Source organism: Streptomyces sp. GbtcB7 (genome assembly GCF_019091445.1).
GTDB classification, from domain to species: Bacteria; Actinomycetota; Actinomycetes; order Streptomycetales; family Streptomycetaceae; genus Streptomyces; species Streptomyces mirabilis.
In genome coordinates this window covers 168319-225989 of record NZ_JAGXJM010000008.1, presented here as the reverse complement: position 1 = coordinate 225989, position 57671 = coordinate 168319, and the positions used below count along the sequence as shown (strand labels likewise).

Annotated in this window: 48 protein-coding genes (2 of these 48 only partly in view); 16 read left to right on the top strand and 32 right to left on the bottom strand. The window is 71.6% G+C overall.

The genetic code is table 11. The annotated features are described in order from the left end of the window. Both KVT44_RS15995 and KVT44_RS15990 read left to right on the top strand, forming a co-directional pair. Nucleotides 1–482, top strand: the 3' portion of a protein-coding gene (locus tag KVT44_RS15995; RefSeq protein ID WP_217567524.1) for an enoyl-CoA hydratase/isomerase family protein. The gene continues 400 nt to the left of window position 1, outside the view; the window shows 482 of its 882 coding nt (coding positions 401–882); the start codon falls outside the window, past its left edge; its stop codon occupies nt 480–482. 57 nt (nt 483–539) lie between these two features. Continuing rightward, nucleotides 540–1157 (top strand): flavin reductase family protein, encoded by a 618-nt coding sequence (locus KVT44_RS15990; protein ID WP_217567523.1) that lies wholly within the window; start codon nt 540–542, stop codon nt 1155–1157. A gap of 44 nt (nt 1158–1201) precedes the next feature. Here the strand turns inward: KVT44_RS15990 and KVT44_RS15985 are convergent, their stop codons facing one another. Next, a complete protein-coding gene (locus KVT44_RS15985; protein WP_217567584.1) occupies nt 1202–2509 on the bottom strand; it encodes an MFS transporter in 1308 nt (435 codons plus the stop codon). Nucleotides 2510–2706: 197 nt separating this feature from the next. On the opposite strand from KVT44_RS15985, the gene KVT44_RS15980 reads away from it, so the two are divergent. Further along, entirely contained in the window at nt 2707–3789 is a 1083-nt protein-coding gene (locus KVT44_RS15980) for a GlxA family transcriptional regulator (protein WP_217567522.1), read from the top strand. Nucleotides 3790–3916: 127 nt separating this feature from the next. Here KVT44_RS15980 and KVT44_RS15975 read toward each other — a convergent pair whose 3' ends face one another. Genes KVT44_RS15975 through KVT44_RS15965 form a run of 3 tightly spaced genes read right to left on the bottom strand, consistent with a single transcriptional unit; the run spans nt 3917 to nt 7096 of the window. Continuing rightward, a complete protein-coding gene (locus KVT44_RS15975) occupies nt 3917–4966 on the bottom strand; it encodes a Zn-dependent alcohol dehydrogenase (RefSeq protein WP_217567521.1) in 1050 nt (349 codons plus the stop codon). Between the two features lie 10 nt (nt 4967–4976). Then, nucleotides 4977–6122 carry an acyl-CoA dehydrogenase family protein gene (locus KVT44_RS15970; RefSeq protein WP_217567520.1) on the bottom strand — a complete coding sequence of 382 codons (1146 nt, stop codon included), beginning with the start codon at nt 6120–6122 and terminating at the stop codon, nt 4977–4979. Nucleotides 6123–6181: 59 nt separating this feature from the next. Next, nucleotides 6182–7096 carry an SDR family oxidoreductase gene (locus KVT44_RS15965; RefSeq protein WP_060901771.1) on the bottom strand — a complete coding sequence of 305 codons (915 nt, stop codon included), beginning with the start codon at nt 7094–7096 and terminating at the stop codon, nt 6182–6184. 99 nt (nt 7097–7195) lie between these two features. Here KVT44_RS15965 and KVT44_RS15960 point away from each other — a divergent pair, with 99 nt between their 5' ends. Then, the gene (locus KVT44_RS15960) at nt 7196–8122 is read left to right on the top strand and encodes a cyclase family protein (protein ID WP_217567519.1); all 927 of its coding nucleotides are present in this window, start codon (nt 7196–7198) and stop codon (nt 8120–8122) included. Between the two features lie 456 nt (nt 8123–8578). Here KVT44_RS15960 and KVT44_RS15955 read toward each other — a convergent pair whose 3' ends face one another. The 4 genes from KVT44_RS15955 to KVT44_RS15940 form a co-directional block, all read right to left on the bottom strand. Continuing rightward, nucleotides 8579–9061, bottom strand: coding sequence for an ATP-binding protein (locus KVT44_RS15955; protein WP_099922042.1), 483 nt, complete (start codon nt 9059–9061; stop codon nt 8579–8581). Nucleotides 9062–9537: 476 nt separating this feature from the next. Continuing rightward, nucleotides 9538–10467: an acyl-CoA dehydrogenase family protein gene (locus KVT44_RS15950; protein ID WP_217567518.1), complete on the bottom strand. Its 930-nt coding sequence runs from the start codon at nt 10465–10467 to the stop codon at nt 9538–9540. Between the two features lie 10 nt (nt 10468–10477). After that, the gene (locus tag KVT44_RS15945; RefSeq protein WP_217567517.1) at nt 10478–11632 is read right to left on the bottom strand and encodes an acyl-CoA dehydrogenase; all 1155 of its coding nucleotides are present in this window, start codon (nt 11630–11632) and stop codon (nt 10478–10480) included. A gap of 7 nt (nt 11633–11639) precedes the next feature. Continuing rightward, the gene (locus KVT44_RS15940; protein WP_067372012.1) at nt 11640–12833 is read right to left on the bottom strand and encodes an amidohydrolase family protein; all 1194 of its coding nucleotides are present in this window, start codon (nt 12831–12833) and stop codon (nt 11640–11642) included. A gap of 160 nt (nt 12834–12993) precedes the next feature. Between KVT44_RS15940 and KVT44_RS15935 the strand changes: the two genes are divergently transcribed. Further along, nucleotides 12994–14535, top strand: coding sequence for a class I adenylate-forming enzyme family protein (locus tag KVT44_RS15935; RefSeq protein ID WP_217567516.1), 1542 nt, complete (start codon nt 12994–12996; stop codon nt 14533–14535). A 19-nt stretch (nt 14536–14554) separates the two neighbouring features. On the opposite strand, the gene KVT44_RS15930 is transcribed toward KVT44_RS15935, so the two are convergent. Both KVT44_RS15930 and KVT44_RS15925 read right to left on the bottom strand, forming a co-directional pair. Beyond that, on the bottom strand, nt 14555–15067 hold the full coding sequence (locus KVT44_RS15930; protein WP_099922038.1) for an EF-hand domain-containing protein: 513 nt from the start codon (nt 15065–15067) through the stop codon (nt 14555–14557). A gap of 155 nt (nt 15068–15222) precedes the next feature. Next, nucleotides 15223–15606, bottom strand: a complete 384-nt coding sequence (locus tag KVT44_RS15925; RefSeq protein ID WP_180292960.1) for an STAS domain-containing protein — start codon at nt 15604–15606, stop codon at nt 15223–15225. A gap of 395 nt (nt 15607–16001) precedes the next feature. Between KVT44_RS15925 and KVT44_RS15920 the strand changes: the two genes are divergently transcribed. After that, nucleotides 16002–16583, top strand: coding sequence for a sigma-70 family RNA polymerase sigma factor (locus KVT44_RS15920; RefSeq protein WP_054235636.1), 582 nt, complete (start codon nt 16002–16004; stop codon nt 16581–16583). 287 nt (nt 16584–16870) lie between these two features. Beyond that, nucleotides 16871–18070, top strand: coding sequence for a zf-HC2 domain-containing protein (locus tag KVT44_RS15915; protein ID WP_099925588.1), 1200 nt, complete (start codon nt 16871–16873; stop codon nt 18068–18070). Nucleotides 18071–18147: 77 nt separating this feature from the next. On the opposite strand, the gene purU is transcribed toward KVT44_RS15915, so the two are convergent. Next, the gene (gene purU / locus KVT44_RS15910; RefSeq protein WP_054235638.1) at nt 18148–19029 is read right to left on the bottom strand and encodes a formyltetrahydrofolate deformylase; all 882 of its coding nucleotides are present in this window, start codon (nt 19027–19029) and stop codon (nt 18148–18150) included. An 86-nt stretch (nt 19030–19115) separates the two neighbouring features. Beyond that, nucleotides 19116–19562 (bottom strand): hypothetical protein, encoded by a 447-nt coding sequence (locus KVT44_RS15905; protein ID WP_054235639.1) that lies wholly within the window; start codon nt 19560–19562, stop codon nt 19116–19118. Between the two features lie 171 nt (nt 19563–19733). On the opposite strand from KVT44_RS15905, the gene KVT44_RS15900 reads away from it, so the two are divergent. Further along, nucleotides 19734–21062 (top strand): ABC transporter substrate-binding protein, encoded by a 1329-nt coding sequence (locus tag KVT44_RS15900; RefSeq protein WP_217567515.1) that lies wholly within the window; start codon nt 19734–19736, stop codon nt 21060–21062. 22 nt (nt 21063–21084) lie between these two features. Here the strand turns inward: KVT44_RS15900 and KVT44_RS15895 are convergent, their stop codons facing one another. Next, nucleotides 21085–22854, bottom strand: a complete 1770-nt coding sequence (locus tag KVT44_RS15895) for a hypothetical protein (RefSeq protein WP_217567514.1) — start codon at nt 22852–22854, stop codon at nt 21085–21087. A 225-nt stretch (nt 22855–23079) separates the two neighbouring features. Then, entirely contained in the window at nt 23080–24465 is a 1386-nt protein-coding gene (locus KVT44_RS15890; RefSeq protein ID WP_217567513.1) for a transcriptional regulator, read from the bottom strand. Between the two features lie 297 nt (nt 24466–24762). Here KVT44_RS15890 and KVT44_RS15885 point away from each other — a divergent pair, with 297 nt between their 5' ends. The 3 genes from KVT44_RS15885 (at nt 24763) to KVT44_RS15875 (ending at nt 27944) form a co-directional block, all read left to right on the top strand. Further along, nucleotides 24763–25425, top strand: coding sequence for a bifunctional DNA primase/polymerase (locus tag KVT44_RS15885; RefSeq protein WP_190170773.1), 663 nt, complete (start codon nt 24763–24765; stop codon nt 25423–25425). Between the two features lie 105 nt (nt 25426–25530). Then, nucleotides 25531–26325 carry an ABC transporter ATP-binding protein gene (locus KVT44_RS15880; RefSeq protein WP_099922032.1) on the top strand — a complete coding sequence of 265 codons (795 nt, stop codon included), beginning with the start codon at nt 25531–25533 and terminating at the stop codon, nt 26323–26325. Beyond that, on the top strand, nt 26322–27944 hold the full coding sequence (locus KVT44_RS15875; RefSeq protein ID WP_217567512.1) for a transporter: 1623 nt from the start codon (nt 26322–26324) through the stop codon (nt 27942–27944). Before KVT44_RS15880 ends, KVT44_RS15875 begins: the two co-directional genes overlap by 4 nt. A gap of 90 nt (nt 27945–28034) precedes the next feature. Here KVT44_RS15875 and KVT44_RS15870 read toward each other — a convergent pair whose 3' ends face one another. Both KVT44_RS15870 and KVT44_RS15865 read right to left on the bottom strand, forming a co-directional pair. Next, complete coding sequence (locus tag KVT44_RS15870; protein WP_099922030.1) at nt 28035–28910, bottom strand: alpha/beta fold hydrolase; 876 nt, start codon at nt 28908–28910, stop codon at nt 28035–28037. Between the two features lie 952 nt (nt 28911–29862). Further along, entirely contained in the window at nt 29863–30555 is a 693-nt protein-coding gene (locus KVT44_RS15865) for a metal-dependent transcriptional regulator (protein ID WP_054235646.1), read from the bottom strand. Nucleotides 30556–30830: 275 nt separating this feature from the next. On the opposite strand from KVT44_RS15865, the gene KVT44_RS15860 reads away from it, so the two are divergent. Beyond that, a complete protein-coding gene (locus KVT44_RS15860) occupies nt 30831–31586 on the top strand; it encodes an SIS domain-containing protein (RefSeq protein ID WP_190170775.1) in 756 nt (251 codons plus the stop codon). A gap of 355 nt (nt 31587–31941) precedes the next feature. On the opposite strand, the gene KVT44_RS15855 is transcribed toward KVT44_RS15860, so the two are convergent. Next, nucleotides 31942–33327 (bottom strand): PAS domain-containing protein, encoded by a 1386-nt coding sequence (locus KVT44_RS15855; protein WP_099925587.1) that lies wholly within the window; start codon nt 33325–33327, stop codon nt 31942–31944. A 665-nt stretch (nt 33328–33992) separates the two neighbouring features. On the opposite strand from KVT44_RS15855, the gene KVT44_RS15850 reads away from it, so the two are divergent. Then, nucleotides 33993–35057, top strand: coding sequence for an isopenicillin N synthase family oxygenase (locus KVT44_RS15850; RefSeq protein WP_225900350.1), 1065 nt, complete (start codon nt 33993–33995; stop codon nt 35055–35057). Between the two features lie 30 nt (nt 35058–35087). Here the strand turns inward: KVT44_RS15850 and KVT44_RS15845 are convergent, their stop codons facing one another. After that, the gene (locus tag KVT44_RS15845; RefSeq protein ID WP_075027080.1) at nt 35088–36188 is read right to left on the bottom strand and encodes a citrate synthase 2; all 1101 of its coding nucleotides are present in this window, start codon (nt 36186–36188) and stop codon (nt 35088–35090) included. Between the two features lie 435 nt (nt 36189–36623). On the opposite strand from KVT44_RS15845, the gene pdxH reads away from it, so the two are divergent. Continuing rightward, nucleotides 36624–37262, top strand: a complete 639-nt coding sequence (gene pdxH / locus KVT44_RS15840) for a pyridoxamine 5'-phosphate oxidase (RefSeq protein ID WP_217567583.1) — start codon at nt 36624–36626, stop codon at nt 37260–37262. 35 nt (nt 37263–37297) lie between these two features. Here pdxH and KVT44_RS15835 read toward each other — a convergent pair whose 3' ends face one another. The 10 genes from KVT44_RS15835 to KVT44_RS15790 form a co-directional block, all read right to left on the bottom strand. Continuing rightward, nucleotides 37298–37900 carry a TetR/AcrR family transcriptional regulator gene (locus KVT44_RS15835; protein WP_075027416.1) on the bottom strand — a complete coding sequence of 201 codons (603 nt, stop codon included), beginning with the start codon at nt 37898–37900 and terminating at the stop codon, nt 37298–37300. Between the two features lie 110 nt (nt 37901–38010). Further along, entirely contained in the window at nt 38011–38754 is a 744-nt protein-coding gene (locus tag KVT44_RS15830; protein WP_054235649.1) for an enoyl-CoA hydratase family protein, read from the bottom strand. Continuing rightward, the gene (locus tag KVT44_RS15825; RefSeq protein WP_217567511.1) at nt 38751–40352 is read right to left on the bottom strand and encodes a 4-coumarate--CoA ligase family protein; all 1602 of its coding nucleotides are present in this window, start codon (nt 40350–40352) and stop codon (nt 38751–38753) included. Before KVT44_RS15825 ends, KVT44_RS15830 begins: the two co-directional genes overlap by 4 nt. A 33-nt stretch (nt 40353–40385) precedes the next feature. Further along, entirely contained in the window at nt 40386–41519 is a 1134-nt protein-coding gene (locus tag KVT44_RS15820) for an acyl-CoA dehydrogenase family protein (RefSeq protein WP_217567510.1), read from the bottom strand. A gap of 108 nt (nt 41520–41627) precedes the next feature. Beyond that, nucleotides 41628–43475, bottom strand: a complete 1848-nt coding sequence (locus KVT44_RS15815; protein WP_217567509.1) for a biotin carboxylase N-terminal domain-containing protein — start codon at nt 43473–43475, stop codon at nt 41628–41630. Between the two features lie 7 nt (nt 43476–43482). Continuing rightward, nucleotides 43483–45081 (bottom strand): acyl-CoA carboxylase subunit beta, encoded by a 1599-nt coding sequence (locus KVT44_RS15810; protein WP_217567508.1) that lies wholly within the window; start codon nt 45079–45081, stop codon nt 43483–43485. Then, the gene (locus KVT44_RS15805) at nt 45078–46775 is read right to left on the bottom strand and encodes an acyclic terpene utilization AtuA family protein (protein ID WP_217567507.1); all 1698 of its coding nucleotides are present in this window, start codon (nt 46773–46775) and stop codon (nt 45078–45080) included. The genes KVT44_RS15810 and KVT44_RS15805 overlap by 4 nt, the downstream gene beginning before the upstream one ends. Continuing rightward, nucleotides 46772–47566, bottom strand: coding sequence for a TIGR03084 family metal-binding protein (locus tag KVT44_RS15800; protein ID WP_217567506.1), 795 nt, complete (start codon nt 47564–47566; stop codon nt 46772–46774). The genes KVT44_RS15805 and KVT44_RS15800 overlap by 4 nt, the downstream gene beginning before the upstream one ends. 173 nt (nt 47567–47739) lie before the next feature. Then, nucleotides 47740–48543, bottom strand: coding sequence for an SDR family NAD(P)-dependent oxidoreductase (locus tag KVT44_RS15795; protein ID WP_217567505.1), 804 nt, complete (start codon nt 48541–48543; stop codon nt 47740–47742). 55 nt (nt 48544–48598) lie between these two features. Then, nucleotides 48599–48988 carry a nuclear transport factor 2 family protein gene (locus KVT44_RS15790; RefSeq protein ID WP_217567504.1) on the bottom strand — a complete coding sequence of 130 codons (390 nt, stop codon included), beginning with the start codon at nt 48986–48988 and terminating at the stop codon, nt 48599–48601. A 119-nt stretch (nt 48989–49107) separates the two neighbouring features. Here KVT44_RS15790 and KVT44_RS15785 point away from each other — a divergent pair, with 119 nt between their 5' ends. Then, a complete protein-coding gene (locus KVT44_RS15785; protein ID WP_217567503.1) occupies nt 49108–49689 on the top strand; it encodes a TetR/AcrR family transcriptional regulator in 582 nt (193 codons plus the stop codon). Here the strand turns inward: KVT44_RS15785 and KVT44_RS15780 are convergent. From KVT44_RS15780 to KVT44_RS15770, 4 genes are all read right to left on the bottom strand, one after another. Then, nucleotides 49675–50700, bottom strand: coding sequence for a DMT family transporter (locus tag KVT44_RS15780; protein ID WP_217567502.1), 1026 nt, complete (start codon nt 50698–50700; stop codon nt 49675–49677). The genes KVT44_RS15785 and KVT44_RS15780 overlap by 15 nt on opposite strands. Nucleotides 50701–50790: 90 nt before the next feature. Continuing rightward, on the bottom strand, nt 50791–53052 hold the full coding sequence (locus KVT44_RS15775; protein ID WP_217567501.1) for an ABC transporter ATP-binding protein: 2262 nt from the start codon (nt 53050–53052) through the stop codon (nt 50791–50793). A gap of 89 nt (nt 53053–53141) precedes the next feature. Beyond that, nucleotides 53142–53273, bottom strand: coding sequence for a hypothetical protein (locus tag KVT44_RS60020; RefSeq protein ID WP_256258009.1), 132 nt, complete (start codon nt 53271–53273; stop codon nt 53142–53144). Nucleotides 53274–53515: 242 nt separating this feature from the next. After that, nucleotides 53516–56443, bottom strand: coding sequence for an FAD-binding and (Fe-S)-binding domain-containing protein (locus tag KVT44_RS15770; RefSeq protein ID WP_254649469.1), 2928 nt, complete (start codon nt 56441–56443; stop codon nt 53516–53518). A gap of 395 nt (nt 56444–56838) precedes the next feature. Between KVT44_RS15770 and KVT44_RS15765 the strand changes: the two genes are divergently transcribed. Further along, a protein-coding gene (locus tag KVT44_RS15765) for an ATP-binding protein (RefSeq protein WP_217567499.1) crosses the window boundary here: on the top strand, nt 56839–57671 show its beginning. It continues 892 nt past the right edge of the window; only the first 833 of its 1725 coding nucleotides appear in the window; its start codon is at nt 56839–56841; the stop codon falls past the right edge of the window.

Here is a 57671-nt window from a genome sequence, read left to right as displayed (position 1 = left end):
TCGCGGCGGTCAACGGCACCGCGGCCGGCCTCGGCGCCCACCTCGCCCTCGCCTGCGACCTCGTACTCGCCGCCGATTCCGCCAAGTTCATCGAGGTGTTCGTACGCCGCGGCCTGGTCCCCGACGGCGGCGGCGCCTATCTGCTGCCCCGGCTCATCGGCCCCCAACGCGCCAAGGAACTGATGTTCTTCGGCGACGCGCTGACGGCGGCGGACGCGGCGCGGCTCGGGCTCGTCAACAGGGTCGTATCGCTGGACGATCTGGAGAAGACCGCCCGCGACTGGGCCGAGCGCCTGGCCACCGGCCCGACCCGCGCCCTCGCCCTCACCAAACAGCTGGTCAACGCCTCCCTCGACACCGACCGCACCACAGCCTTCGCCGCCGAAGCCGCCGCCCAGGAGATCAACATGACCACGACGGACGCGAACGAGGGCGTGGCCGCCTTCACAGAACGCCGCACCCCCCACTACCGGGGCCGCTGAGTCAGTCAGTCCCGCCCCTTCCTATCTGACACCCCGTCAGCTTCAATGGGTGGTGTGATGGGACACGCAGGGATGGCGGCCGCCGCCGTCCGTTATCTCAGGTCGGCCGGGGCTTCCACCGTCGCGGGGCGTGTTGAGGCGCTGCCGCGGCCGGAGTTGCGCGCGGTGGGGGACGATGAGCGGGCGCCGGTCGATCAGGTGGCGTTTCGGCGGGTGTTGGGGAACTTCGCGACGGGTGTCACCGTCATCACCGCGCCGGGCGTCGAGGGCGAGGCCGGTGGCGGGAGGCCGGCCGGGTTCGCCTGTCAGTCGTTCGCGTCGCTCTCGCTCGATCCGCCCCTGGTCTGCTTCATGGTGGGGCGTACGTCGGTGACCTGGCCGCGGATCGCCCGCGCGGGCGTGTTCTGTGTGAACGTGCTGGGGGCGCACCAGGGCGAGTTGTGCCGTGGGTTCGCGGTGAGCGGGGCGGACAAGTTCGCCGGGGTCGTGTACGACACGGCGCCCGTTTCCGGTTCGCCGCGTCTCGCGGGCGCCGCGGCCTGGGTCGACTGCACGATCCACGCGGTGCACACCGGTGGGGACCATCTGATCGTGGTGGGACGGGTGGACGCGCTCGGCGCGAGCGACGATGACGACGTCGCGCCGCTGCTGTTCCACAAGGGGCGGTTCCTCTAGGGCCTGTCTCGGTGGCAGGCCGCCCGGTCGGGGTGCCGGAGTCGTCAGGCGATCGCCGGTACCGCGGGTGTGCCCGTCGCGGGGCGCCGTCGGATCACCAGTGCCATCAGGGCCGCCGCCGCGCACAGCGCGCCCGAGGCGTACCAGACCACGTCGTACGAGCCGAACGCGTCCCGCGCCACACCGCCGAGGAAGGCGACGAGGGCGGCGCCGACCTGGTGGGAGGCGAGGACCCAGCCGAAGACGATGGCACTGTCCTCGCCGTACTGCTCGCGGCACAGGGCCAGGGTGGGCGGGACGGTGGCGACCCAGTCGAGGCCGTAGAAGACGATGAAGAAGATCATCGGGGGATGGACGGAGGGGGCGAGGAGCATGGGGAGGAAGAGGAGAGAGGTGCCGCGCAGCGCGTAGTAGACGGCGAGCAGCCGGCGCGGTTCGAAGCGGTCGGTGAACCAGCCGGAGGCGACCGTTCCGACCACGTCGAAGACCCCGATGACCGCGAGCAGCGAGGCCGCCGCCGTGATGGGCATCCCGTGGTCGTGGGCCGCGGGCACGAAGTGCGTCTGGACCAGGCCGTTCGTCGAGGCACCGCAGATCGCGAAGGTGCCGGCCAGCAGCCAGAACGGGCCGGTGCGGACGGCGGAGAGCAGGACCGTCACCGCGCGCCGGGCGGCGCCCTGCACGGGCGCGGGCTTCGGTACGAACTCCGCCGACCCGTACGGCTTCACGCCCACGTCCGCCGGGTGGTCCCGCAGCAGCAGCCATACGAAGGGGACGACCGCGAGCGCCGCGAGGGCCACCGTCACCGCGGCCGGGCGCCAGTCGTGCTTTGTGACGATCCAGGAGAGGAGCGGCAGGAAGATCAGCTGACCGGACGCCGAGGCCGCCGTCAGGATGCCCGTGACCAGACCCTTGCGTGCCGTGAACCAGCGATTGGTGACCGTCGCCGCGAAGGCCAGCGCCATGGAACCGGACCCCAGGCCGACCAGCAGGCCCCAGCAGAGCAGCAGTTGCCAGGCCGCCGTCATCCACACGGTCAGACCGGAACCGAGCGCGATCACCATCAGGGCGACCGCCACCACCCGCCGGATGCCGAAGCGGTCCATCAGTGCCGCCGCGAACGGCGCCGTCAGCCCGTACAGCGCGAGGTTGATGGACACCGCCGCGCCGATCGTGCCGCGCGACCAGTGGAACTCCTGGTGCAGCGGGTCGATGAGCAGACCCGGCAGCGAACGGAAGGCCGCCGCACCGATGATCGTCACGAAGGTGACGGCGGCGACGAACCAGGCCCGGTGGATGCGGACGCGGGGAGTGGAGGCGCGGGTCGGCTCGATGGAGTCGGTCGGCTCGATCGAGTCGGTCGGCTCGGTGGAGTCGGTCGGCTCGATCGAGTCGGTGGAGTCGGTCGGCTCGGTGGGGCGGGGGTCCTCCGCGGCTGCGGCGCCCCCCGGGGAGGCGGCATCGGTTGTCTGGGTCACGACATAGAGCTTCGGGCCTGCCGTTCCCGCGAACGAGTGGCCCGAAGGACAGTATTCGCTAGGATCGGGCCATGGCCTCTCACGGTACGCATCCGCGCCACCGCGTCGTCGTCCTCGCCCTCGACGGGCTGCTGCCCTTCGAGCTCGGCATCCCGCAGCGCATCTTCGGCAAGGCACGCGACGCCGACGGGCGGCCGCTGTACGAGATCGTCACCTGCTCGGTCCGGCCGCCGGGCCCCGTCGAGACGGACGCCGACTTCGCCGTCCTCGTCGCGAACGGCCCCGAGGCCCTCGCCACCGCCGACACCGTCGTCATCCCCGCCTCCTACGAACTCGGCCCCGTCCACGAGGAAGGCATCCTCACCCCCGAACTGGCCGCCGCCCTCGCCCACATCCGCCCCGGCACCCGCCTCGTCTCCATCTGCACCGGCAGCTACGTCCTCGCCGCCGCGGGCTACCTCGACGACCGCCCGGCCACCACCCACTGGATGCACGCCGAGCACTTCCAGCGGCTCTTCCCGAAGATCAAGGTCGATGCCGAAGTGCTCTTCGTCGACGACGGCGACGTCCTCACCTCCGCCGGCGTCGCCGCGGGAATCGACCTGTGCCTCCATCTCGTACGCCGTGACCACGGCACCGCCGTCGCAAACGACGTGGCCCGCCGCACCGTCGTACCCCCGCACCGCGACGGCGGGCAGGCGCAGTACATCCAGCGGCCGGTGCCGGAGCCGCAGTCGGCCACCACGACCGCCGCCCGCGCCTGGGCACTGGCCCGCCTCCACGAGCCGATCCAGCTGCGCGACATGGCCGAACAGGAAGCCATGTCCGTACGCACCTTCACGCGCCGCTTCCGCGAGGAGGTCGGGGTCAGCCCCGGGCACTGGCTGACCCAGCAGCGCATCGAACGGGCCCGGCACCTGCTGGAGACCAGCGACCTGTCCATCGACCAGGTCGCGCGGGACGCCGGCTTCGGCACGGCCCAGTCGATGCGGCAGCACCTACAGGCGGTGCTCGGGGTCACCCCCACCGCGTATCGGCGCACCTTCCGGAGCTCCGGGGCCTCCACCGTCGAGGGCCTCGGCGGGGGTCTGGGTGAGGGGCTGGGTGAGGGATTGGGTGGGGGTGACGTCGCCCGTCTTGGGGTCGTGCGTTGAGCGCGGTCCGGTGGCGGGGGCCGGGCCAGGGGGCTTGAAGGGGCGCGGGGAACTGCGCGGCCGGCCCCCACCCACCCGCAGACGAATGAACCAGAGTCCGAACCCCGAACCCCGAACCCTGAACCCCCTAGAACGTCAGCACCGCCCGCGCCACCCTCCCCCCCTCCGCGTCCTGCGCCGCCTTGTCGAAGTCCTCGACCGGGTAGGTCTGGGTGACCAGTTCGTCCAGGAGGAGGCGGCCTTCTCGGTAGAGGTCGGCGTAGAGGGCGATGTCACGCTGGGGGCGGGAGGAGCCGTATCGGCAGCCCAGGATGGACTTGTCGAGGTACATGGAGGAGACGAGGAAGGACGCCTCGGCCGTGGCCGGGGGTACGCCGAGGAGGACCGCCTGTCCGTGGCGGTCCAGCAGGTCGATGGCCTGGCGGATGAGCTCGACGCGGCCGACGCACTCGAAGGCGTGGTCCGCCCCCGCGGGAAGGATGTCCTTCACGGCCTCCGTCGACGTCAGGAAGTGCGTCGCGCCGAACCGCCGGGCCACGGCCTCCTTCGCCGGGTTGGCGTCGACCGCGACGATCTTCAGGGCGCCCGCGATCCGCGCGCCCTGGAGAACGTTGAGCCCGATTCCGCCGGTGCCGATGACGAGGACGGTGTCTCCCCGGTCCACCCTCGCGCGGTTCAGGACCGCGCCCACTCCCGTCAGGACGCCGCATCCGATCAGCGCGGCGGACGGGAGGGGGATGTCCTTGGGGATGCGGACGACCTGGACGGCCTTCACCACCGTCCGTTCCGCGAACGCGGAGTTGGACGCGAACTGGTACAGCGGCCGCCCGCCCCGCGCGAACGGCTGCCGCGGCATCCCGATCGCCTTGCGGCACATCGTCGGCCGCCCCCGGTCGCACTCCGCGCACGCCCCGCAGTTGGCGAGCGTGGAGAGCGCGACATGGTCGCCGGGGCGGACATGGCCGACGCCCGCGCCCACCGCCTCGACGACCCCCGCGCCCTCATGCCCCAGGACCACGGGGACGGGGAAGGGGATCGTCCCGTCCACGACCGACAGGTCGCTGTGGCAGAGCCCTGCCGCGGAGATCGCGACCTGCACCTCGCCGGGCCCCGGATCCCGTATCTCCAGGTCGTCCACGACCTGGGTCCGCTTGCCGTCGAAGATCACACCTCGCATCGCGACTCCCTCAGCCCTTGGGTTCCCTCGGCAGGCCGAGCACCCGCTCGGCGATGATCGTGCGCTGGATCTCGTCCGAGCCGCCGTAGATGGTGTCGGCCCGGCTGAACAGGAACAGGTGCTGGGAGGAGTCGAGTTCGTACGGGGCCACGGCCGACCAGTCCCCGGGGCCGGTCGCGGCTTCCGCACCCCGTACCCGTACCGCCAGTTCACCGAGCCGCTGGTGCCAGCGGCCCCACAGCAGCTTGGCGACGCTGGGCGCGCCCGCGTCGCCCGAACCGCCCAGCGTCCGCAGGGCGTTCCAGCGCATCGTGCGCAGCTCCGCCCACTGGCGTACGAGGTGGTCGCGGACGACCGGGTCGGCCGCCGCGCCCGTGGCGACGGCCGTCTCGATCACCCGGCCCAGCTCCTCCGCGAAGCCGATCTGCTGGGCCAGGGTCGAGACCCCTCGTTCGAAACCGAGGAGGCTCATGGCGACCTGCCAGCCGTTGCCCGCGTCGCCGACCACGTGCTCGGCACGCGCCACCGCCCCGTCGAAGAAGACCTCGTTGAACTCGCTCGTGCCGGTGAGCTGGCGGATCGGGCGGACCTCGACGCGGCCGGGCTGGTCCATCGGGACGAGAAGGAAGGACAGGCCGTGGTGGCGGGTCGACCCCGGTTCCGTACGGGCGAGGACGAAGCACCAGTCCGCCTCGTGGGCGAGCGAGGTCCAGATCTTCTGGCCGCTGACGCGGTACGTGTCGGCGTCCCGTACCGCGGCCGTACGGATCCCCGCCAGGTCCGAGCCCGCGCCCGGCTCGCTGTATCCCTGGCACCAGAGTTCCTCGCCACGGGCGACCGGGGGCAGGAAACGGGCCTTCTGTTCCGGGGTCCCGTGCGCGATGAGGGTGGGGGCGAGGAGCTTCTCACCGATGTGGCCCGAGCGGGCCGGGGCCTTGGCACGGGCGTACTCCTCGGCCCAGACGACCTGTTGGGTCAGGCTCACCCGCCGGTTGCCGTAGCCGTCCTCCGCCCAGCCGAGGCCGATCCAGCCGCCCCGGCCCAGTTCCCGTTCCCAGTCCTGGCGGACGACCGGCTCACCGACCGGGTGAGCGGTCAGCCAGTCCCGTGCCGTGCGCCGGAAGGCCTCGTCCTCGGCGTCGAATCCGAACTCCATGCGTCCCCCTCGCCCACGGGCCCAACAGAACAACGGCACCTCACGCGTTCAGCCACGCCTCACGCGTTCGGCCGCGCCTTGCGCGCCGCCGCCCGCGCCATCGCCTCCACCTGTTCCAGCAAGGGCATGGGGTCCACGCCCACGGTCCCCGGCAGGAAGTCCGCGATCCGCTCGGGAGTCCAGGGGCCGCCCTCCGCGTACCCGGCGCGCAGCTCCCGCGGCTGTGCCCACACCGCGATCTTGGGGCCGGCGATCGTGTAGACCTGCCCGGTGATGCGTTCCTCACGGGCACGGTCGGAGAGGAGGTAGACCACCAGCGCGGCCACGTCCTCCGGTTCGCCGATCTCCTTCAGCTCCATGGGGACATTGGCCGACATGCGGGTACGGGCGACCGGTGCCACCGCGTTCGCCGTCACCCCGTACTTGTGCAGGCCCAGTGCCGCGCTGCGGACCAGCGAGATGATCCCGCCCTTCGCCGCGCTGTAGTTGGCCTGCGCGACCGAGCCCTGGTGGTTGCCGCTGGTGAAGCCGACCAGCGTGCCCGCGCCCTGTTTGCGCATGACCGCCGAGGCCGCCCGGAAGACCGTGAACGTGCCCTTCAGATGGGTGGCGACGACGGGGTCCCACTCCTCCTCGGACATGTTGAAGAGCATCCGTTCACGCAGGATGCCGGCCACGCACACCACTCCGTCGATACGTCCGTACGAGGTCAGCGCCGCGTCGACGACCCGTTGGCCGCCGGCCATCGTGGAGATGTCGTCGGCCACCGCGACCGCTTCCCCGCCCGCCGCCTCGATCTCCTTGACCACGGCGTCGGCGATCGAACTCGTCGGCTCGGCGCCCTCGATGGACACCCCGTAGTCGTTGACGACGACCCGTGCGCCCTCGGCCGCCGCGGCGAGCGCGACGGCGCGGCCGATCCCGCGGCCCGCCCCCGTCACGGCGACGACCTTTCCTGCCAAGAAGTTCCCCATGTCCGGCCCCTTCCCGCAGTTTCTGACGGTCCGTTAGATTCGGTCTCCTCGGATTCTACGACCCGTCAGATACCCGGAGACAAGCCCCGCGGAGGACTCATGTCACTTCCGGTCGAGTTCCACGACATCGCCAAGCGCGTGAACAACTGGGGGCGTTGGGGCGCCGACGACGAGATCGGGACCCTGAACCTGATCACCGACGAGGTGGTACGAGAGGCCGCCGCCTGCGTCCGCACGGGGCGGCGTGTCCCGCTCGCGCTCCCTCTCCAGCAGGACGGGGTGCAGACCGGGATGATCCCCGGGCGGATCAATCCACTGCACGTCATGGTGCAGATCAACCAGGAGATCTTCGGTCCGGGAACGGTCGCGTGCAGCGACGACGCCGTGACCCTGGGACTCCAGGCGGCGACCCACTGGGACGCGCTCACCCATGTCTCGCACTCCGGGAAGCTCTACAACGGCCGCCCGGCCGGCACGATCACCCCGCACGGCGGCGCCGAGTTCAGCGGCATCGACAAGCCCCGGCACATCGTCTCGCGGGGCGTCCTGCTCGACATCCCGCGCGCGCGGGGCGTCGACCGCCTCGACGGCGGGCACGCCGTGACCCCCGAAGACCTCGACGCGGCCGAGGAGTTGGCGGGCACACAGGTGCGGTCCGGGGACATCGTGCTCGTACGGACCGGGCAGATCCAGGTCTATCTGGCCGGCGACAAGCACGCGTACGGGTATCCGTCGCCCGGGCTGTCGATCCGTACGCCCGAGTGGTTCCACGCGCGCGATGTCGCGGCCGTCGCGAACGACACTCTCACTTTTGAGATCTTTCCTCCCGAAATCGAGGACCTGTGGTTGCCCGTACACGCGCTCGACCTGGTCGAGATGGGGATGCTGCAGGGCCAGAACTGGAATCTCGAAGAGTTGTCCACAGCCTGTGGACAAGATAATCGCTACGCCTTCCTGCTGTCCGCGATGCCGGAACCCTTCGTGGGCGGCACGGGGACCCCCGTGGCACCGGTGGCCATCCTCTGAGGTCCTGGACGAGCCCCTGGAGTCCCTGGAGAACGGGTCGGCCGGCGGCCGGGGGAGGGTCGACCGGCAGCCAGGGAAAGGGTCGGCTGGCGGCGCGCCACTGCGCGCCCCGAGCACGGCATCGCGCGCCGCCATCCGGTTCCGGCGTACCCGCCCTGCTCCCTCTGGCCCTGTAGGAGCCGACGCCGAATCACGACCCGCACTCGCCGAGGGCTCCCGTCACCGAAACCCTCGTCGTCCCCTCGCGGCGAATCGCTGACCACAAGCGTGATCAAACGGACACGCCACGTCAACACCCGTTCGGGGAATTATCACTTACGCACCCTTTACGAAGGCGCGCACGGAAGCACATCCCGGCGCACTCGGCCCGGACCCGGGCCGCGGAAACGGAACGCGTGCACAGATGCACGAACCGTGCTCCCGCACCAGAGGTACGGGAGCGGGTGCGGCCGCGGACTAGACCGCCTCGTACGCCTCGTACGCGAAGTCCTCATAGGGGGAGGCCGCGTACGCGCCCCCCGCCCGGGCGCCCTGCGTACAGCGGTCGACCTCGCACCAGATGCTCTTGCCCGCGCCCTCGGGGTTCCAGCCCCAGCGGTCCGCCAGGCCGTCGACCAACTCCAGGCCGCGGCCGTTGGTCTCGTCACCCTCGGCATGCCGGGGCACCGGGGGGCGGGCGCTGGAGTCGGCCACCTCCAGGCGGACGGTGCCGACTGACTCACCGAGGACGCCCGGCAGGGACAGCCGCAGCACGGCCGGACAGCCGGTGTGCACCACGGCGTTGGTGACGAGTTCGGAGACGAGCAGGATCAGCGTCTCGGCGAGCGGTTCATCGACACCTATCCCGGACCCGGCGAGCCGCGAACGGGCCCACCTCCGAGCTCGCCCCACCTCCGCGGGGTCGGGCCGGATCTCCAGCTGCACTTGAAGCACCTGCACCGCTCACACCATCCGAACCGGCGGACACATCGCCTCGCGCCTCACGAGGGCCACGATCGTGGCCATGACCTGCATGACCAGAACCAGGATCACGGAACGTGATTCCCTTGAGAGACAGCATGGTTGACGTACAGTCACCCCAACAAGCGCTTCGGGCATATTCCAGCGCGAAGGAGTACGCGTGCGGCATACTGTGCGACGCTCGCCGTGGGGAGTCGAACAGGCAGTCGCGGGGGTCCGGACTGCCTTGCGAGCGGCGAGCATCGCCGGATCCGGCGCGGCCTCAGAGGCAACACCGGGATCGCTCGATCTCGGAACCACTCGCATCCCACACAAGGTACCCGAGCCCGCCGCCGACTCCAGGCCGTGACAAGTCACGCGTAGGACACAACCCGATATCAACGCTCCGTAATTCCGGTATGCCACGATCCGCGACATTCATTGCACCCCTTTCCGGACCGTGCCTGCACAGAGCCCTATCGGCCCACTCCGGACATCAGGTCGGCCGCCAACAACTCCTCACTCTCCGTAGCCATTCCCGTACGTTGAGTCCGTGTCCAAGCCCGCTTCAGATACAGGTGGACGTCGGACTCCCAGGTGAAGCCCATGCCGCCGTGCACCTGGAGGCAGTCGCGGGCGCCGCGCACGGCGGCCTCGTCGGCGAGCAGCCGGGCCGCCGCGATGTCCACGGGGTCGGCCGTGACGGCGGCGGCGTAGACCGCGGCGCGCGCCAGTTCCACCCGCACCAGCATCTGCGCGCACAGGTGCTTGACCGCCTGGAAGGCCCCGATCGGCTGCCCGAACTGCTCACGGGTCCGGGCGTGTTGCACGGCCGTCTCGCAGGCGCGGGCGGCGGTGCCGAGCTGTTCGGCCGCCGTGAAGAGCGAAGTGAGGGGAGCCGTGGGGAGTGCGCCGGTGGAACCCACGGGGCGCACGCCGGTGAGACCGGCCCCACCGGATACGGGTACCCGGTGCAGCGGCGTCAGGGGGTCCACCGGCCGCAGCGGCTCGGCGCCGGTCGCGTCCCCGCGTACGACGTCCGCCTCGGCCAGCCACTCCACCAGGCCGCCGCCGTCGACGGCCGTCACCACGGTCTCGCCGGTGGCGGCCCCGTCCACCACGCCCGCCGCGAGGTGCGTGGCGATCAGCGGGCCGGGCAGCAGGACCCGCCCGGCCTCCTCGAAGGCGAGCACCGTCTCCGGGAGGCCGAGTCCGACGCCGCCGTCCGCCTCGGGCAGGCGCAGCGCGAAGAACCCCGCCTCGCCGAGCTCGCGCCACAGGGCCCGGTCGAGCCTCGGCCCCTCGTCCACGGCGGCGCGCAGCTGTTCCCGGCCGAACCGCGCCGCGAGCAGCTCGCGCACGCCCGCCTTCAAGGCTCGCTGGTCGTCCGTGAGTTGGAAGTCCACGGGGAAGCACTCACCGTCCCTTCGGCAGGCCCAGGATCCGCTCGGCCACGATGTTGTGCTGGATCTGCGAGGTGCCGGCCGCGATGGTGTACGACAAGGAGCTGAGCCGGTCGAGGGTCCACTCCCTGCCCAGGTCCAGCGCCTCGGGCCCGAGAACCTCGGCGGCGGCGTCGTACAGCTCCTGCCGCGCGTGTGAGTACCTCAGTTTGAAAACCGAACCGCCGACCCCCGGCACTCCCCCGTTGCTCTGTGCCTCGCTCACGTTCCACTGCGTGAGCCGCCACAGCGCGCGGAACTCCGCGTTGAGCCCGCCCAGCCGCCGCCGGAGTGCCGGATCGTCCCAGCGGCCGTTCTTCCGGGCCTCGCGCGCGACCTCCCCGAGCACCCGTCGGCAGGCCACGACCTCGCCCACGAAGGCGGTACCGCGCTCGTACGACAGGGTCACCATGGTCACGCGCCAGCCGTCGTTCTCGGCGCCGACCCGGTGCGTAGCGGGCACCCGCACCTCGTCGAGGAAGACCTCCGCGAACTCGGTCGAGCCCGCGAGGGTGCGCAGTGGCCGGACGGTGATCCCGGGCGCGTCCATCGGCATCGCGAGCCACGAGATCCCGCGGTGTTTCGGGGCCGCCGGGTCCGTCCGGACCAGCAGCTCGCACCAGTCGGCGACCTCGGCGTGGGAGGTCCAGATCTTGGACCCGCTCACTACGTAGTCGTCGCCGTCCCGCCACGCGCGGGTGCGCAGCGCCGCGAGGTCCGAGCCGGCGTCCGGTTCGCTGAACCCCTGGCACCAGACCTCCTCGCCGCGCAGCACCGGCGGCAGCCAGCGCGCCCGCTGTGCGGGGGTCCCTTCGGAGGCGATGGTCGGCCCGGCGTGCAGCAGTCCGACGAAATTGGCCCCTACGTAGGGGGCGCCCGCCTTTTCCGTCTCCTCCAGGTAGATGAGGTGCTGGGTCGGCGTGGCGCCCCGGCCCCCGGCGTCGACGGGCCAGTGCAGCCCCGCGTACCCGGCGTCGTACAGCATCCGCTGCCACCCGAGGTCGTACGCCCGCCGGCCGGGCCAGTCGGCCGGGGACGGCTTCGGGGGCAGCGACGGGAGCACCTCGGCGAGCCACGCCCGCAGCCGGGCACGGAACTCCTCCTCCTCGGGGGTGTACGTGAGATCCATGGGCCCGCTACTTGTCGAGGTCCAGGTCGAGCATGCGGATGGCGTTCCCGCGCATCAGCTTGTGGACGGTCTCGTCGTCGAGGCCCTTCACATGGTCGAGGGCGACCTCCTTGGTGTGCGGGAAGGTCGAGTCGACGTGCGGGTAGTCGGTCTCGAAGGTCGCGTTGTCCCGTCCCACGACGTCCAGCGAGGCGACGCCGTGCTTGTCACGGAAGAAGCAGCAGAAGATCTGCCGGTAGTAGTACGTCGAGGGCGGTTCCGGGATGAGGTCCCGGACGCCACCCCAGGCGCGGTGCTCCTGCCAGACGTCGTCGGCACGCTCCAGGGCGTACGGGATCCAGCCCATCTGCCCCTCCGAGTAGGCGAGTTTGAGGCGTGGGAACTTCACCAGCACCCCGCTGAAGAGGAAGTCCATCATCGAGGCCATCGCGTTGTTGAAGGAGAGCGAGGCCTGTACGGCAGGGGGTGCGTCCGGGGACGCGGCGGGCATCTGCGACGAGGAACCGATGTGCATGTTCACGACCGTCCCCGTCTCCTGGCAGACCGCGAAGAACGGGTCCCAGTAGCCGGAGTGGATGGAGGGCAGGCCGAGGTGGGTGGGGATCTCGGAGAAGGTCACCGCCTTCACTCCGCGCGCGGCGTTGCGCCGGATCTCCGCGACCGCCAGTTCGATGTCCCACAGCGGGATGAGGCACAGCGGGATCAGCCGGCCGCCGCTGTCGCCGCACCACTCCTCGACCATCCAGTCGTTGTACGCGCGCACGCAGGCCAGGGCCACTTCCTTGTCGTGCGCCTCGGCGAACGTCTGCCCGCAGAAGCGGGGGAAGGTCGGGAAGCAGAGGCTTCCCTCGACGTGGTTGAGGTCCATGTCCTTGAGCCGCTCGACGGGGTCCCAGCAGCCGCGCCGCATCTCCGCGCGCGTGATGCCCTCCAGGGTCATCTCGTCGCGGTCGAAGCCGACGGCGGCGATGTTGCGCTTGTACGGGAACTTGAGGTCCTCGTAGATCCACCAGTCGGTGGGCGGGCCGTCCGGGTCCATGGTGATCTGGTACTTGCCGCCGACGTAGGCGAGTTCACCGATTCCGGCCGTGAGGGGCTTGGGTCCCCGGTCCTGGTACTTCTTCGGCAGCCAGGTCTCGAAGAGGTGCGCGGGCTCGATCACGTGGTCGTCGACGCTGATGATGCGGGGCAGTTCGGTCATGGTTCCCCTCCGCCTGGCGTACTTATCTGATGGGTCGTCAGATTCTCACTTCCCCAGCAGGCTAGTCCCGCACCCCTGGACCGACAAGGCGACGAGCCCTACGCTCTGCCCACGATCTGACTGTCCGTCAGCTCCATCACGGTCACAGGGGGCCGCCGCCGTGAACGACACCGCCCACGCACTGAGCGCATCCCGCACCCTCTGGGAACTGGTCGCCCGCCGGGCCGACCTCACCCCCGACCGCCCGGTCCTCCTCCAGGGCGACCGCACCCTGAGCTTCGGCGAGTTGCGCGACCGCGCCGAGCGGGTGGCGGCGGGCCTGTACGACATGGGTGTACGCCCCGGCACGGTGGTCGCCTGGCAGCTGCCCACCCGTATCGAGACCGCCCTGCTGTCCTTCGCCCTGGCCCGCCTCGGCGCCGTGCAGTCCCCGGTCATCCCCTTCTACCGCGACCGCGAGGTCGGCTTCGCGCTGCGGGAGTCCAAGGCCGAGTACTTCGCCGTACCGGGCGAGTGGCGCGGGTTCGACCACACGGCGATGGCGCGGCGGCTCGGTGCGAAGGGCGTCTTCGAGGCGTACGACGTGCTGCCGGACGGCGATCCCGCCGCGCTGCCCGCTCCGCCCGCCGAGGGCATCTCGGTCCGCTGGATCTACTGGACCTCGGGGACGACGTCCGACCCCAAGGGGGTCCTCCACACGGACCGTTCGCTGATCGCGGGCGGGTCGTGTCTCGCCCACGCGCTGCGGCTGTCGGCCGATGACGTGGGCTCGATGGCCTTCCCGTACGCGCACATCGCCGGGCCCGACTACACGGTGATGCTGCTGCTGTACGGCTTCCCCGCGGTGATGTTCGAGCACTTCGCGCTGCCGGAGGCGCTGGCGGAGTACCGGCGGCACGGGGTGACGGTGGCGGGCGGTTCGACGGCGTTCTACTCGATGTTCCTCGCCGAGCAGCGCAAGCGGCCGTCCGAGCCGGTCGTCCCCACGCTGCGGCTGCTGGCGGGCGGGGGCGCGCCGAAGCCGCCGGAGGTGTACCACTCGGTCGTACGGGAGATGGGCGTGCAGCTCACCCACGGGTACGGGATGACCGAGGTCCCGATGATCACGATGGGGGCGCCGGACGACACGGCCGAGAACCTCGCGACGACGGAGGGCAGGCCGCCGGCGGGCATGGAGATACGGATCGTGGACGGCGAGGTACGGCTGCGTGGGGAGGCCGTCTGTCAGGGGTATCTGGACCCGGCGCAGACCGCCGAGGCCTTCGACGAGGACGGGTTCCTGATCACCGGCGACGTCGGTCATCTGACGGAGAGCGGGCACCTCGTCCTCACCGGGCGCCTGAAGGACGTCATCATCCGCAAGGGCGAGAACATCTCGGCGAAGGAGATCGAGGACCTGCTGCACCAACACCCGGCCGTCGGCGATGTCGCGGTGATCGGCCTCCCGGACGCCGACCGCGGCGAGCGGGTCTGCGCCGTGGTCGAACAGCCTCCGGGCGCCGACGAACTGACGCTCGCCGTCGTGGTCGCGTACCTGCGCGAGGAGGGACTCTCCGTCCACAAACTCCCCGAGCAGTTGGAGGTGGTGGACGCCCTCCCCCGCAACGAGACGCTCCGGAAGGTACTCAAGTACAAGCTCCGGGAGCGGTTTTCGGGGCGTGCCGGAGGTGCCGGGGCTGTAGGGCCGGACCCGGCACCATGAAGACAACTGTGGAGCAGGCCTACTCCGGAACTGTGAAGTAGCGGGCGAACGAGGTGACGACCTCCGTTTCGCCGATCCGGCCGTCGGCGTCCGTGTCGAGCGCGGCGGCCGCCACGGCTGCGACGCCGTCGGGCACGCCCAGGGCCCTGAGTACGCGGACGGCCTCCTCGACCGTGGCCGCGCCGTCCCCGTCCGTGTCCGCGACGGCGAGGGCCGCGTGCAGGAAGGGACGGGCGATCTCCCCGAAGCGGTCGGGATTGTCGCGCAGCCGCTTCACGGCGCCGTTCACGAACTCTTCGCGGGTGATGCGCTGATCGCCGTCACGATCCGCTATCCCCGCCATGCCCTGCCAGAACGCCTCCGCGCCGACGTACAGGGCCTGGCCCTTGTCCGACCGTGCCGCCGTGTCGAACTCGGCGAGAACCGCCTTCGCCGCGGCGTTGAAGTCCTCCCGGTCGATGTAGCCGTTGCCGTCCTGGTCGAAGCCGGCGAAGCGGGCGGCAATCCTGCGCTCGTACTCGGTACTGACCATGGTCTTCTCGGACCGCCTTACAACTCAGCCGGACTCTCAGCCGGACTGCGGTTTCATCTGGCACGGAGCGTACGACGCCTGGGCAACCGGGGGTGCGGGAAAACGACGGTTGTGCCAAGACCGAGGGAATTCCCGGACAACTGTGTGGCGCGGGCTCACGCCGACAGCGGGCTCGACTCCTCGTCGACGGCCGAGACGACGTCCGGGTAGACGTCGAAGAGGCGGCGCACACCGAGGGCCCCGAGAACGCGGTTGACGTGGGAGACGTCGGACGCGCCCTGGGCCGGCAGGATCAGCCGCAGGCGCCCCTGGCAGGAGCGGACCAGGCGGCGGGTCGCGATGAGGACGCCGACGCCGCTGGAGTCGCAGAAGAGGACCTCGGAGAGGTCGAGGACCAGACTGTGGCGCCCCTCCGCCACCGCCTCGTGCACCCGTCGGCGCAGCACCGGAGACGTCACGAGATCCATCTCGCCCGACACCCGGAGCACGGCCCACTCGCCCCACTCGCCCCACTCGTCGTCGGTCACCTTGAGCGTCACCACAACGCCTCCCGCTCGCCTCGCCCGCCGAAAAACGGAAGCACTTCTTACGCTTCCTGTCAGCGCGGCTGCCCCACCGTCGTTCTATGAAACACCGGTACGCGATCGATGAAACGTCGGTCTACGGTCGAAAATGCTGGACGACCGAGCTGTTTCGGTCGTCCAGTGGTCACGTACGGTCTAGTTCGATCGGATCCAAGGGGGGAAACGACGGGCTTCTACCATCCGGACCCCGTCCAGGGGCGCACATTGACGTAAAGGGGCGTGCGCTGTCGGACGTGCCGACTACATTCGAGACAGCGATGCACACAGGCTGGACGGGGACTCCGGCCACCGACAGGTACGGACAGGGACGCAGGGACAAGCGCCGGGCAGGAGCAGAGTGAGGGGGCCGCATGGCGACGAAGGACGCACCGCCCCGCTGGGACCGCAAGATGCAGCAGCGGCTCGCACGCGGGGAGGCGGCCGCGCTCGGTGAGCTCTACGACCGGTTCGCCTCGCTCGTGCACGGCCTCGCGCACCGCGTACTCGGCGACGAACGGGCCGCCGACAACATCACCCGCGAGGTGTTCGCCCACGTCTGGCAGAGCCCCGAGTCGTACGACCCCAAACAGGGTCCCCTGCGTTCCTGGATCGCCACGCTGACCCACCGGCTCGCCGTGCAGCGGCTGCGCGCCACCGAGACCGCCGCGCTCGCCCTGGACGGCGGCGGCACCACCGAGGAGTTGGAACGCAAGGTGCGCAGCGCCTCCGTCGCAGCCCGCGCGGACTACATCGTCACGTCCATGCCGACCCCACTGCGGGCCGCCCTGGAGCTGGCGTACTTCCAGCGCCGCGACTACCGCCAGGCCGCCGCCGACCTCGGCGTCACCGAGGACGAGGCCCGCCGCCGGCTCCGCCTCGGCCTGCAACTGCTGTCCACCGCCCACGACACCGGGCTCTCCGGCACGCCGCCCGAATACGGAGGTGCGCGGTGAGCGGAGGAGCGGACCGGTTCGAGCCCTTCGACGAGCCTTTCGACAGGCCTCTCGACGAACACGAGGAGCACGAGGCGAAAGAGGAGCACGAGGCGAAAGAGCAGGGCGGTGAGGGGGACGGCGAGGACGGAGGCGGGCGCGCGCAGGGGGCGGCCGACCGGAGTTCCGGCGGGCCCCGCGACGTCGACGGCGGTCATGGTGACGGCCCTGCCGGAGACGGGGGTGACGGGGGTGACGGGGGCGGCGGTGGGCCCGCCGGACCCGCAGGGTCGGGGCAGCCGCCGCGCATCCCCATGCCGCGTTCCTCCGTCGAGGACACCGGACTGCCGCTGCCGGAACCCGCGCCGCTCGTCCTGGAACACCGGGTGCTGAAGTCGCTGCTCGGCGCGTGGGCGCTGGCCGCCTGCTCGGCGCAGGAGACGGCGGCGGTCGAGGAGCACCTCGGGGAGTGCGGTTCGTGCGCCGACGAGGCGCTGCGGCTGCGCGGGGCGGTCGGACTGCTGCACCCGCCGGAGAGCCTCGATCTCGACCCGACGCTGCGCACCCGGGTCCTGGAGGGCTGCCTGGACCGGCGTCCGGCGCGCATCCCGGTGCCCGAGTGGGCGACGCCCTACGACGCGGAGGCCGCGCGGCTCGACGCACTGTTGCAGGACATAGGAGACGCGGAGTGGCACGCGCCGGTGCGGTTGCGCTGGTTCGAGGGCGACGGGCCCGTGAGCCGGCGTACGACCGTGGCCGGGGTCATCGCGCATCTGCTCTCCGTGGACGGGCTGGTGGGGGTCGCGCTGGGCCTGGAGGACCCGCTCGGCGCCGCGACGGCCGAGAAGACCGAGGCGGAGGGGGCGGCTGCGGGCGCCCCGACCCCTTCGCAGCGCACCGAGGCGTACTGGCGTGCCTCGCACTTCCCGCCCACCCGGGCCGTGCGCGCGCCCTGGCGGGAGCAGAGCCACCACATCGTGCGTACGGTGTCGTTCGCGGGCGGACGCTCCGGGCGGCTCGCCGTGTCGTACGGCGGTTTCGCACTGCCGCTCAGCGACTCGATGCTGGATCGCGCCTTCGAGTGCTGGGTGCACGCGGGGGACATCGCGGACGCGGTGGACTATCCGTACGAACCGCCCGCGCCACGTCATCTGCACCGGATGATCGACCTGGCGGCGCGGATGCTGCCCGTGTCGCTCGCCGAGCGACGGCGGGCGGGGCTGTCGGCTCCGGCGCCCCGCCGGCTCGTCGCCGCCGGGGCGCCCGGGCGCAGTCTGCGTCTGGAGATCGAGGGCTCCGGTGGGGGCGAGTGGCTGATCCCGCTCGACTCCCCGGCGAGCGTCGCCTCCGCCGAGCACGAGGTCGCGCATGTCGCGCTGGACGGGGTGGAGTTCTGTCGGCTGGCGGCGGGGCACGTGTCGCCGGAGGAAGCGGCGGCGGGTCAGGTGGGCGACCGCGAGGCCATCAAAGACGTACTCTTCGCCGCCGCGTCCCTGAGCCGGATGTAGGCCACCCCCGTCCGCCCCCGCCCGCCCGCCCGCGGCCGAAACGATCTCCGGGGCCGGGGGCGAAGCCTCCGCGTGTCCTACGCGAATACCACCGTGCGGCGGCCGTTCAGGAGGATCCGGCGCTCGGCGTGCCACTTCACCGCGCGCGCCAGCGCCTGGCACTCCACGTCCCGCCCGATGGCCACCAGCCCGTCGGGCGTCACGTCGTGGCCGACGCGCTCGACCTCCTGCTCGATGATCGGCCCCTCGTCGAGGTCGGCGGTGACGTAGTGCGCCGTCGCGCCGATCAGCTTCACACCGCGCGCATGCGCCTGGTGGTACGGCTTCGCGCCCTTGAAGCTCGGCAGGAAGGAGTGGTGGATGTTGATGATCCGGCCGCTGAGCTGCTTGCACAGGTCGTCCGAGAGGACCTGCATGTAGCGGGCCAGCACGACCAGTTCGACCCCTTCGGAGCGGACCAGTTCGAGCAGCTGCGCCTCGGCCTGCGCCTTCGTGTCCTTCGTCACCGGAATGTGGTGGAAGGGGACGTCGTACGAGGCCACGAGCTCGGCGAAGTCCGTGTGGTTGGAGACCACGGCCGCGATGTCGACGCGCAGCGCGCCGGTCCGCGCGCGGAAGAGCAGGTCGTTCAGACAGTGGCCGAACTTGCTGACCATCAGCACGACCCGCATCTTGTCCTCGGCCCGGTTGAGCTGCCAGTCCATGTGGAAGGAGTCACCGATCGCCGCGAAGCTCGCGCGCAGCTTGTCCACGGTCACCGGCGCCTCCGCCGAGAAGTGGACACGCATGAAGAACAGTCCCGTGTCGTGGTCGCCGAACTGCTGGCTGTCCTCGATGTTGCAGCCGGTCATGAAGAGGTAGCTCGACACGGCGTGCACGATTCCCTGCTTGTCCGGGCAGGAGAGGGTCAGGACATACTGTTCGGCGGGCGCGGCGGCGCGGGTGGACTGATCGTTCATGCAGGACAGGGTCCCATACGAGGCACCGCGCCGGACGAACCGTCCCGCCACGCGGACGCTGCACCGAGCGTCCCGCCACCCGGACGCTACGCCGAGCGCGTCAGGATCCGCAGGACCTCCAGCGTCCGCGGCGGAGTGTCCGGATCCTCGCCGTCGCTCACCGCGAGACGTACGTGCGCGTCGCGCGCCGCCCGCAGTGCCTCCGGCCACGCCTGGTGGTCGAGGTAGGCGGAGACGGGTGCGTCGGGCCCGACCTGGTGCATGATCCGCAGGACGCGGAGCACGGCGGTGTCGACGAGGGCCGCCTCCTGGGAGTCCCGGAAGATCGTGCCGACGTACTTCTCGGCGGACCAGTTGTCCAGCCAGGTGTCCTCGACCAGGCGGTACACGGCGTCGGTGACGTCCCCGTACCCGTCGATCCCGGCGAGCCAGACGTCACGTTGGAAGGTGGGGTCGGAGAGCATGTGCAGCGCGGAACGCACATTGCTGCGCCAGCGCCACCAGGGCATGTCGTTCAGTGGCATGCCGCCCATGGTGGAGGAGCGACGGCCGCGACGGGAAGAGTTCTCCGAACCTTGCACAGTCGACGATCGTACGTTCTCCGCGAAAATGCGATCATCGCCCCCCGTAATTCACCTCTACGTCACCTCACGTTGACCACGGGTCACACGCAGGTTAGTGATGTGACGGAATCGTGCGTGTCCATGACCGGTAGGCGACGCACCAGCACCACCCCACCCGTCCGCCCCCAGCGGGCCGGGTCCAGAGTCTCGACGAAGGTCAAGGCCAGAGCCCTCTTCGCGGGCGCGGTGGTGGCGTGTGCGTCGATCGCTGTCGGGTGTGGGGTCGTCCCCGGTATCACGGGGGGCTCCGGGGACGACCCCATCACCGTCATGACCTGGGCGCCGCAGGACACCCCCGCGACCAACAAGCCCGGCATGCCCGCCATGGCCGAGGCCTACGCGCGCTGGGTCAACGCGAACGGTGGCATCAACGGCCGCAAGCTCAAGGTCCTGACCTGCAACGACCACAACGACACCGTGTACGCGGCGAAGTGCGCCCGGCGCGCGGCCGACGAGAACGTGGTCGCGGTCGTCGGCTCCTACAGCCAGCACGGCCGTTCCTTCCTGGCCCCGCTGGAGGCGGCCGGCATCCCGTACATCGGCGGCTACGGCGTCACCGACGACGAGTTCTCGAGCCCGCTCTCCTATCCGGTCAACGGCGGCGAGCCCGCCCTGCTGGCCGGTCTCGGGGAGCAGCTCGGCAAGGCGTGCGGCCCGGTGGCGCTCGTCCGCCCCGACACCGTCGCGGGCGACCAGCTCCCGGTGCTGCTCAACGCCGGCCTGAAGGCGGAAGGCCACGCGCCCGGCACCGACCAGCGGGCCGCCGAGGACGCGACCGAGTACTCGAAGCAGACCGAGCTCGCGCTCGGCCGCGCGAGCTCGGACCCGCTCAAGCAGGGCTGTGTGGTGTCCGCGCTCGGGGACCGTACGGAGACCTTCATGGACTCCTTCCGGCGCGACCGCCAGGACTATCCGAAGGTCGGCACGGGCACGGTGCTGGGCAGCCTCGACCAGTCCCTGATCGATTCCACCGGCGGCCAGGCGAGCCCGTACGAGGGCGCGCACGTCACCGGCTGGTACCCGGTGGCGAGTGACAAGCGCTGGGACCCGATGCGCGAGGTCATCAAGGAGCAGGCCTTCGGCGACAACCGGATCGACCCCGCGGACGCCGGCGTGCAGACCACCTGGATCGCGTACAACGTGCTCAAGTCGGTCGTCGAGTCACTGGGCGACGGCCAGGTGACCTCGCTCGCGATCCGGCACGCCCTCGACAACGGCCTCAAGGTGACCACCGGCCGGCTCACCCCGACCCTCAGCTGGCGCTCCGAGGACCTGATCGCGGCCGTCGACTTCCCGCGCCTGGTCAACGCCCACGTCACCTTCCAGGTCGTACGCAAGGGTCAGCTGGCCTCGGAGCGCAACGGGTTCATCGACGTGTCGAAGACGCTGGAGAACGCGGACTCGAACTGATTCGCGGGCTCGGACCGGGCGGTCACAGCTGGGTCGTCGTGCGCCGCGTCAGTCCGTACGTCGAGGCGATCGAGTTCCACAGCCTGGCGGCCTTCGCCTTCTGCGCGCTCGCGGTGCCGCTGGCCTGGGTGGCCGCCGCGGTCTGACCGGTGGTGCGGGCGTGGCCCTTCTTGCAGCCCTTCTTGCCCTTGACCTGGTCGGCCCAGGCCGCGTAGTGGTTGTCGGCCGACGCGGAGGCCTGCCAGGCGCTGTTCAGCGCGGCGGTCAGCTGGGCGTTGTTCGGAAGCTTGTCGACCGAGAGACCGCCGAGCCTGGTCACCAGTTCTGACCGCTGCTTGGCCGCGTCGCGCAGGTCACTGGCCGCCTGGTCCAGGTTGTTGCACGCCTTCACGTTCTCCACGGCGTTGATCACCGAGTCGCGGCTGTTGTTGCTGTCCGCGAGGAGCTTGTCCAGCGCGACGGCCTGCGCCTTGGCCGGGTCGGCCCCCGACGACGAGCCGTCCGTGGCCTCGGCCGTCGCCGACACGTTCTTGCTGCTGTCGTTCTTGCCGCTGTCGCTGCCTCCGCCGCCACCGCTGAGCATGGCGCCGGCCCCGATACCGAGCACGACGATGCCGATACCGACGCCCGCGATCAGCGGGACGCGCGAGCGGCTCCGTCCACCGCGGCCACCGCCGCCGTCGTCGGCCGCGCCGCGCCGGGTGGCGGCCCGCCCGCCCGGCGCTCCGGGCATCCCCGGTGCCTGCGCGGCATACGGGGCGTGCGGGGTGTGGGGGGCGTGCGGGGCGGGAGCCTCGAACCGCGGCAGCTGCTGCGTGGACGCGGGCCCCTCCGACGCGCTCGGCGCACCGGGCGCACTGCGGAACAGGTTGTCGAACTCCGCGGGCGGCTGCCGGTCCTCCGGCCCGCCCGGACGTATCCCGTACGGCGCCGCGCCCGGCTCGGCGGGCACGGGGGCGATGTACTGCGTGGCCTCGGCGTCGGGGTGCGCGGCCGGGGGCAACGGCCTCGAAGGCACCTCGGGCGGCAGCGCACCCGGGCCCACCGGCGAGATGTACTGCGTGGCCCCCTCGTCGGGCGTGGCCGGGACGGGCGGCAGGAACTGGGTCGCGCCCTCGGCCGCGGCCGGAACCGGCGGAATGTACTGCGTGGCGCCCTCGTCGACTGCGGGCGGCAGCGCGCCGGGAACGGCGGGCGGCAGCGCGGCGGCGTGCGCGCCCTGCGGCTGCTGCTGGGGTACGGCACCGCCCTGGTGGCCGCCGTACGCCGGATCCTGTCGGCTGCCGTAGGAGGACGTCTCCTGACCGCCGTACGACGGCGGCTGCTGCTCCCCGTACGGTCGCTGCTCCCCGTACGACGGCGGCTGGGTGCCCTCGGCCGGCAGCGGGCCGCCGGGGGCCTGCTGGACCGGGAAGCCCTGCTGCTGGGCGGGGGCGGCGCCCCAGCCCTGCGCCTGCTGCTCGGGCGCGGCCCAGGTCTGGGTGGACGGGTCGTGACCGCCCCAGTCCGGGGTGGGGGCGCCGGACGGGGACGGCTCGGAGCCGGCCCACGTCTGGGTGCCGTTCACGGGCGCACCCCAGCCCTCGGCCGGCTGCGGGGCCGGTGCCGCCGACGGGTCCGGTCCCCACGGCTGGTCCCAGGTCTGACCGCCCGCCGGGACCGCCGGGGCCGCCGGAACGGCCCGGTCGCCCGTCATGCCCGGCAACAGCGGTTCGCCGCCGTCGGAGGGCAGCACGATGCCTTCGCGCGCCGTGCGCGCCGAGGGCTGCTCGCCCTGTCCACTCTGCGTCACCGGGACTCCTACTAATGGGGGACCTTCGGAATCGTCGGCTCACGCTACCGGGTCCCCACGCGCCCGTGCCACGCAGCACAGGGCGTTACCCCCGCCCCCTGTGACCGGAGTAACGAATACGCCCCACCGTGCGCTGTATCTGACTCCTCCCACTCCAAGCGCTTTCGTTAGCCCGGCGTTCGCGCCCGTGCACACCGCGTGTTCACCAACGCGCACACGATCCACTCATGCCGCCGCCTGCAACTCCAGCCGCGCCCCGAACTCCCGTACCACCGCCTCGTCCCGGTACGGCTCCAGGCGCTGCTGGAAGTCGTCCAGGTACTCGGCGCCGCGGTTGGAGCGGAGCGTGCCGAGGAGTTCGACCGCGCGCATACCCGTGTGGCACGCCTGTTCCACCTCGCGCTGCTGGACCTGCGCGGTGGCCAGCAGGACGTAACCGATGGCCCGGCGGCGGGCCCGCGACTCCGGATGCCCGACGAGGGACTCCTCGGCGCAGCGCGCGGCGGACTCCGCCTGACCCAGGTCACGGTGGCAGTGCGCCAACTCGTCGGCGAGATAGGCCTCGTCGAAGTGCGCGATCCACGTCGGGTCGTCCCCCGAGGCCGCGTCGGCGCCCTCGAGCGCGGTGATCGCACGCCCGGACGCCACCTGAGCGGCGCGCGCGTCGCCCATCAGGGCGTGCCCGCGCGCCTCCGCGGCGTGGAACATCGACTCCGCGCGCGGTGTCACCCGCCCCCGCGCCCCCTCCTGCGCCGCGCGCGCCAACTGCGCGATCTCGCGCGGGTTGCCGAGCTGCGCCGCCAGGTGGCTCATGGACGCGGCCAGCACGTACCCGCCGTATCCCCGGTCCCCGGCCGCCTGGGCGAGCCGCAGCGCCTGGATGTAGTACCTCTGGGCGAGGCCCGGTTGACCGGTGTCGATGGCCATGTAGCCCGCGAGTTCCGTCAACCGCGAGACCGCCGAGAAGAGTTCGCGTCCGACACTCTCCCGGTACGAACCCGCGAGCAGCCCGGAGACCACGCTGTTGAGGTAGTGCACGACGACCGGGCGCACATGCCCGCTGCCGTACTGGTGGTCCAGGTCCGTGAGCGCCTGGGTCATCGCGCGGACCGCCGCCACGTCCGAGAGCCCGACCCGCGGACCCGCCGCACGCGCCACCTGCGAGTCCGGCGCGGAGATCAGCCAGTCGCGGCTCGGCTCGACGAGCGCGGAGGCGGCGACGGACGAGCCGGACAGGAAGTCCCTGCGCCCGACGTCACTGCGCCACAGCTCACACACCTGCTCGATGGCGCCGAGGACGGTCGGCGAGAACTGCAACCCCACGCCCGACGCGAGGTTCTTGCCGTTGGCCATGCCGATCTCGTCGATCGTGACCGTACGGCCCAGCTTGCGGCCGAGCGCCTCGGCGATGATCGCGGGAGCGCGCCCCCTCGGCTGCTGTCCACGCAGCCAGCGCGCCACCGAGGTCTTGTCGTAGCGCAGATCGAGGCCGTGCTCGGCGCCGCACATGTTGACCCGGCGGGCCAGGCCGGCGTTGGAACAGCCCGCTTCCTGGATGAGCGCCTGCAGCCGTTCGTTCGGCTGCCTGGCGACGAGAGGCCTTGCGGCCATGGCGTACCCCCTGTGGCTGCGGTGCCTGCCACGCACCGAGTTGACGTGTCCTCATCGGCCAACCACAGCGAGGGAAGTCGGCCATGAAGATCAATGCCCCGCCGACATACCGAAGATGCGAGACATGTGAGGATTGCCGGGGTAGAGGCGGTTGCCCCGGCCCCACCCCTGGTTACCCACGACCCGCTGTCATTCCCCCTGCGCGCCCCCACCCGTGCATCCATGCGCCCCACACGCGGGAACGATGCCCCTCCCCCGCGCACGGGACCCCCGTAACCCCCTGTGGCGGCTAGAGTTGTGTTCATCGTGGAAGAGACCATCGCGGGGCCCGAGGCCGTCCAAATCCCGAAGCAACGTGGCGAATCACTGCTTGACACCGCCGTGCGATATGCCGAAGAGCGCCATTGGGACGTGTTCCCGGGCACGTGGCTGGAGGCCGTCGACGGGATGCAACGCTGCTCCTGCGGCGAGGCCACCTGCCCCACGCCTGGCGCACACGCGGCGCGCGAGGACTGGGCGACGCAGGCGACGGGCAGTGCGACCGCCGCGCGCCGGATGTGGTCGAAGCAGCCGAACGCGTCGATCCTGCTGCCCACCGGGCGTACGTTCGACGCGATCGATGTGCCGGAGACGGCCGGGTTCCTCGCGCTCGCCCGCATGGAGCGGATGGAGCTGACGCTGGGGCCGGTGACGTGCACGCCGGACCGGCGCATGCACTTCTTCGTCCTTCCCGGCGCGGCGGTGAAGGTCCCCGACCTGGTACGCCGACTGGGCTGGCCGCCCGCCTCCCTCGACCTGGTCACCCTGGGCGAAGGCTCGTACGTGGCGGCTCCGCCCACCCGGTTCGGTTCGCGGGGTGCGGTGCAGTGGGCCTGCCGGCCGACGCCGGCGAATCGGTGGCTGCCGGATGCGGAGGAATTGATCTCGCCGCTTGCCTATGCGTGCGGGCGGGATCGGTAGCCCTGGTTGGCGCCGTCTTCTTCTGCGGGTGCGTTGTGGCTGGTCGCGCAGTTCCTCGCGCCCCTAAAAGCCTAAAAGCAGGGCACTCGCCCTTAGGGTGCTCACATGGCCGAGCAAACAGGGGCAGACGTTCCCGCCGTACGTGTGCAGGGGCTCTGGAAGCGGTTCGGGGAGCAGGTCGCCGTCGCCGGGATCGATCTGGAGTTGCCCGCGGGGCGGTTCATCGGGCTCGTAGGGCCCAACGGCGCGGGCAAGACGACCACCCTCTCGATGGTGACCGGGCTGCTCAGGCCCGACCAGGGCGGCGTCGAGGTCGTCGGCCATGACGTCTGGCGCGACCCGGCGGCGGTGAAGGCCCGGATCGGCATACTCCCCGAGGGCCTGCGGCTCTTCGAACGGCTCTCCGGGCGTGAACTCCTCGCCTACACCGGCCGGTTGCGCGGCCTGCCCGGCGCCGAGGTCGACAAGCGCACCACCCAGCTCCTCGACGTTCTCGACCTCGCGGGCGCCCAGCACAAACTCGTCGTCGACTACTCGACGGGCATGCGCAAGAAGATCGGCCTCGCCGCCGCTCTCCTCCACAACCCCGAGGTCCTCTTCCTCGACGAGCCGTTCGAGGGCGTCGACCCCGTCTCCGCGCAGACCATCCGCGGCGTCCTGGAGCGCTACACGGCATCGGGCGCCACGGTCGTCTTCTCCTCCCACGTCATGGAACTCGTCGAATCGCTGTGCGACTGGGTGGCCGTCATGGTCGCGGGGCGCATCCGCGCGCACGGCCCGCTCGCGCAGGTCCGCGGCGACGCGCCCTCCCTCCAGCAGGCGTTCCTGGAACTGGTCGGCGCACAGGGCCGCGACCGCGGGTCCGACCTGGACTGGCTGGGCGGCGGGGCGACGCGATGAGCACGAGCACCTCCGGAGTCTCCTCCGAGGCCTCGATCACCCCCGTCGTCGTACGGCTGAAGCTGTCGCTGCTGCGCAACGGGCTGCGGCAGTCGGCCGGGCGGCGGGCCGCGTACATCACCTCGGTCGTCGTCGTCCTCCTCTTCGCCGCCCTCCAACTGCTCGGCCTCATCGCCCTGCGCGGCAACGCGCACGCCGCGTCCGTCACCGTCCTGCTGATCGCGGTCATGGCGCTCGGCTGGGCCGTGATGCCGCTGTTCTTCCCCAGCGGCGACGAGACCCTCGACCCGACGCGCCTGGTCATGCTGCCGTTGCGACCGCACCCGCTGGTCCGGGCGCTGCTCGTGGCCTCGCTGGTCGGTATCGGACCGCTGTTCACCCTGTGCCTGCTGGTCGGTTCCGTGGTCTCCGTGGCGCACGGCACGGCGGCGTACGTCACCGGTGTCGTGGCCGTGCCGTTGGCGCTGCTCGTCTGTGTGGCCCTCGCGCGGGCCGTCGCCGCCGCCAACATCCGGCTGCTGTCCAGCCGCAAGGGCCGCGACCTGGCCGTACTGAGCGGCCTCGTCGTCGCGATCGGCGCGCAGCTCGTCAACTTCGGCGCGCAGCGGCTCGGTTCGGCGGGCGGACTGTCCCGGCTCGACCCGGCGGCGGACGTACTGCGCTGGGTGCCGCCCGGGTCGGCGATCGGCGCGGTGGACTCGATGAGCAGGGGCTCGTACGGGGTGGGGGTCGCCCAACTCGTCCTGAGCGTGGCGGCGCTGGTGGGGCTGCTGGCGCTCTGGTCGAGGCACCTGACCCGGCTGATGACCTCCCCGGACGGGTCGACGTTGCAGGCGGGCGAAAGCGCGGCGCGGGAGCGGGTTCCGTCGGGCGGGCTGCGCCGGCTGCTGCCCCCGGGGCGCACCGGGACCGTGATGGAGCGCAGCCTGCGGTACGTGTGGCGCGACCCGAAGACGAAGGCCGCGTGGGTGACCTCGCTGGCGATCGGGCTGATCGTGCCCGTGTTCAACGCCCTGCAGGGCACCGGCTCGATCTACTTCGCGTGCTTCGCGGCCGGGATGCTCGGCATCCAGATGTACAACCAGTTCGGTCAGGACACCTCCGCGTTCTGGATGGTCGCGATGACCATCGCGTCCCCGCACGACGCGTACGTCGAACTGCGCGGGCGTGCGCTGGCGCTGCTGGTGATCACCCTGCCGTACGCGACGCTCGTGACCGTGCTGACGACGGCGATGCTCGACGACTGGTCCAAGCTGCCCGAGGTGCTCGGCCTGTCCTTCGCGCTGCTCGGCGCGATGCTGGCGACCGGCGCCTGGTCCTCGGCCCGCTTCCCGTACTCGATACCTCAGGAGGGCTACAAGAACGTGGCTCCCGGGCAGGCGGGCCTCGCCTGGATCGCCATCTTCGGCGGAATGGTCTCGGCGGCGCTGCTGACCGCTCCCGTCATCGCCCTCACGATCTGGCTGAACGTGACGGCGGACGGGGACCGGTGGAGCTGGCTGCTGCTGCCGCTGGGGGCCGGATACGGGGCGCTGATCACGGCGTTCGGGCTGCGGATGGCGGCGCCACGGACGGCCCGACGGCTGCCGGAGATCCTGGCGGCGGTCAGCAAGGGCTGAGCCGACGGGGAGAGCGACGGGAAGACCGACGGGGAGAGCGAGCTGTCCGGTCGGCGCCCCGCGGCCGCGGCATGATCCGCCGGACAGGTCCTAGCGGTCCTGGCCGGTGAGTACGCCGTCGAGGAAGGGCTCGATCGCGGCGCGCCACGCCTCCGGCTGGTCGTAGTGCACGAGGTGACCGGCGTCGGCCACCTCCGCGTACTGGCCGTGCGGCAGGACGCGGACCATCTCCTGGGCCTCGGCCCGGCCGAGCTCGCCGTCCAGGCCCCGTACGACCAATGCGGGGCACTGGACCTGGGCGAGTTCCTCCCAGTGGGCGTCGTACACCCAGGTCTGGCGGGACTTGAGCATCTGCTCGGGTTCGAAGACCGGGCGCCAGCCGTCGGCGGACTCGTGCATCACCTCGGCGTAGAACTCGCCGCGGGACGGGTTCGGGCGCTCCACCCAGGGGTCGTCCTCGCCGAACCACTTCCGTACGTCGGCGAGCGTGGCGAAGGGCATGGGCCAGGCCTTGAACCAGTCCTCCCACTCACGCTGCGACGCGGCCCCTAACGCCGAGGCCCGCATGTCGCAGATGATCAGCCCGCGGACGAGGTCGGGGCGCTTGGCGGCGAGCTGCCAGCCGGTCAGCGCGCCCATCGCGTGGCCGATGAGGACGGTCGGGGCGAGACCCAGCTGCTCGAGAGCGGCCTCGACGTCCTCGACGTACGCCTCCCGCGTGTACTGCCCCTCCGGCGCCTTGTCGCTCTGGCCGTGGCCGCGCTGGTCGAGGGCGACGGCGCGGTGCCGCTCGGAGAGCCAGCGGGCGGTGGACGCCCAGTGGGAGGCGCGGCCCATGAGACCGTGCAGAAGCAGCACGCCGGGGGCGGATGGGGTCCTGGGAGGGTCGCTCTTGGGAGGATCGGCGAACTCCCAGGCAGCGAGGCGTAGGCCGCCCGCGCCCGTCACATCGATGCGCCGCACCATAGGTCTGGCACCCCCCTAGCTCGCTCGGACCGCTCGCTCCCGCTCGAGTCGGCCGGTCCACTCGTACCGCTTCCTGCCGCGCTTCCTGCTGCTGTCGTGCCGCTTTCGTGCCATTGAGTCTGCTGATGTGTTGCTCTACGTGTACCCGATTTGCCTGTGATACGCCGCCAGGCTATCGAATGAGTATTCGAAAATACTCCTCTCGGCGCCAACACCCCTCGTTCGAGTGACCACGCTCGGGGATTGACCGCCGCCGCCGAGGGGAGATCTTCAGCGGGAGGCGGACCGCTCGGGGAAATCGGTCCGAAGGGGATGACCCTGGGAGCTCGGGGCTCCGGGTCAGCACAGGGGAGGACAGGCCCCGGCGCCGTAAGGTGCCGGGGCCCTCTCCACATCTACGGCACATCCTCCCCGCCCCCTCCCCAACCGTGCGACATCCCTCTTGGACACGGTCAAGAGCCCTCAGGTCATATGCCTCACGGGTCAGCCTCGCACGCAAATGGTCGCGCCGCTGCGATTCCGCACACTGAATCTTGGTTTCGGCCATGTAGCGAAAACATCACAACTGCCCCTGTGGTCGCGGGAGTTGACATGACCGAGGTGAGTCGACGGAGGTGCGGGAAGGGGGTGGAGTGTTGGGTCACCGAGGGCGGACGACACGCTCCACGGCGAGCGACCTGCGCCATGGCGCCCATGACCGCGCCCGGCGCGTTGAACGGAGCGCCGGGTCGTCCCCGACGAGCGGTGTCGCCGTGCGCGGGCTCGATCGCCACCGACGCGCAGGGGGGCGGGGCGGGTCGATGCCGGCCCACGATGGCCGGCGGGCGCCCGGAGGCCGACCCGGGGTTCGGCGGATGCCGGACCCCGTGGCCCACCCCCGGGAGCTGCCCCTCGCGGGCTCAGGGCCGGGAAGCCCGCACCGGGGTGCGAGGCCTCCCACGATCACCGGATGTCAGCGCTTGGCGACGAACACGTGGGACGCGACGTCCGACTCCAGCTCCGCCGCCTCACCACCGCTGCCGACGAGCACGCCGCCCGCCGACTCCGTCACGCTCACCACGGAGCCGGGCTGCACACCCGCGCGCCGCAGCGTGTACATCAGCTGCGCGTCCGTCTGGATGGGCTCGCCGATCCGGCGTACGACGACGGTCTTGCCGTCCAGGCCGGGGTCGAGCTCGGCCAGCGACACCATGCTCTCGTCCAGGAACGGGTCGGCGCCGTCCTTCTCGCCGAGCTCCTCCAGTCCGGGGATCGGGTTGCCGTACGGCGACTCGGTCGGGTGGCGCAGCAGCTCCAGCACGCGCCGCTCCACCGCCTCGCTCATCACGTGCTCCCAGCGACACGCCTCGGCGTGCACCTGCTCCCACTCCAGACCGATCACGTCGACGAGCAGGCACTCCGCGAGGCGGTGCTTGCGCATCACTCGGGTGGCGAGACGACGGCCCTCCTCGGTCAGCTCCAGGTGCCGGTCGGTGGCGACCGCCACCAGACCGTCGCGCTCCATGCGCGCCACCGTCTGGCTGACCGTCGGCCCGCTCTGGTCGAGCCGCTCCGCGATCCGGGCGCGCATGGGGACCACGCCTTCCTCCTCCAGCTCGAGGATGGTGCGGAGATACATCTCCGTGGTGTCGATCAGTCCGGACATACGTGCCCCTTGATTAGCTCTGCCGAAGGCTCGGTGGCTCACCGGCGTGTGCGCTGGCCCTGAACCCAATTCTGACGCATACCACTGACAAGCGTGCCTCGCCGTTGAAACCGCAGGGTTACGAGTGCCCCTGCGGACGCCCCACCGGGTGCCTCCGCGGCCGGCTCCGCAGGCCGTATTGACAGCGCACTGGTCCAGACCGCAACGTGATCCGCGACACGAAGCGTGACCCAGCGCCCACCCGACGCCGACGAGACTTCTAAGGGGCTTCGCCGATGAGCGACCGCAAGCTGGCCGGGCAGTTCTTCGACGCGGCGATCGGCCTGCTCCAGCGGGTGCGGGACGAGGACGCGGGAGACATCGCGGCGGCCGGGACCCTGATCGCCGACACCGTCGCGGACGGCGGCCGGCTCTTCGCCTTCGGCGCCGGGCACTCCTCGCTCGCCGCGCAGGACGTCGTCTACCGCGCGGGTGGGCTGGCCCTGATGAACCTGCTCGCCGTGCCGGGCGTGGTCGGCGTCGACGTCATGCCGGCGACGCTGGGCTCGGCCCTGGAGCGGGTCGAGGGCCTCGCGAGCGCGGTCCTGGACTCCAGCCCGGTGCGCGCCGGCGACGTACTCGTGATCATCTCCCTGTCCGGCCGCAACGCGCTCCCGGTCGAGATGGCCATGAACGCGCGGGCCCTGGGCGTGAAGGTCATCGGCGTCACCTCGGTCGCCTACGCCTCGGAGACGAAGTCCCGGCACGTCTCGGGGACGTATCTGAAGGACCACTGCGACATCGTCCTCGACTCGAAGATCGCGGTCGGCGACGCGGAACTGACCCTGGAGACGATCGAGGCGCCCTTCGCTCCCGCCTCCACGGTGGTCACGACGGCCCTCCTCCAGGCCGTCATGGCCACGGCCGCGGGCGCGCTGGCCGACCGGGGCATCGAGCCGCCCCTGCTCCGCTCGGGCAACGTCGACGGCGGCCACGAGTGGAACGGCCGAGTGATGACGGAGTACGGCGACCGGATCTTCTACCGCCGCTGAGCCGACGGGGATCTTTCACCACGGTTGGGCCGACCGAGACCCTTCACCATGACTGGGCCGACCGGGATCTTTCACCACGGCTGGGCCCACCCAGATCCCCACGCCGCTGTTCCGGCCCGGATCCTCGACCGACGCTGAGCCGAACGAGACTCTCCACGGTCGCTGGACCGACCCGGAATCTCCACCCCGCGGAGTCGACCGAGATCCTCGACCGACACTGGGCCGACCGAGTCTCTCCACACTCGCTGGACCGACCCGCATCCTCCAACCCCGCCGAACCGACCGGAAGTCCTCCGCCGACCCGGAATCCTCCAGTCACGTTGGGCCGATCGGGTGGGGTGTGGGTGCGGCGGTGCTACGTGCGGCCCGCCAGTCCCTCCAGATCCAGCGCCGTGGCGATCCGTACCGCCACGTCCTCCGCGTACGTCGCGTCCGTGCGCTCGAACTGGCTGCGCCCCGCCCCGCGCAGAAACGTCACGACGCCCAGCGTGCGCCCCCGGCTGCGCAGGACCGCGCACAGGGCGTGCACCGAGTCCGGCGGCCACTGGCGGGCCGTGGCCCACTCCCGCTTCCGCTCGGGGGTGGTCTCACCGGAGCTGGCCCGCACGGACCCGGCCCGCTCCACGCACTGGAGCGCGGGATGCCCCTCGGCGTACCGCACGGGCAGCCCGGCCTTCCCGGTGAGCATGCTCGGCCCGGGCGCTCCGGCGGGCGTGGTGACGGCGCGTACCAGCCGTACGGGCCCGTCGTCGTCCCCCGCCGACCAGCCGGTCGCGACCCGGTCGATCAGCGCGTGGTCGGCGAACCCGGCGAGCGCGAAGTCGAGGTGAACGGTGGCGGCCTCCCCGGGGTCCTCGCACTCGGCCGCCGCCCGTGCCGCCCGGTGCAGCTGGTTGGCCCTGAACCGCAGCAGGGCCGCCTCCTGCTCGGTGTGCTTGGCCTCGGTCACGTCCTGGAAGAGCCACCCGACCCCGAGCGGAACCGGTTCTTCCGCGAGCGGCGAGGCGAGCCGCAGGAACCCGCTGCGCCAGCACCGCCGCTTCTCGCCCTCGGCCGACCGCACGCTCACCCACATCTCGGCGGGCGCGGGCGGCGCGCCCTCGGCGAGCACGTGCGTGAGGGCGCTCTCCAGCTCCTCGACCCCTTGGGAGAGCAGCTCCCCCAGCGGCCGTCCGAGCACCGCCGTACGCCCGATCCCCAGGGCCCGGGCCGCGTGCGCGTTGACGACGGCGGGCCGCAGGTCCGCGTCGACCAGGACCACACCCCAGCTGGCGTCCTCGAACAACGCCTCGCTCAGAGCGATGGACCGCTCGAGATCGATCTGCGCGTGCACCTCGCTGAAGGCGCAGTACACCCCGGCGGGCTTCCCGTCGGCTCCGGGCACGGCGGCGGACTGGGTCCGCACCAGCACGCGCCCGCCGTCCTTGGTCAGCAGCGCGAACTCGTGCACCTGACGCCCGGGGGCCTCCATGGCGGACAGCAGCCGCGCCTCGACCTCCTCGGCGTCCGCCGTCCGCACGGCCCACCCGGCGAACCCGCGCCGCCCCACGGCCTCGGCCGCGGTCCAGCCGAGAATCCGCTCGGCCTCGCGGTTCCAATGGGTGACGACCCCATCGGCGTCGAACGCGCACAGCGCCGCGTCCATCCCGTCCAGCAGCGCGGCAAGCAGATCGGAACCAGCCGGCTCGGGCTCGTCCGGCCCCAGCTCGTCGGTGGTCCCACTACGCCGGGAAGCACTCACCTGGACCCCCTGCAGGCTGCGTCCGCACGTACGGCGAGACAGTTCGCTCACTCGCCTTCATTCAACTCGAACGTGACCCAGCCCACATCGTGTTCCCCAAAGATTGGACGAAATCGTTGTACGCAGGGATTCCGCCCCGTCAGCCCCAGAAATCGCAGGCTCGAAAAAAAGTGGTTGAGCTGTCGGCGATCGGTTCCTAAGGTGTGGTCTACACGAGAAGGGAGGTGGTTCGGCAGATGTATAAGAACCGGACGCGTGAGGTGGCTGCGGGCTAGCGGCCCGTCACCACATCCAGTGCGGTGCCGGACCAGCGCGTGAAATGAGCGCGCAGCCGGCCCCAATCCCAAGCAGTCACCCGACCCGCGAGCTCGCCGGTACGTCCGGCCGGCTCCTCCGCCGCGAGGCGGAGGGACCCGAGCTCGCGGGTCGTCTGCGTTTCGCAGGGCATGTGAGGTGGGGCACATGCGTTTCGCGGGGTCCGCAGTACTCTTGGACCATGCTTCCGATGCTCGTTCGACGCCGACACGTGGACTTCGTGCGCGTCACGAGCATGGGCTGTCGGGCTTCTTCCTGACCTCGGCCCCCTCTCTTCCCCTTGGCACCCGTGGCCCCCGCCCCATCCCCGGCGGCCGCCCGGGCACCCGTACACCCTGCGGACGCACCTCATGACGACGAACACGTCTTCTGCTCAGTACCTGCAGAGCCGGCAGAGCCGACAGCACCGGCCCTACCAGCAGCTTCCGATCATCGATCTCTCCGCGGCCGACCGCGGCCCCCAGGCCCGCGCCCTGCTGCACGCGCAGTTGCACAGCGCCGCCCACGACGTGGGCTTCTTCCAGCTCGTCGGGCACGGGGTGACCGAGGGCGAGACCGCCGCCCTGCTCGACGCCATGCACCGGTTCTTCGCGCTGCCCGAGGCCGAGCGGCTCGCCCTCGACAACGTCAACTCGCCGCACTTCCGCGGGTACACGCGCACCGGCGACGAGCGCACGGGCGGCAGCCGGGACTGGCGGGACCAGCTCGACATAGGGGCCGAGCGGCCCGCGCGCAGGCCCGGTCCCGGCGAGCCCGCCTACTGGTGGCTGGAAGGGCCCAACCAGTGGCCGGCCGCGCTGCCGGAGCTGCGGACCGCCGCGCTGGCATGGATCGACCGGCTCAGCTCGGTCGCGGCCCGCCTGCTGCGCGAGCTGCTCACCGCGATCGGGGCGCCCGCCGACTTCTACGAGCCGATCTTCGGCGAGCGGGCCCATCCGCATCTGAAGCTCGTGCGCTACCCGGGCAGCGCGGGCGACGGCGCCGACCAGGGCGTGGGCGCGCACAAGGACTACGGATTCCTGACGCTGCTGCTCCAGGACCAGGTCGGCGGCCTTCAGGTGCAGCGCGAGGACGGCCTCTTCCACGAGGTGCCGCCGCTGCCGGGAGCGTTCGTGGTCAACCTGGGCGAGCTGCTGGAAGTGGCCACCAACGGGTACCTCGTCGCCACCAACCACCGGGTCGTCAGTCCGCCCGGGGCCACCGAGCGGTTCTCCGTGCCCTTCTTCTACAACCCGCGCCTGGACGCACGCGTGGAGCCGTTGCCCTTCCCGCACGCCTCCGCCGCGCCCGGCGTCACCGACGACCCGGCGAACCCGCTGTTCGCGGAGTACGGCTTCAACGAGCTGAAGGGCAAACTGCGGGCCCACCCCCTGGTCGCCACCCGTCATCACGCGGAGTTGCTCACCCCCGCGTGATGACCGGCCACTCCTGGGATCGACGGGGGCTCAGTGCGCGATGTCCTCGTAGCCCTTGATCTCCTGGGGGCTGCGCGGACCGGGGCCCACATAGCGCGCGGACGGCCGTACGAGCCGTCCCGTGCGCTTCTGCTCCAGGATGTGCGCCGACCAGCCCGCCGTACGGGCGCAGGTGAACATCGACGTGAACATGTGCGCCGGGACCTCGGCGAAGTCGAGCATGATCGCGGCCCAGAACTCGACGTTCGTCGCCAGGACGCGGTCCGGGCGGCGCGCGTGGAGCTCCTCCAGGGCCGCCTTCTCCAGCGCCTCGGCGATCTCGAAGCGGGGAGCGCCGAGCTCACGGGCGGTGCGGCGCAGGACACGGGCGCGCGGGTCCTCGGCACGGTAGACACGGTGGCCGAAGCCCATCAGGCGTTCGCCCTTGTCGAGGGCCTTCTTGACGTAGGCCTCCGCGTCGCCCGTGCGCTCGATCTCCTCGATCATGCCGAGGACGCGGGAGGGCGCGCCGCCGTGCAGCGGCCCGGACATGGCCCCGACGGCGCCGGAGAGGGCGGCGGCGACATCCGCGCCCGTCGACGCGATGACGCGGGCGGTGAAGGTGGACGCGTTCATGCCGTGCTCGGCGGCGGACGTCCAGTAGGCGTCCACGGCCGCGACGTGCTTGGGGTCGGGCTCGCCGCGCCAGCGGATCATGAAGCGTTCGACGACGGAGTGCGCCTTGTCGATCTCGCTCTGCGGAACCATGGGCCGGCCCTGGCCGCGGGCGGACTGGGCGACGTACGAGAGGGCCATGACGGCGGCGCGGGCGAGGTCCTCGCGGGCCTGGGCCTCGTCGATGTCGAGGAGGGGTTTGAGGCCCCAGACGGGGGCCAGCATGGCGAGCGCGGACTGGACGTCGACGCGGATGTCGCCGGAGTGGACGGGGATCGGGAACGGCTCGGCGGGCGGCAGGCCGGGGTTGAAGGCGCCGTCCACGAGGAGGCCCCACACGTTTCCGAAGGAGACGTGGCCGACCAGATCCTCGATGTCGACGCCCCGGTACCGGAGTGCGCCGCCCTCCTTGTCCGGTTCGGCGATCTCCGTCTCGAACGCGACGACTCCTTCGAGTCCGGGTACGAAGTCGGACATCAGGCGGCTCCTCGTGATGTGTACGACGGGGGATTTATGGGGGGTGATGGTGCGGGGTGATGGTGGGGGCGCGTCTTGCGGTTGGAAGGGAAACCGTGCGTCGGTGATGGGTGGTCGACGTCCGGCTCCACGGTCGGCTCGTGGACTCGCGGTCCGGTACGTCTTCCCGGTGATGCCCCGTGCGACCGGCGGTCATCCCACCGGAACGGTGGCAGCACCATATCTCCGAGTGCCACCTTTGGGGAGGCCCTGCGGCACTCAGTGCCACCCACTGACACTCGATGCCGTACCGGGATACGGCAAGATGACCGCGTGACCGACCGCGACCGCCTCCCGGATGAATCCGCCGCCGAGCCCCTCGTCCTGCGCGCTGCGGCAGCCGCCGCCGCAGAAGCCACGGGCGACGCCGAAGAACTCGCCGCCGACCCCGCCGCGATGCGCGCCCACTACCGCGCCGAGGGGCTCGTCGAGGCCGATCTCGCCGCGCATCCCATGGACCAGTTCGCCCGCTGGTTCAAGCAGGCCGCGCAGGCCTCCGTGCACGGCATGGTGTACGAGCCGAACGCGATGGTCGTCTCCACGGCGGACGCGGAGGGCCGGCCCAGCTCACGCACGGTGCTGCTCAAGCAGTACGACGAGCATGGCTTCGTCTTCTACACCAACTACGACTCCCGCAAGGCCCGTGAGCTGTCCGAGAACCCCTACGTCTCGCTGCTCTTCCCCTGGCACCCGATGGCCCGCCAGGTCATCGTCACCGGGACGGCGCGGCGCACCGGACGCGACGAGACCGCCGCGTACTTCCGCACCCGCCCGCACGGCTCCCAGCTCGGTGCCTGGGCCAGCGCGCAGTCCTCGGTCATCTCCTCCCGGGACGAGCTCGACGCCGCCTACGAGGAGTTGAGCGCCCGCTACCCGGAGGGTGAGCAGGTCCCCGTGCCCCCGCACTGGGGCGGCTTCCGCATCGCCCCCCGGACGGTCGAGTTCTGGCAGGGCCGCGAGAACCGCCTCCACGACCGGCTGCGGTACGTGGTGGAGCCGGACGGCAGCTGGCGGGCGGAGCGCCTCAGTCCGTGACGTCGGCGGGGCTCGGTCCGTGACGTCGGTGGGGCTCAGCCCAGCGCCTCGTCCAGCAGTACGCCCCACTGCGCCACCACCCGTTCCCGTCGCCCCCCGTCGTTCGTGAGGAGGTTGGCGAGGCCGAGGCCGCGGGACATGTCCAGCAGACCCTGGACCGTTTCGCGAACGCCCGGGCGGGATTCGTCGGCGGCGAGGAGTTCCACGGCGATCCGGTGGGTCTCGCGGCCCACGCGGGCCTCCAGCTCGGTGACCCTGGGGCGGAGCTGCTCCTCGTTGGAGGCGGCGACCCAGAGGTGGAGGGCGGCGCGGAAGAGGGGGCCGGTGTAGAGGTCGACCAGGGCCGCGACCACCTCGCGGCGGTCGGCGGCACCTTCCGGGAACAGGGCGCGCAGGGCGGTGGAGCGCTCCTCGGCGACGTACTCCACCGCGGCGGTGAACAGGTCCTCGCGGGTGCGGAAGTGGTGCTGGGCGGCCCCCCGGGACACTCCCGCGCGCTCGGCGACGACGGAGACCGTGGAGCCCGCCCAGCCGTGCTCGGCGAGACAGGCCACGGCGGCCGCGAGCAGCCGCTGCCGGGTGGCGCGGCTGCGGTCCTGCTTGGGAACGTGCGGAAGCCGGGGGCTGCGGGGGGCGATTTCGGCCGGCTCTGTCGCGTCCGTGGTCGCGTCCGTGGCGTTCGTGGTCGCATCCGTGGTCGCGTCTGCAGCGTCCGTGGACTCCGCGCGCTCCGCTGCTTCCGTCGTGCTCACACCACCCATGCGGGATCCCGTCGTTCGAGGAAGGCCGTCATCCCCTCGCGGGCCTGCGCGGAGGAGAACAGTTCGGCCGAGAGCGCGGTCAGGGCGTCCGCGTCCCGGTCGAAGGCCTCCAGCACCCTAGCCGTGAGCAGCCGTTTCGTCTCGGCCAGGCCTTGGGGGGAGGCGCGGCGCAGGCCGTCCAGGACGGGTTCCAGGGTGATGTCGACGTCGTCGCCGGTCGCCGTCAGGAGTCCCGTCCGTACCGCCTCCGCCGCGTCGAAACGTTCGCCCGTGAGGTAGTAGCGGGCGAGGGCGCGGGGGTCCGTACGGGGCAGCAGGGGAAGGGAGATCACGGCGGGCGCGACACCGATGCGTACCTCCGTGAAGGCGAACGTGGCCTCCTTGGAGGCGATCGCCAGATCGCAGGCTCCGAGGAGCCCCAGTCCGCCCGCCCGCACATGGCCCGTCACCCGGGCCACCACGGGCTTGTGCAGCTCGACGATCTGCCGCAGCAGGGCGACGAGCGCGTCCGGGTGCGGGGGGTCGCGCAGGTCGGCGCCCGCGCAGAACGTGTTCCCCGTGTGGGCGAGGACGACCGCGCGGACGTCACGGTCCTTGCCGCACCGGGTGAGCCCGTCCGCGAGCTCGCCCACGAGGGCGGCGGAGAGGGCGTTGCGATTGGCGGGCGAGTCGAGGGTGAGGGTGGTGACGGCGCGGTCGTGCGCCACGCGGACAACCGGTTCAACGGTCATGCCAGGCCCCGCAGTTCCCGACGCAGGATCTTTCCGGAGGCCGCCCGTGGGACGGCGTCGATGAAGGTGACGCCGCGGACCCTCTTGTACGGGGCGACGCGCTCGGCGACGTACATCATCACCTCTCCTTCGGAGAGGCCGGGGACGTCGGAGGGGTCCGCCGCAGGACCGGCCGGACCGGCCGCGGACGGCTGGCGCACCACGAAGGCGTGCGGGACTTCGTTGTTGTCCTCGTTGTAGACCCCGATGACCGCGGCGTCCGCGATACCGGGGTGGGTGAGGAGCAGTGCCTCCAGTTCGGCGGGCGCGACCTGGAAGCCCTTGTACTTGATGAGCTCCTTGACGCGGTCGACGACGAACAGCCAGCCCTCGGTGTCCACGTGGCCGACGTCTCCGGTGTGCAGCCAGCCGCCCGGGTCGATCATCGCGGCGGTGGCTTCGGGCTGCCCCAGATAGCCCTTCATGACCTGGGGACCGCGGATGACGATCTCGCCCGCCTCCCCGACGCCGAGGTCCATGTCGGGGTCGTCGAGGGAGACGATGCGCATCTCGGTGCCCGGCCTGCCGACCGTTCCCGGGGGCGCGTCCTGGGCGGCGTCCACGGGGACCAGGTGCGTGCAGGGAGACAGTTCCGTCATCCCGTAGCCCTGGCCGATGGGCGGCAGCCCGAGCCGCTCGGCGCACGCCAGCGCGAGCTTGGCGTCCAGGGGCGCGGCGGAGGAGACGATGTACTTCAGGGACGACAGGTCGTACCGCGCGACGGCCGGGTGCTTGGCCAGGGCCAGCACGATCGGCGGCGCCACGAAGAGGCCGCTGATGCGGTGCTTCTCGATGGCCGCGAGGAAGGTGTCGAGGTCGAAGCGGGGCAGTACGACGACGGTGGCGCCCTGCCTGAGGGGTGCGTTCATCAGGGCCGTCAGCCCGTAGATGTGGAAGAAGGGCAGCACCGCGAGGATGCGCTCGCCCTCGCCCATCGGCAAGAAGGGCACCAGCTGCGCCAGATTGGTGGCGATGGACCGGTGGGTGAGCATCACCCCCTTGGGTATGCCGGTCGTTCCGGAGGAGTACGGCAGGGCCGCCACGTCCGTCACAGGGTCGATGTCGATCTCCGGTTCGGGCGCGGTCGAACCGAGCAGGTCGATCAGCGAGCGATGCCCCGGCGCGCTGTCGCAGACGAAGATCTCCCGCACTCCGCCGGCGAGCTCGGCGGCCTGCCGCGCCGCCTCCAGGAGGGGCGACACGGTCACGATCCAGTTCGCGGCGCTGTCCCGCAGCTGCTTGGCGAACTCCTCGGGCGTGGCGAGCGGGTGCACGGTCGTGACCGACGCCCCCGCGCGCGTGGCGGCGTAGAACGCCGTCGGGAAGGCGATGGTGTTCGGGCTGTGCAGGGCGAGGACGTCGCCCTTGCGGACGCCCCCGTCGGCGAACGCGGCGGCCAGCCGCCGGTGGAAGCGGTCCAGTTGCGCGTAGGTGAGCGTGGTGCCGTCGACTCCGTCGATCAGCGCGGGCGTGTCGCCGCGTTCGGCGGCGCGGCCGAGGACCGCCTCGTGAATGGGTTCCTCTACGGCCGGGACTTCGGCGTACTCGCTGCGGAACACGGTTCCTCCTGGAGCGGCTCGTGGAGCGGCGGGCTAGTACGACTTGGGCAGGCCCAGGGTCTGGTGGGAGACGTAGTTGAGAATCATCTCCCGGCTCACCGGAGCAATACGAGCCACGCGCGAGGCCGTTATCAACGAGGCGAGGCCGAATTCTCGGGTGAGGCCGTTTCCGCCGAGGGTGTGCACGGACTGGTCGACGGCCCTCACACAGGCCTCGCCCGCCGCGTACTTGGCCATGTTGGCGGCCTCACCTGCGGCGACGTCGTCCCCGGAGTCGTACAGGTACGCCGCCTTCTGCATCATCAGGCGGGCGAGTTCGAGGTCGATGTGGGCCTGTGCGAGGGGGTGGGCGACGGCCTGGTGGGCGCCGATGGGCTGCTTCCAGACGGTGCGCTCGCGGGCGTACTCGACGGCCCTGGAGAGCGCGTAGCGGCCCATGCCGATCGCGAACGCGGCCGTCATCACCCGCTCGGGGTTGAGCCCGGCGAAGAGCTGGAGCAGGCCCGCGTCCTCGTCGCCGACGAGCGCGTCGGCGGGCAGCCGCACGTCGTCGAGGGTCAGCTCGAACTGCTTCTCCGCGCTGTGGAGTTCCATGTCGATCCGCCGCCGCCCGAAGCCGTCGGCGTCGCGCGGGACGATGAACAGGCAGGGCTTGAGGCGACCCGTCCGCGCGTCCTCCATGCGCCCCACGATGAGGGTGGCGTCCGCGATGTCGACGCCGGAGATGAACACCTTGCGGCCGCTCAGGAGCCAGTCGGCACCGTCCCGGCGCGCGGTGGTGGTGATGCGGTGCGAGTTGGAACCCGCGTCGGGTTCGGTGATGCCGAAGGCCATGGTGCGGGTGCCGTCGGCCAGGCCCGGGAGCCACTCCTGTTTCTGGGCCTCCGTGCCGAAGCGGGCGATCACCGTGCCGCAGATCGCCGGTGACACGACCATCATCAGGAGGGGGCAGCCCGCGGCGCCGAGTTCTTCCAGGACGATGGAGAGTTCGGCTATGCCGCCGCCCCCGCCACCGTATGCCTCCGGCAGGTTGACGCCGAGGTAGCCGAGCTTGGCGGCCTCGGACCAGAGGGTGTTGATGTCGTAGTCGCGGCCGTGGCGTTTGCCTAGGGCGGCCACGGCTGATCGGAGGGCCTTGTGTTCTTCGGTTTCTGTGGCGGGGCTCATGGGGGCTCCTGGGGCCGTCTTTACGCTGCGGGTTGTTTGTGGCTGGTCGCGCCCACGCGGCGGAGCCGCATGATGTGACAGCCCCGCGCCCCCAACGGGGCGCTTGTCTCACGGAGTTGGATCTACTACTGCCAGGAGAGTCCCGACTTCTACCTGCTGGCCGGGGGTGGCGTGTAGGGCGCTGAGCGTGCCTGCCGTCGGCGCGGAGATCTTGTGTTCCATCTTCATCGCCTCCAGCCACAGGAGGGGCTCTCCGGCCCGTACGGCGGCTCCCGTGGCCAGTCCCTCGTGGACGCGGACGACGGTTCCGGGCATGGGGGCCAGGAGGGAGCCGGGGGCCTGCTGGGCGGTGGGGTCGGGGAAGCGGGGCAGGGCGGTGAGGGCGGTGGCGTTCACGAACACCTGGTCGCCGTACCGCGTCACCTCGAACTTCCTGCGTACGCCGTCCACTTCGAGTACGACGAGACGGGCGTCGGCGTGCACCACGCGTACCCCGTCGGCCGTGAGGCCCGCACGGGTGTGCTGGTAGCGCACCTCGTGCTCGGTGCCGGCCAGGTCGTAGCGCTTGACCTGGGGCTGCGAGGGGAGGTTGCGCCAGCCGCCGAACCGGGAGCGGGAGTGGCCCCGCGCGTCCGCCAGGGCCGCCGCCAGGGGCGCGTACGGGTCCGGGGCCGGCGTCGTGAGGGCGGCGAGGTGGCGCTCGTAGAACCCGGTGTCCATGCGGGCCTCGGCGAACTCCGGGTGCCGCAAGGAGCGTACGAGCAGATCCCTGTTGGTCGCCGGGCCGTGGATGTCGGCACGCTCCAGGGCACCCGACAGCTTGCGCAGGGCCTCCGCACGCGAGGGCGCGTACGCGATCGCCTTCGCCAGCATCGGGTCGTAGTGGACGCCGATCGGGTCGCCGTCGGTGTAACCGGTGTCCAGGCGGACGCCCTCCGCGACGGCGAGGCGGTGCAGGGTGCCGGTCTGCGGGGCCCAGGACCGCGCCGGGTCCTCGGCGTACAGACGGGCCTCGATCGCGTGCCCACGCGCGCGTGGGGGGTCGTTCGCGAGCGCCGCGCCTTCCGCCACCTGGATCTGGAGCGCGACGAGATCGACGCCGAAGACCGCCTCCGTCACCGGGTGTTCGACTTGGAGGCGGGTGTTCATCTCCAGGAAGTGGGCCTTGCCGTCGGCGACCAGGAACTCGACCGTTCCCGCGCCCACGTAGTCGACGGCACGGGCGGCCCGCACGGACAGGTCGTAGAGGGTTTCCGTGAGGTCTCCGAGACCGGGGGCCGGGGCCTCCTCGACGACCTTCTGATGGCGGCGCTGGAGGGAGCAGTCGCGGGTGCCGAGCGCCCAGACCGTGCCGTGCGCGTCGGCGAGGATCTGCACTTCCACATGCCGACCGCCCTCTACGTAGGGCTCGACGAAGACCTCGCCGTCGCCGAAGGCGCTGAGGGCCTCGGCGCGGGCGGCGGTCAGCTCGGCGTCGAGGGCGTCGAGCTCGCGTACGACACGCATACCGCGTCCGCCGCCGCCCGCGGCCGCCTTGACGAGCACCGGGAGATCGGCGGCGGTGACCGTCTCCAGCGGTTCGAGCCCCATCAGTTTCTTGGCGCGCGTCTTGGAGGCCATCGCCTCGATGGCCTCGGGCGGCGGCCCGATCCAGACGAGGCCCGCGTCGAGGACGGCCCGCGCGAAGCCGGCGTTCTCGGAGAGGAAGCCGTAGCCGGGGTGCACGGCGTCCGCGCCGGCGCTCAGGGCGGCCTTCACGATCAGGTCGCCGCGCAGATACGTGTCCGAGGGCGCCGCCCCCGGCAGCCGTACCGCCTCGTCGGCCACACGCGTGTGGAGGGCGTTTTCGTCGGCGTCCGAGTACACGGCGACGGTCCGGATCCCCAACTCACCGCAGGTGCGGAAGACCCGGCAGGCGATCTCGCCCCGATTGGCCACGAGGACAGAAGTAATCACTGGGACCTCACATCCGGAAGACGCCGAAGCCACCGCGCGCACCCTCGTAGGGGGCCGTGTGGATCGCGGACAGGCACAGGCCGAGGACGGTGCGGGTGTCGCGGGGGTCGATGACCCCGTCGTCGTACAGCCGCCCGGACAGGAACATCGGCAGGGACTCCGACTCGATCTGCTGCTCCACCATGGCGCGCAGGGCCGCGTCGGCGTCCTCGTCGTAGGGCTGCCCCTTGGCCGCGGCCGACTGCCGGGCGACGATCGAGAGGACGCCCGCGAGCTGCTGGGGGCCCATGACGGCGGACTTGGCGCTGGGCCAGGCGAACAGGAAGCGCGGGTCGTAGGCGCGCCCGCACATGCCGTAGTGACCGGCTCCGTAGGAGGCCCCCAGGAGGACGGACAGGTGGGGGACCTTCGAATTGGAGACGGCGTTGATCATCATCGCGCCGTGCTTGATGATCCCGCCCTGCTCGTACTCCTTGCCGACCATGTAGCCGGTGGTGTTGTGCAGGAAGAGGAGAGGGATGTCGCGCTGGTTGGCGAGCTGGATGAACTGGGCGGCCTTCTGGGACTCGGCGCTGAACAGCACTCCCTGGGCGTTGGCCAGAATGCCGACGGGATAGCCGTGGAGGGTTGCCCAGCCGGTCGTGAGGCTCGTCCCGTAGAGGGGCTTGAACTCGTCGAAGTCGGAGCCGTCGACCACGCGGGCGATGACCTCGCGCGGGTCGAAGGGGTGTCGGAGGTCGCCGGGGACGATCCCCAGGAGCTCGTCCTCGTCGTACTTGGGGGGCGCGGCCGGACCGGGATCGCCGAACGCCTTGCGGTGGTTGAGCCGGGCGACGACGCGCCTGGCCTGGCGGAGGGCGTCCTGCTCGTCGACGGCGAAGTAGTCCGCGAGACCCGACACGCGTGCGTGCATCTCGGCGCCGCCCAGGGACTCGTCGTCGCTCTCCTCGCCGGTCGCCATCTTCACCAGCGGCGGCCCGCCCAGGAAGACCTTCGCCCGCTCCTTGACCATGATCACGTGGTCGGACATGCCGGGGATGTACGCGCCCCCGGCGGTGGAGTTCCCGAAGACGACGGCGACGGTCGGGATCCCCGCCGCCGACAACCTGGTGAGGTCGCGGAAAATCGCTCCCCCGGGGATGAAGATCTCCTTCTGCGACGGCAGATCGGCGCCGCCCGACTCCACCAGGCTGATGCACGGCAGCCGGTTGGCGAGGGCGATGTCGTTGGCCCGCAGGGCCTTCTTCAGGCTCCAGGGGTTGCTGGCGCCGCCCCGCACGGTCGGGTCGTTCGCGGTGATCAGGCACTCCACGCCCTCGACGACCCCGATCCCGGTCACCAGCGACGCGCCGACCGCGTACTCGCTCCCCCAGGCCGCGAGCGGCGACAGCTCCAGGAACGGTGTGTCGGGGTCGAGCAGCAGCTCGATGCGTTCACGGGCGAGCAGCTTGCCGCGCTTGCGGTGCCGGGCCACGTACTTCTCGCCGCCGCCCGCGAGCGCCTTGGCGTGCTCGGCGTCCAGCTCGGCGAGCTTGGCGAGCATGGCCTCGCGGTGGGCGGTGTAGTCGGGGGCGGCGGTGTCCAGGGCGGACGCCAGGACCGTCACAGCAGGGCCTCCGGGATGTCGAGGTGGCGGGAGCGGAGCCATTCGCCCAGGGCCTTGGCCTGGGGGTCGAAGCGGTGCTGGGAGGCGACGCCTTCGCCGAGGATTCCTTCGACGACGAAGTTGAGGGCGCGGAGGTTCGGCAGAGTGTGACGGACAACTTTCAGATGACAGCTTTCAGTTATCAGATTCTGAAATCTGTCAGCTGTCAGTTGATGAACCAACCAGCGCCACGCGTCATCCGATCGCACCCACACCCCGACATTCGCGTTCCCACCCTTGTCCCCACTGCGCGCACCCGCGACCACACCCAGAGGAGCGCGTCGCGTCGGCCCCGAAGGGAGCGGTTCGGGCAGAGCGGACTCGGGCGCCGGTTCGAGTACGAGGGTGTCGGCGGCCGGGGCAACCGGCACCCGTCGCCCGTCATGGAGGACCGCCACATGCTCCACGGCACCCTGGGGGACGTACACGTCCTCGAAGACCCCGTACGGGGAGCCCTTTCCCGGGGGCGCGATCACGTGGAAGCCGGGGTAGCTGGCCAGGGCCAGTTCGATGGCGGCGCCGCTGAGGGTGCGGCCCACCGCGTCCTGGCCGGGGTCGCGTACGACGAGGCGCAGGAGGGCGCTCGCGGTCTCCTGCGTGGGGGCGTCGGGGTGGTCGGTGCGGGCGAGGTCCCAGCGGACCTCCGCGGGGCGCGACTTGGCGGCGTCGAGGGCTGCCTCCATCTGGTCCCGGACGAGGGCGGCCTTCGCCTCGATGTCGAGGCCGGTGAGGACGAAGGCGACTTCGTTGCGGTAGCCGCCGAGGCGGTTGAGGCCGACCTTGAGGGTGGGGGGCGGGGCCTCGCCGCGTACACCGGAGACGCGGACGCGGTCCGGGGCCTCCTGGGTGAGGCGGACCGAGTCGAGGCGGGCGGTGACGTCGGGGCCCGCGTACCGGGCGCCGGAGGTCTCGTAGAGGAGTTGCGCGGTGACCGTGCCGATGTCCACGAGGCCGCCGGTGCCGTCGTGTTTGGTGATGACGCTGGTGCCGTCCTCGTGGAGTTCGGCGAGCGGGAAGCCGGGGTGGCGAAGGCGTGCCGGGTCGTGGTCGGTGAAGAAGGCGTAGTTGCCGCCGGTGGCCTGGGTGCCGCATTCCAGGACGTGACCGGCGACGACGGCGCCGGCGAGGCGGTCGTACGCGTCCGGCGCCCAGCCGAAGTGGGCGACGGCGGGCCCGGTGACCAGCGCCGCGTCCGTGACCCGCCCGGTCACCACGATGTCCGCGCCCTCGCGCAGACAGGCGGCGATCCCGGCACCACCGAGGTAGGCGTGCGCGGCGAGGCTCCTGGGGTGGCCGGCGGTCAGGTCGTCGCCCTCGACGTGGGCGACGCGCACCGGTATGCCGAGGCGGTCGGCCAACTGCCGTACGGCGTCCGCGAGTCCGGCGGGGTTGAGGCCGCCCGCGTTCGCCACGATCCGCACGCCCCGCTCGTGCGCGAGGCCGAGGCACTCCTCCAACTGGCCCAGGAAGGTGCGGGCGTAGCCACCGGAGGGGTTCTTGAGGCGGTCGCGGCCGAGGATGAGCATGGTGAGTTCGGCGAGGTAGTCGCCGGTGAGGACGTCCAGGGGGCCGCCGGTGAGCATCTCGCGCATCGCGTCGAAGCGGTCGCCGTAGAAGCCGGAGGCGTTGCCTATCCGAAGGGGCGCGACGGTCACCTGGCGTCTCCCTTGGACGCGCGCCCCTGTCCCGGTGGACCCGCGAAGGCCTGTGCGATGTCCAGCCAGCGGTCGGCGTCGGGGCCCTGCGCCTGTACGGCGAGGTCGGCGCGGTGGACCCGCTGGGTGACCAGGAGGCAGAAGTCGAGGGCGGGGCCGGTGACGCGCTGGGGTGCCTCTTCGGGCCCGTACGTCCACAACTCGCCCTTGGGGCCGACCAGTTCGACGCGGAACTCGGTGGCGGGCGGAGTGATCCCCCGTACGTGGAAGGCGAAGTCGCGGGCCCGTACGCCGATGCGGGCCACGTGGCGGAGGCGGTCGGTGGGAGTGCGCGCCACGCCCAGCGCGTCCGCCACGTCCTGGCCGTGGGCCCAGGTCTCCATCAGGCGGCCGGTGGCCATGGAGGCGACCGACATGGGCGGGCCGTACCAGGGGAAGCGGGTGCCGGCGGGGGCCGCGCGGAGGGCCTCTTCCAGCGCCGTTCGCCCCGACCGCCAGTCGCCGAGCAGCGTGGCGGTCGGCAGCCCGGCCCCCTCCTCCGCGCCCTCGTCCACGAATCCGCCGGGCGAGGCCATCGCCTTCTCGACCAACTTGGCGAAGGCCTCGGCGTCCGTCACGGCGAGCAGGGCGGAACGGTCCGTCCAGGCCAGGTGGGCGATCTGGTGAGCGACGGTCCAGCCGACGGCGGGGGTGGCGCGCGCCCACTCGCCTGCCGCCAAGTCCCGTACCAGCAGGTCGAGTTCTTCGCTCTCCTGGTGCAGATCGTCGATCACTGACGACGGGTCGGACACGGTGGGGCTCCCCTCGGGGCACGGCGGTGTGCGGGGTCTTTCCGGGTGCGTTCTGGAGCATGGCAGCGGGCGCAGAAACAAGCAAGCATGCTTGCATTAATTGATGTGCTGCGTGGACTACAGGGAGACGCCCCGAGCGGGCTGCAGGAAGACGTGTGGGGCAGGGGCAGGAGTCAGGCATTGTCGCCGTGCGCGGACGCGCCCCGGCTCATCGCGAGGACCGCGTCGCGTCGGCTGAGCGCGCCGAACGGGGAACCGCCGGTCGGGGTGTCGCTCCCGTAGATCCAGGTGGGGCCGTCGGCGAGGTGGTCGAGGGCCGCCGCCGCGACGTCGTCGGGATCGGCGAGCTCTCCGTACGGCTTGCCCTCGGCGTCGAACGCCCGGCGCATGGACGGGGTGTCGGTCTTGCCGAGGACGAGCCCCAGTACGTCGACCCCGCGGGTGCGCCACTCCACCCACAGGCTCTCCGCGAGGATGAGGTCGAACGCCTTCGTGGCGCCGTAGGCGGCGAGCGTCGCACCGCCCGCCCAGGCCGCGCCCGACGTCACCAGCACCACGGCCCCCCGCCCGCGCGCCACCATCGGACCGCCGAAGCGGTACGCCGCTTCGAGCGGGCCGACGCAGTTGCGGTGGACCAGTTCGAGGTGGGTGCCGAGGTCCTTGTCGAGGAAGGCGACGCTGCGGTCGTCGCCGCCCGCGTTGTAGACGAACAGGCCGACTTCCAGGTCGGAGGTGGCCCGCGTCAGTTCCGACAACGCGTCCGGGGCGCTGAGGTCGAGCGCGACCGTGCGCGTCTCGACGTCGTACTTCGCCCGGATCTCGGCGGCGGACGCCTCCAGCACGGGTACGCGCCTCGCCACCAGGACCACGTTCATGCCGCGGGCGGCCATCGCGTGGGCGAACGCGGCGCCGACGCCGTCGGATCCACCGGCGACGACGCCCCAGGGGCCGTACTTGCCGGTCAGGGCTTCAGCCACTCTCCACACCTCGTCCGCTCGATCGCCGAAGGGTCGTCAAAAAGACCTCGGAGGGTCATCGGCGCCGGCCACCGCGTCCTGTTGGCCCGCCGGCGTCGGCGTCCCAGCGCAGGTGCAGCGCGTGGCTGCGGCCAGTGGCCCGGTCGCCGTCGACGACGATGTGCGGCGCGGTCAGGACATGGCCGCGGCCGTTGTGGATCACGCTCGGGTGACCGGCGCCGTGAACCATCCCGAGGACGCCCTCCCGGCCCTCCATCCGCAGGTGCGGGACCGCGTCGAAGACGCCGTCCTCGGTCCAGAGGTCCGCCGCGGCCTCGCCGGAGCCGCTGTCGACGGCGGGCCCGTACTGGGCGACGAGCTGCATGATCTCGACCTGGTCCTCCAGGGCGTGGACCTTGGCCGCCAGCAACTCGACGGCGGCGCACGGCTCTTCGGCCTCGGTCATCCGTCACAGCCCTTCCCCGCTCGGATCCCCACTCGGACTGTAGCGACGCCCCGCCATTTATAGAAGAGGACCTCCTATAAATAGGGGGCCGTGAACAGCCGGTCATTACGATGTCCGCCATGACAGAGCCGCGCCGTCGCCCCGGTCGCCCCCGGGACACGAGCATCGACGAACGGGCCCTCGCGGCAGCGCGCGAACTGCTCGTCCAGCGCGGCTTCGACGCGACGACGATCCAGGCGGTCGCCGAACACTCCGGCGTGCACGCCTCCGCGATCTACCGGCGCTGGCCGTCCCGGATCGAGCTGATCGAAGAGGCCACGTTTCCCGGGCTCAGCCCGCTGAGCGTGCGGCCGACGGGGGATCTCGGCCGCGATCTGGGCCGGTTCGTCCGCGCCTACCTGGCGGCCTTCAGCACTCCCGCGGCCCGCGCGGCCGCCGCGGGCCTGCTCGCGCACCACCAGACGTCGGACCGGACCGGCCCGCCGGAGGTGTACGTCCGTATGTCGGCGCGACCGCTCTTCCAGGACATCCTGCGCGCCGCGCCACCCGGGACCGTCGACCCCACCGTGGACCCGGACGACGTGTTCGACATGCTGCTGGGCGCCGTCCTGACCCGCACACTGCTGTTCAGCGCCACAGCACGCGGCCGCCCGGTCGAGCGGACGGTGGAGATGATCCTCCGGCTGCTACGACCCGCCTGAACCAGCCGAAACAGCCGAACCGCCGGACCCGACCGAACCGCCGGAACCGCCCGAACCGACGTTCTTCGCCCTGCCCCGCCCCACCTGTGTCCGTACCGCCCCCATGCTCGCGGCGATGACCAGGGCGATCGCGAGGGCCTCGGTGGCGGAGAGGGCCTGGTCCAGGACGAGGAAGCCGGCGGTCGCGGCGACGGCGGGCTCCAGGCTCATCAGGATGGCGAAGGTCGCGGCGGGCAGGCGGCGCAGCGCGAGGAGTTCGAGGGTGTACGGCAGCACGGAGGACATGACGGCGACCGCGCCGCCCAGGGCCACGGTCGTCGGGTTGATCAGCCGGGTCCCGGACTCGGCGATCCCCAGCGGCAGGAACGCCACCGCCGCGACCACCATGGCGAGCGCGAGCCCGTCCGCCTGCGGGAAGCGTCGGCCCGTACGCGCGCTGAAGACGATGTACGCCGCCCACATCGCGCCCGCGGACAAGGCGAAGGCGACGCCGAACGGGTCGAGGGAGCTGAAGCCTCCGCCGCCGAGCAGGAAGACGCCGCCGAGGGCGAGGCCCGCCCAGAGGAGGTTCAGGGCGCGGCGGGAGGTGAGGACCGAGAGGACGAGCGGGCCGAGGACCTCGAGGGTGACGGCGGGGCCCAGCGGGATACGGGCGACCGACTGGTAGAAGAGGCCGTTCATCGCGGCCATGGTGAGACCGAAGATCACGACCGTGCCCCAGTCCGCCCGTGAGTGCCCGCGCACCTTGGGCCGGCAGACGGCCATCAGCACGATCGCGGCCACCAGCAGGCGCAGGGTGACGACCCCGAGCGCGCCGGTGCGTGGCATGAGGGTGACCGCCAGCGCGCCGCCGAACTGCACCGAGATGCCTCCGGCCAGGACCAGCCCCACGGGGCCGAGGGCACCCCTCCGGCTCGGGACGCCCGCACCCGGGGTGGGCGCGGGAGCCAACGCCGGGGCGGCCGAGGACGGAGACGCCGGGGAGGACGGGGCGGCGCTGGGGGTGTTCACGGGGCCTTCCAGGGGGCTCGACTCGGAAGTCGTGCATCAAGGTGCACTTCTCAGTCCACAGTAATGGACCAAGTCAGGCACGTGAACCCTTTATGCGCCTGTCCAGGGTGTCTCGTCGCGGAAGAGGGGCCGACCGTCGGGCAGATAGCCGTCAAGGGGGTCCCGCAGAGGATCGGGATCGGGGAGGGAGCCGGGATCGGGGAGGGGGTCGGGAAACGCACCGGGGTACCAGGCTCCCTCGGCCCCGTGCTGCCCGGCGGCTCCCCCATCGGCTCCGTAGTACGCGTACTGCGGAGCCGCTTCCGCCACGAAGCCCCTCGCGTAATCCATCGGCACCCCGGCGGGCACCCCCGTCGGCATTCCCACAGGCACCCCCGTCGGCATCCCCACCGGCACCGCGCCGCCCACCGGAACCTCCGCCTCCGTGAACAGCGGCAGCCGCAGCTCTCCGGTGTCCATCAGCGCGTTGTTCTGCGATCCGTGCAGACGGGCGTACGCGCCGCCGCGGGCCAGGAGTTCGTCGTGGCGGCCGGTTTCGACCACACGGCCGCGGTCGACGACGAGGATGCGGTCGGCGTCGGGCGCGAGGTTGAGGTCGTGGGTGATCATGATCGTCGTACGGCCCTGCATCAGACGCCGCAGCGGCTTGATCACACGGCGCGCGGCCATCGCGTCCAGGCCGGTCGTCGGCTCGTCGAGGACGAGGACGGGGGCGTCGCGCAGGATGGCGCGGGCGATGGCGAGCCGCTGGAGCTGGCCGCCGGAGAGGCGGGCCGAGTTGGGGTCGATCTTGGTGTCGTATCCGTCCGGCAGCTTCATGATGAAGTCGTGCGCGTCGGCGGCGCGCGCGGCCTCCACCAGCGCCTCGTCGCTCGCGCCGGGGCGCCCGCAGCCGATGTTGGCGCGGACGGTGTCGTGCAGGACGAGAGTCTCCTGCGGCAGCAGCGTGACGTACTCGCGCAGCCGGGCCAGCGGGAAGTCGCCCACCGGGACGCCGTCGAGGAGCACGGAGCCGGCGTCCGGGTCGTAGAAGCGCAGGAGGAGCTTGGACACGGTGGACTTGCCCGCGCCGCTCGGGCCGGTGACGATGACGAGCTCGCCGGGGTTGACCATGAAGGACAGGCCGCACAGGGCGTCGCTCTCCGCACCGGGGTAGCGGAAGGTGGCGTCGCGGACCTCCACGGCGCCGTCGGGGCGGCCGAGCCGGCTCTCCGCCGAGCGCGTCGGATCGGCGACCGCGGGCCGCACATCGAGAATCTCGATCAGCCGTTCGGCGCCGGCGGTGGCGGCGGCGATGGTCAGACCGAGCTGCGCCAGGCCGCGCACGGGCGGGTAGAGATAGCCGAGGAACGCGGCGAAGGCGAGCAGCTGGCCGAGGGTCATCCGGCCGCCGGAGATCTCCCACACGCCGAGGCCGATGACCGCGAGCACGCAGATCGTCTCGATGACCTGGACGAGCTGCTCGTACAGCTCGTTGAGGCGCCCGGAGCGTACGGAGGCCCTGAACCAGGCGTTCGCCTCCTGGTTCAGCCGCCGCCGCTCGGCGTCACGGCGGTCGTACGCCTGGGTGAGGACGATGTTGCCGAGGGACTCCTCGACGACGGAGGTGATCGCGCCGTCGGCGACCCGGCCGTCGCGCGAGACGGACTTGATGGAGCCGGAGAAGCGGCGGGCGGCCAGCCAGAACAGGGGGGCGAGCACGAAGGTCGCCGCGGCCAGGTCCCAGCGCAGCCAGAAGGCGGCGGCCGCGTAGAACAGCGCGCTGAACGCCGCCGACGCCGCGCCCACGAGCCCGGACACGACCATCGTCTCGATCGACTCGACGTCGCTGGTCAGCCGGGACAACAGGTCGCCCTGGCGGTGCCGTTGGAAGAAGTGCGGCGGCAACTGCTGTACGTGGTCGAAGACATGCTCGCGCAGCCGCATCACGAAGCGCTCGGTGACCCAGGTGGCGAGGGAGTTGCCCGCGTAGGCGACGGCGGCGCCGAGCACGGCGACGGCCAGCCATTCGGCGGCCGGGGCCCAGAACGCGGCCAGTGAGCCCTGTTGCAGGGCGTGGTCGGTCAGATCGCTGAAGAGGAGGATGGCGGCGGTCTCGGCGAGGGCTGCCAGAACCGTGCACAGCCAGATGGCCAGCAGCCAGCTCCGCAGTCCCTTGGTCAGCGGCCAGAAGCGCCGGAAGGCGGTACGGGCGGGGATGGTCGGCGTGTCGTGGTCGAGTTCATCGTCGTCCTCGTACGCGTCGTCCTCGTACTCGTGGTCCTCGTACCGATCGTCCGCGACCGCGCCGACGCCGGTTTCCGCGTATTCCTCGTGTTTCTCGTACCCCTGATTCTGCCTTTGCCGGGTCATGGCCCTCCTCATTTGAATTGCAGGCCGCGCCGTGGAATTCAAAAGAGAGAGGCCGACGGCGCACCGTCGGCCTCTCTGCTACCGCTCGATCAGCGTTCGTCGTTGGGGAACGGCTTGGGGAGCGGCTTGTGCGCCTTCTTGCGCGGCTTCGGCGCCGGCGGGGGCGGGAGCTGCTTCGACTTGGGCTTGGGGGGCAGGGGGGCAAGCTTCTTGAAGCTCATGCCAACTCCTTGAGGTTTCTGGCTACGCAATAGCGAGCGCAATAGTGCGATGGTGCGAGAATTCTCTACGGACACGGGCGGGAATTCCTGGTCGTCACCTCGGTTTTCCCTGCCGCCCGACATGAAGGAACCTACACGCCCCGCACCCCAAGGCACAGCAAAATGCAGCACATGACGACTGTGAATCCCCTTATGAAACCTGAGAGTTGCCTAAAAAACCTGGGTATTGGATATCCACGCCGTCAGTCCGACCCTTGGTCGACCTCCAGGTCCACCCCTTGGTCCAGCGCCTCGGCCAGCGCCTCCGCCAGATGCCGCCCCTTGCGTCCCGCCAGCTGTTCCAGCTGTGTGCGGCAGGAGAAACCGTCCGCGAGAAGCAGGGTGTCGGGGGTGGCGGCCCGCACGGCCGGGAGCAGTTGTTCCTCCGCGCAGGTCTTCGACACCTCGTAATGGCCCTTCTCGAAGCCGAAGTTGCCCGCGAGTCCGCAGCAGCCGCCCGCGAGGGAGCCGGTGAGGCCCGCCGCCTCGCGCAGCCGGCGGTCGGCGCCGTCGCCGAGGACGGCGTGCTGGTGGCAGTGGGTCTGGCCGGTCACCGGACGGTCGAGGAGCGGGGGTGACCAGTCCGGGGCGAGACGCTCCAGGGCCTCGGCGAACGTCAGCACCGCAGAGGCGAGGCGCGCCGCGCGCGGGTCGTCGTGCAGGAGCTCAGGGAGGTCCGTGCGCAGGGCGGCGGCGCAGCTCGGTTCCAGGACGACGACGGCGGGTGGCCGCGGGTGGACGTCCGGGTCCAGGAACACGCCCATGAGGTCGAGCGTGCGGCGCATCACCGCGCGGGCGCGGTCGAGTTGGCCCGTGGAGACGTAGGTCAGTCCGCAGCAGACGTGGCCCCGCGCGCCCACCGACCAGGGGAGGTGCGAGAGGGACGCACTCTCCCCGGCCCGCGGCGTCCGCTTGCGCATCACCACCGTCGGCGGGAGCATCACGTCCACCCCTGCCGCCTCCAACACCCGTACGGCCGCCTGCCCCACGGAGGGCGACAGGTGCTCGGTGAAGGTGTCCGGCCAGAGGATCGCCACCTCCCTCGGGGGCCCGTCGAGTTCCACCTCGGGGCCGTACGCCCCCTCCCGCATCATCCGCCGCACCCGCTCCTTGAACCGCCGCCCCCACCATCGGCTGAAGGTCTCCGGCGCCAGGCGCGGGATCTCCCGCTCGGGTGCGATCCCGCCGAGCCGTTTGGCGAGCGCCGCGAACGGCCGTACGGAGGCCAGGGAGTTGAGCAGCGGCGCGGTTCCCGTGCGGTCGACCAGGCGCAGCCACACCGGCAGCCGGCCCATCGTGTAGTGCGCGGCGGGGCGCCTCCTGCCTTCGTAGTGGTGGTGCAGGAACTCCGCCTTGTACGTGGCCATGTCGACGCCCACCGGGCAGTCGGACCGGCAGCCCTTGCAGGACAGGCACAGGTCGAGCGCGTCCCGGACCTCGGTCGAGCGCCAGCCGTCGGTGACCACCTCGCCCGCGAGCATCTCGTGCAGCAGCCGGGCCCGCCCCCGCGTGGAGTGCTCCTCCTCGCCCGTCGCCCGGAACGACGGGCACATGACGCCCGCGTCGGCGGCCGTCGTACGGCACTTGGCGACCCCCACGCATCTGCGCACCGCCGCCGAGAAGTCCCCGCCGTCCGCCGGATATCCGAACGCCACGTCCACCGGCTCGCGCGGCAGCACCGCGAAGCGCAGGTTCTCGTCCAGCCGGTGCGGGCGCACCAGCATCCCGGGGTTGAGCAGGTCGTCCGGGTCCCAGAGGTCCTTGGCCCGCTCGAAGAGGCCGACCAGCTCCGTGCCGTACATCCTGGGCAGCAGTTCGGCCCGTGCCTGCCCGTCCCCGTGCTCGCCCGAGAGGGAGCCTCCGTGGGAGACCACCAGTTCGGCCAGTTCCTCGGAGAAGCGGCGGAAGCGGCCGATGCCCGCACTGGTCAGCAGGTCGAAGTCGATGCGGACGTGGATGCAGCCGTCGCCGAAGTGCCCGTACGGGGTGCCGCGCAGGTCGTGGGCGCTGAGCAGGTGCCGGAAGTCGCGCAGATAGGCGCCGAGCCGGGCCGGCGGCACCGCGCAGTCCTCCCAGCCCGGCCATGCCTCGCTCCCGTCCGGCATCCGGGTCGCCGTGCCGCTCGCGTCCTCGCGCAGCCGCCACAGGGCGCGCTGTCCGGCCGGGTCGGTGACCACGAGGGCGTCGAGGACGTCGGCGGCCCGGACGATCGCGTCCGCACGCGCGCGTGCTTCCGCCGGGTCCGCGCCCCCCGTCTCCACGAACAGCCATGCGCCGCCGTGCGGCAGCCCCGCGTCCGGCGGTACGAGGTCCGCGGCCATCCCCTCCACGGTGAGCGGCCCCAGCGGCAGCAGCCCGGCCGCCGCCTCGGCCGCCCCGCTCTCGTCCGCGTACGCCAGCACGGCCAGCGCCCGCGCGCGCGGTGCCTCGACCAGTCGTACGACCGCCTCCGTGAGCACCCCGAGCGTGCCCTCGGAGCCGCAGAAGGAGCGGGCGACGTCGGCGCCCTTCTCGGGGAGCAGCGCGTCGAGCGCGTAGCCGGAGATGCGGCGGGGCAGCTCCGGGAAGCCCGTGCGCAGGCGGGCCAGCTCGCCCTCGACCAAGGTCCGGAGGCCGTCCGGGGCGCCCTGCCAGCTCTGGCCCAGCCGTACGACGGAGCCGTTCCCCTTGACCACCGACAGTTCGCGCACGCTGTCCGCCGTCGTGCCCCAGGCCACCGAGTGCGAGCCGCACGAGTTGTTCCCGATCATGCCGCCGAGGGTGCAGCGGCTGTGCGTGGAGGGGTCGGGTCCGAAGCGCAGGCCGTGCGGGGCCGCGGCCTCCTGGAGGCGGTCGAGGACGACACCGGGCTGGACGACGGCCGTGCGCGCCTCGGGGTCGAGCGCGACGATCCGGTCCATGTGGCGGGTGAGGTCGAGGACGACCCCGGTGCCGGTCGCCTGTCCCGCGATCGACGTGCCGCCGCCGCGCGGCACGACCGGCACCCCGTGGGTCCGGCACACGGACAGGGCGGCCGCGACGTCGTCGGCGTCGCGCGGGCGGACCACGCCGAGCGGGACCCGGCGGTAGTTGGACGCGTCCATGGTGGTCAGCGCCCGCGCGGTCACGTCGAAGGCGACCTCGCCGCGCATCTCCGCCGCGAGGGCGGCCCGCAGCCCGCCCACGTCGGGCGGGTCCGCCGCGCCGCGCGTGCCGTCCTTCGCGCCAAGATCCGTCATGTCTCCAGGATGACCCCGCGCACCGACAACGGTCCGTAACCGTGACGCATCGATCACCGGCCGATCCCTCACCGGTCTCTGATCGATCCCTGACCGGTCCCTGGCCGATCACCGACCGATCGCCATCGCGATCACAGACCGATCACCAGCGGATTACGAGCTCGGATCCGGAACCTTCCCAATACGATCACGAACTCTCATATAGTGACGGCAAATTGAGCAACCCGTGTCGGCTCTCGCCCAGGAACCTCGCTCCAGGAACGTCGCCCCCAGGAACTTCGCCCAGGACACGACCGAGGACACGATTCATGACCGCGCCCATCCCCTCCGGCGAACGACCCACCCTCCGCGCGAGCGCCCCCGCGCCCCTGCTCACCGCCGTCGCGGCGGCGGTCGCGGTCGTCGTCGCCGTCTCCCTGGCACCCGACTCGGCACGCGTCCCGCTCGCCTGGGGCACGGGCGCCGCCGCCGTGCTGCTGTGCGTCGCCGTCGCGGTCGCCGCGCGCGCCCTGCAGACCGCGAAGCTCGCGCGCCGCCGCCTCGACGCCGTGACCCAGGACGCCGGACGGCTCCTGCAGGAACGGGCCCGCATGGCCGAGGAGTTCAACCAGGAGCGGTCCCGGCTCGCGGAGGAGTCCGCCCGCGACCGCGCGCGCCTGGCCGACGCCGACGCCCGCGAACGCGCCCTGCTCACACAGGGGCTCGAGGAGGAGCGGCAGCGCCTCACCGCCGAAATCGCCGAGGAGCGGCGGCGGTTCGCCGAACTCGCCGAGGAGAACACCCGGCTGACCGAGCGCATGCGGCGGGCCAACAGTGACCGGGCCGCCGCGATCTCGGCCACCGCCAACGCGGCCGGGCGGATGCAGGCACTGTCCACCGGCATGCTCGCCGACCTGCGCGCCATGGAGGAGAAGCACTCCGACGAGGAGGTCCTCGCCGACCTCCTCCACCTCGACCACCGCACCGCGCAGGCGGGCCGTCTCGCCGACTCCGTCGCCGTCCTCGCGGGCGCCCGCTCCGGCCGCCGCTGGGCGCGCCCCATCGTCATGGAGTCGATCCTGCGCGGCGCCATGGGCCGCATCGGCGGCTACCAGCGGGTGCGCGTCCACTCCGCGAGCGACGCCGCCGTCGCCGGGCACGC

Excerpts from the sequence above, each read along its gene's own strand:
- KVT44_RS15860 (WP_190170775.1), top strand. The coding sequence starts at position 30,831 with ATGAGCGACCGCAAGCTGGCCGGGCAGTTCTTCGACGCGGCGATCGGC.
- KVT44_RS15775 (WP_217567501.1), bottom strand. The coding sequence starts at position 53,052 with ATGACCCGGCAAAGGCAGAATCAGGGGTACGAGAAACACGAGGAATAC.
- KVT44_RS15850 (WP_225900350.1), top strand. The coding sequence starts at position 33,993 with ATGACGACGAACACGTCTTCTGCTCAGTACCTGCAGAGCCGGCAGAGC.
- KVT44_RS15990 (WP_217567523.1), top strand. The coding sequence starts at position 540 with ATGGGACACGCAGGGATGGCGGCCGCCGCCGTCCGTTATCTCAGGTCG.
- KVT44_RS15830 (WP_054235649.1), bottom strand. The coding sequence starts at position 38,754 with ATGACCGTTGAACCGGTTGTCCGCGTGGCGCACGACCGCGCCGTCACC.
- KVT44_RS15770 (WP_254649469.1), bottom strand. The coding sequence starts at position 56,443 with ATGCGCGGCGAGGTCGCCTTCGACGTGACCGCGCGGGCGCTGACCACC.
- KVT44_RS15870 (WP_099922030.1), bottom strand. The coding sequence starts at position 28,910 with ATGGTGCGGCGCATCGATGTGACGGGCGCGGGCGGCCTACGCCTCGCT.
- KVT44_RS15920 (WP_054235636.1), top strand. The coding sequence starts at position 16,002 with ATGGCGACGAAGGACGCACCGCCCCGCTGGGACCGCAAGATGCAGCAG.
- KVT44_RS15905 (WP_054235639.1), bottom strand. The coding sequence starts at position 19,562 with ATGGGCGGCATGCCACTGAACGACATGCCCTGGTGGCGCTGGCGCAGC.
- KVT44_RS15865 (WP_054235646.1), bottom strand. The coding sequence starts at position 30,555 with ATGTCCGGACTGATCGACACCACGGAGATGTATCTCCGCACCATCCTC.
- KVT44_RS15900 (WP_217567515.1), top strand. The coding sequence starts at position 19,734 with ATGACCGGTAGGCGACGCACCAGCACCACCCCACCCGTCCGCCCCCAG.
- KVT44_RS15980 (WP_217567522.1), top strand. The coding sequence starts at position 2,707 with ATGGCCTCTCACGGTACGCATCCGCGCCACCGCGTCGTCGTCCTCGCC.
- KVT44_RS15875 (WP_217567512.1), top strand. The coding sequence starts at position 26,322 with ATGAGCACGAGCACCTCCGGAGTCTCCTCCGAGGCCTCGATCACCCCC.
- KVT44_RS15820 (WP_217567510.1), bottom strand. The coding sequence starts at position 41,519 with ATGAGCCCCGCCACAGAAACCGAAGAACACAAGGCCCTCCGATCAGCC.
- KVT44_RS15930 (WP_099922038.1), bottom strand. The coding sequence starts at position 15,067 with ATGGTCAGTACCGAGTACGAGCGCAGGATTGCCGCCCGCTTCGCCGGC.
- KVT44_RS60020 (WP_256258009.1), bottom strand. The coding sequence starts at position 53,273 with ATGAGCTTCAAGAAGCTTGCCCCCCTGCCCCCCAAGCCCAAGTCGAAG.
- KVT44_RS15785 (WP_217567503.1), top strand. The coding sequence starts at position 49,108 with ATGACAGAGCCGCGCCGTCGCCCCGGTCGCCCCCGGGACACGAGCATC.
- KVT44_RS15845 (WP_075027080.1), bottom strand. The coding sequence starts at position 36,188 with ATGTCCGACTTCGTACCCGGACTCGAAGGAGTCGTCGCGTTCGAGACG.
- KVT44_RS15790 (WP_217567504.1), bottom strand. The coding sequence starts at position 48,988 with ATGACCGAGGCCGAAGAGCCGTGCGCCGCCGTCGAGTTGCTGGCGGCC.
- pdxH (WP_217567583.1), top strand. The coding sequence starts at position 36,624 with ATGCGCGCCCACTACCGCGCCGAGGGGCTCGTCGAGGCCGATCTCGCC.
- KVT44_RS15975 (WP_217567521.1), bottom strand. The coding sequence starts at position 4,966 with ATGCGAGGTGTGATCTTCGACGGCAAGCGGACCCAGGTCGTGGACGAC.
- KVT44_RS15890 (WP_217567513.1), bottom strand. The coding sequence starts at position 24,465 with ATGGCCGCAAGGCCTCTCGTCGCCAGGCAGCCGAACGAACGGCTGCAG.
- KVT44_RS15970 (WP_217567520.1), bottom strand. The coding sequence starts at position 6,122 with ATGGAGTTCGGATTCGACGCCGAGGACGAGGCCTTCCGGCGCACGGCA.
- KVT44_RS15965 (WP_060901771.1), bottom strand. The coding sequence starts at position 7,096 with ATGGGGAACTTCTTGGCAGGAAAGGTCGTCGCCGTGACGGGGGCGGGC.
- KVT44_RS15940 (WP_067372012.1), bottom strand. The coding sequence starts at position 12,833 with ATGACCGAACTGCCCCGCATCATCAGCGTCGACGACCACGTGATCGAG.
- KVT44_RS15945 (WP_217567517.1), bottom strand. The coding sequence starts at position 11,632 with ATGGATCTCACGTACACCCCCGAGGAGGAGGAGTTCCGTGCCCGGCTG.
- KVT44_RS15880 (WP_099922032.1), top strand. The coding sequence starts at position 25,531 with ATGGCCGAGCAAACAGGGGCAGACGTTCCCGCCGTACGTGTGCAGGGG.
- KVT44_RS15960 (WP_217567519.1), top strand. The coding sequence starts at position 7,196 with ATGTCACTTCCGGTCGAGTTCCACGACATCGCCAAGCGCGTGAACAAC.
- purU (WP_054235638.1), bottom strand. The coding sequence starts at position 19,029 with ATGAACGATCAGTCCACCCGCGCCGCCGCGCCCGCCGAACAGTATGTC.